Source organism: Nitrososphaerota archaeon, assembly GCA_011605775.1.
Taxonomy (GTDB): Archaea; Thermoproteota; Nitrososphaeria; order Nitrososphaerales; family JAAOZN01; genus JAAOZN01.
In genome coordinates this window covers 1-56,657 of record JAAOZN010000092.1, presented here as the reverse complement: position 1 = coordinate 56,657, position 56,657 = coordinate 1, and the positions used below count along the sequence as shown (strand labels likewise).

At 48.8% G+C, this 56,657-nt stretch carries 73 protein-coding genes, 1 tRNA gene and 1 pseudogene (1 of these 75 running past the window's edge); 25 read left to right on the top strand and 50 right to left on the bottom strand.

The window, feature by feature from the left end; all coding sequences use genetic code 11:
* The 4 genes in view from HA494_08485 to HA494_08470 are tightly spaced (at most 6 nt apart) and all read left to right on the top strand, a layout consistent with a single transcriptional unit that may run on beyond the window.
* A protein-coding gene (locus tag HA494_08485) for an NADH-quinone oxidoreductase subunit M (GenBank protein NHV97799.1) crosses the window boundary here: on the top strand, window positions 1-421 show its end. It extends 1,124 nt beyond the left edge of the window; the window shows 421 of its 1,545 coding nt (coding positions 1,125-1,545); its start codon lies beyond the left edge, outside the window; the stop codon is at window positions 419-421.
* A 6-nt stretch (window positions 422-427) separates the two neighbouring features.
* Entirely contained in the window at window positions 428-2,566 is a 2,139-nt protein-coding gene (locus HA494_08480; protein NHV97798.1) for an NADH-quinone oxidoreductase subunit L, read from the top strand.
* Window positions 2,567-2,572: 6 nt separating this feature from the next.
* Complete coding sequence (locus HA494_08475) at window positions 2,573-4,069, top strand: NADH-quinone oxidoreductase subunit M (GenBank protein ID NHV97797.1); 1,497 nt, start codon at window positions 2,573-2,575, stop codon at window positions 4,067-4,069.
* Window positions 4,066-5,535, top strand: coding sequence for an NADH-quinone oxidoreductase subunit N (locus HA494_08470; GenBank protein NHV97796.1), 1,470 nt, complete (start codon window positions 4,066-4,068; stop codon window positions 5,533-5,535). Before HA494_08475 ends, HA494_08470 begins: the two co-directional genes overlap by 4 nt.
* Window positions 5,536-5,538: 3 nt before the next feature.
* Here the strand turns inward: HA494_08470 and HA494_08465 are convergent, their stop codons facing one another.
* Window positions 5,539-6,384, bottom strand: a complete 846-nt coding sequence (locus HA494_08465) for a polyprenyl synthetase family protein (GenBank protein ID NHV97795.1) — start codon at window positions 6,382-6,384, stop codon at window positions 5,539-5,541.
* Window positions 6,385-6,390: 6 nt separating this feature from the next.
* Entirely contained in the window at window positions 6,391-6,657 is a 267-nt protein-coding gene (locus HA494_08460) for a hypothetical protein (protein ID NHV97794.1), read from the bottom strand.
* A 58-nt stretch (window positions 6,658-6,715) separates the two neighbouring features.
* Between HA494_08460 and HA494_08455 the strand changes: the two genes are divergently transcribed.
* Window positions 6,716-7,279, top strand: coding sequence for a DUF998 domain-containing protein (locus HA494_08455; protein ID NHV97793.1), 564 nt, complete (start codon window positions 6,716-6,718; stop codon window positions 7,277-7,279).
* Window positions 7,280-7,285: 6 nt separating this feature from the next.
* On the opposite strand, the gene HA494_08450 is transcribed toward HA494_08455, so the two are convergent.
* From HA494_08450 to HA494_08435, 4 genes are all read right to left on the bottom strand, one after another.
* Window positions 7,286-7,585: a hypothetical protein gene (locus tag HA494_08450; protein NHV97792.1), complete on the bottom strand. Its 300-nt coding sequence runs from the start codon at window positions 7,583-7,585 to the stop codon at window positions 7,286-7,288.
* Between the two features lie 51 nt (window positions 7,586-7,636).
* The gene (locus HA494_08445) at window positions 7,637-8,887 is read right to left on the bottom strand and encodes a Glu/Leu/Phe/Val dehydrogenase (protein NHV97791.1); all 1,251 of its coding nucleotides are present in this window, start codon (window positions 8,885-8,887) and stop codon (window positions 7,637-7,639) included.
* Window positions 8,888-9,204: 317 nt separating this feature from the next.
* Window positions 9,205-9,792, bottom strand: coding sequence for a hypothetical protein (locus HA494_08440; protein NHV97790.1), 588 nt, complete (start codon window positions 9,790-9,792; stop codon window positions 9,205-9,207).
* 213 nt (window positions 9,793-10,005) lie between these two features.
* Window positions 10,006-10,458 carry a hypothetical protein gene (locus HA494_08435; GenBank protein NHV97789.1) on the bottom strand — a complete coding sequence of 151 codons (453 nt, stop codon included), beginning with the start codon at window positions 10,456-10,458 and terminating at the stop codon, window positions 10,006-10,008.
* A gap of 53 nt (window positions 10,459-10,511) precedes the next feature.
* Between HA494_08435 and HA494_08430 the strand changes: the two genes are divergently transcribed.
* The 3 genes from HA494_08430 (at window position 10,512) to HA494_08420 (ending at window position 12,244) form a co-directional block, all read left to right on the top strand.
* Window positions 10,512-10,649 carry a hypothetical protein gene (locus HA494_08430; protein NHV97788.1) on the top strand — a complete coding sequence of 46 codons (138 nt, stop codon included), beginning with the start codon at window positions 10,512-10,514 and terminating at the stop codon, window positions 10,647-10,649.
* A gap of 25 nt (window positions 10,650-10,674) precedes the next feature.
* Entirely contained in the window at window positions 10,675-10,842 is a 168-nt protein-coding gene (locus tag HA494_08425) for a hypothetical protein (protein ID NHV97787.1), read from the top strand.
* Window positions 10,843-11,035: 193 nt separating this feature from the next.
* The gene (locus HA494_08420; GenBank protein ID NHV97786.1) at window positions 11,036-12,244 is read left to right on the top strand and encodes a hypothetical protein; all 1,209 of its coding nucleotides are present in this window, start codon (window positions 11,036-11,038) and stop codon (window positions 12,242-12,244) included.
* Between the two features lie 92 nt (window positions 12,245-12,336).
* Here HA494_08420 and tpiA read toward each other — a convergent pair whose 3' ends face one another.
* Window positions 12,337-13,017, bottom strand: a complete 681-nt coding sequence (gene tpiA, locus HA494_08415; GenBank protein ID NHV97785.1) for a triose-phosphate isomerase — start codon at window positions 13,015-13,017, stop codon at window positions 12,337-12,339.
* Between the two features lie 46 nt (window positions 13,018-13,063).
* Window positions 13,064-13,636 (bottom strand): hemerythrin, encoded by a 573-nt coding sequence (locus HA494_08410; GenBank protein ID NHV97784.1) that lies wholly within the window; start codon window positions 13,634-13,636, stop codon window positions 13,064-13,066.
* Window positions 13,637-13,749: 113 nt separating this feature from the next.
* On the opposite strand from HA494_08410, the gene HA494_08405 reads away from it, so the two are divergent.
* Together HA494_08405 and HA494_08400 are read left to right on the top strand one after the other, a co-directional pair.
* On the top strand, window positions 13,750-14,400 hold the full coding sequence (locus HA494_08405) for a hypothetical protein (GenBank protein ID NHV97783.1): 651 nt from the start codon (window positions 13,750-13,752) through the stop codon (window positions 14,398-14,400).
* A gap of 50 nt (window positions 14,401-14,450) precedes the next feature.
* On the top strand, window positions 14,451-15,020 hold the full coding sequence (locus HA494_08400) for a nitroreductase (GenBank protein NHV97782.1): 570 nt from the start codon (window positions 14,451-14,453) through the stop codon (window positions 15,018-15,020).
* Window positions 15,021-15,054: 34 nt separating this feature from the next.
* Here the strand turns inward: HA494_08400 and HA494_08395 are convergent, their stop codons facing one another.
* Both HA494_08395 and HA494_08390 read right to left on the bottom strand, forming a co-directional pair.
* On the bottom strand, window positions 15,055-16,686 hold the full coding sequence (locus HA494_08395; GenBank protein ID NHV97781.1) for a thermosome subunit: 1,632 nt from the start codon (window positions 16,684-16,686) through the stop codon (window positions 15,055-15,057).
* Window positions 16,687-16,704: 18 nt separating this feature from the next.
* Window positions 16,705-18,360 (bottom strand): thermosome subunit, encoded by a 1,656-nt coding sequence (locus HA494_08390; GenBank protein ID NHV97780.1) that lies wholly within the window; start codon window positions 18,358-18,360, stop codon window positions 16,705-16,707.
* Here HA494_08390 and HA494_08385 point away from each other — a divergent pair.
* On the top strand, window positions 18,351-19,106 hold the full coding sequence (locus HA494_08385; GenBank protein NHV97779.1) for a helix-turn-helix domain-containing protein: 756 nt from the start codon (window positions 18,351-18,353) through the stop codon (window positions 19,104-19,106). The two genes, HA494_08390 and HA494_08385, sit on opposite strands and share 10 nt — an antisense overlap.
* A gap of 24 nt (window positions 19,107-19,130) precedes the next feature.
* Here the strand turns inward: HA494_08385 and HA494_08380 are convergent, their stop codons facing one another.
* Complete coding sequence (locus HA494_08380) at window positions 19,131-20,309, bottom strand: MFS transporter (GenBank protein NHV97778.1); 1,179 nt, start codon at window positions 20,307-20,309, stop codon at window positions 19,131-19,133.
* A gap of 37 nt (window positions 20,310-20,346) precedes the next feature.
* The gene (locus HA494_08375) at window positions 20,347-20,556 is read right to left on the bottom strand and encodes a hypothetical protein (GenBank protein NHV97777.1); all 210 of its coding nucleotides are present in this window, start codon (window positions 20,554-20,556) and stop codon (window positions 20,347-20,349) included.
* Between the two features lie 214 nt (window positions 20,557-20,770).
* On the opposite strand from HA494_08375, the gene HA494_08370 reads away from it, so the two are divergent.
* Genes HA494_08370 through HA494_08355 form a run of 4 tightly spaced genes read left to right on the top strand, consistent with a single transcriptional unit; the run spans window position 20,771 to window position 23,757 of the window.
* Window positions 20,771-20,947, top strand: a complete 177-nt coding sequence (locus HA494_08370) for a DUF1610 domain-containing protein (protein ID NHV97776.1) — start codon at window positions 20,771-20,773, stop codon at window positions 20,945-20,947.
* 13 nt (window positions 20,948-20,960) lie between these two features.
* On the top strand, window positions 20,961-21,239 hold the full coding sequence (locus tag HA494_08365) for an elongation factor 1-beta (protein NHV97775.1): 279 nt from the start codon (window positions 20,961-20,963) through the stop codon (window positions 21,237-21,239).
* Between the two features lie 52 nt (window positions 21,240-21,291).
* Complete coding sequence (locus HA494_08360) at window positions 21,292-23,484, top strand: CDC48 family AAA ATPase (protein ID NHV97774.1); 2,193 nt, start codon at window positions 21,292-21,294, stop codon at window positions 23,482-23,484.
* Between the two features lie 48 nt (window positions 23,485-23,532).
* On the top strand, window positions 23,533-23,757 hold the full coding sequence (locus tag HA494_08355; GenBank protein NHV97773.1) for a hypothetical protein: 225 nt from the start codon (window positions 23,533-23,535) through the stop codon (window positions 23,755-23,757).
* A gap of 1 nt (window position 23,758) precedes the next feature.
* Here HA494_08355 and HA494_08350 read toward each other — a convergent pair whose 3' ends face one another.
* A complete protein-coding gene (locus HA494_08350; protein ID NHV97772.1) occupies window positions 23,759-24,202 on the bottom strand; it encodes a hypothetical protein in 444 nt (147 codons plus the stop codon).
* 59 nt (window positions 24,203-24,261) lie between these two features.
* Here HA494_08350 and HA494_08345 point away from each other — a divergent pair, with 59 nt between their 5' ends.
* From HA494_08345 to HA494_08335, 3 genes are read left to right on the top strand one after another with little or no spacing between them, the layout of a single operon-like run.
* Window positions 24,262-25,290, top strand: a complete 1,029-nt coding sequence (locus tag HA494_08345) for a flap endonuclease-1 (protein NHV97771.1) — start codon at window positions 24,262-24,264, stop codon at window positions 25,288-25,290.
* A gap of 24 nt (window positions 25,291-25,314) precedes the next feature.
* Entirely contained in the window at window positions 25,315-25,980 is a 666-nt protein-coding gene (locus tag HA494_08340) for a protein-L-isoaspartate(D-aspartate) O-methyltransferase (protein NHV97770.1), read from the top strand.
* 33 nt (window positions 25,981-26,013) lie between these two features.
* The gene (locus HA494_08335) at window positions 26,014-26,820 is read left to right on the top strand and encodes a hypothetical protein (protein NHV97769.1); all 807 of its coding nucleotides are present in this window, start codon (window positions 26,014-26,016) and stop codon (window positions 26,818-26,820) included.
* Here HA494_08335 and HA494_08330 read toward each other — a convergent pair.
* Window positions 26,817-27,167, bottom strand: a complete 351-nt coding sequence (locus HA494_08330) for an aspartyl protease (protein NHV97768.1) — start codon at window positions 27,165-27,167, stop codon at window positions 26,817-26,819. The two genes, HA494_08335 and HA494_08330, sit on opposite strands and share 4 nt — an antisense overlap.
* Window positions 27,168-27,270: 103 nt before the next feature.
* On the opposite strand from HA494_08330, the gene HA494_08325 reads away from it, so the two are divergent.
* Complete coding sequence (locus tag HA494_08325) at window positions 27,271-28,014, top strand: proteasome assembly chaperone family protein (protein NHV97767.1); 744 nt, start codon at window positions 27,271-27,273, stop codon at window positions 28,012-28,014.
* Between the two features lie 18 nt (window positions 28,015-28,032).
* Entirely contained in the window at window positions 28,033-28,566 is a 534-nt protein-coding gene (locus HA494_08320; protein ID NHV97766.1) for an HD domain-containing protein, read from the top strand.
* Between the two features lie 8 nt (window positions 28,567-28,574).
* Here the strand turns inward: HA494_08320 and HA494_08315 are convergent.
* From HA494_08315 to HA494_08290, 6 genes and pseudogenes are all read right to left on the bottom strand, one after another.
* Window positions 28,575-30,797, bottom strand: a pseudogene (locus HA494_08315) (elongation factor EF-2).
* A gap of 81 nt (window positions 30,798-30,878) precedes the next feature.
* The gene (hxlB, locus tag HA494_08310; GenBank protein NHV97765.1) at window positions 30,879-31,457 is read right to left on the bottom strand and encodes a 6-phospho-3-hexuloisomerase; all 579 of its coding nucleotides are present in this window, start codon (window positions 31,455-31,457) and stop codon (window positions 30,879-30,881) included.
* 122 nt (window positions 31,458-31,579) lie between these two features.
* On the bottom strand, window positions 31,580-32,308 hold the full coding sequence (locus tag HA494_08305; protein NHV97764.1) for an energy-coupling factor transporter transmembrane protein EcfT: 729 nt from the start codon (window positions 32,306-32,308) through the stop codon (window positions 31,580-31,582).
* Window positions 32,308-33,123: an ABC transporter ATP-binding protein gene (locus HA494_08300; protein NHV97763.1), complete on the bottom strand. Its 816-nt coding sequence runs from the start codon at window positions 33,121-33,123 to the stop codon at window positions 32,308-32,310. The genes HA494_08305 and HA494_08300 overlap by 1 nt, the downstream gene beginning before the upstream one ends.
* On the bottom strand, window positions 33,120-33,962 hold the full coding sequence (locus HA494_08295) for an ATP-binding cassette domain-containing protein (protein ID NHV97762.1): 843 nt from the start codon (window positions 33,960-33,962) through the stop codon (window positions 33,120-33,122). Before HA494_08295 ends, HA494_08300 begins: the two co-directional genes overlap by 4 nt.
* Window positions 33,963-34,009: 47 nt before the next feature.
* A complete protein-coding gene (locus tag HA494_08290; GenBank protein ID NHV97761.1) occupies window positions 34,010-35,011 on the bottom strand; it encodes a hypothetical protein in 1,002 nt (333 codons plus the stop codon).
* A gap of 58 nt (window positions 35,012-35,069) precedes the next feature.
* Between HA494_08290 and HA494_08285 the strand changes: the two genes are divergently transcribed.
* Window positions 35,070-35,189 (top strand) — tRNA-Lys (locus tag HA494_08285).
* Window positions 35,190-35,297: 108 nt separating this feature from the next.
* On the opposite strand, the gene HA494_08280 is transcribed toward HA494_08285, so the two are convergent.
* From HA494_08280 to HA494_08135, 30 genes are all read right to left on the bottom strand, one after another.
* Window positions 35,298-36,266, bottom strand: a complete 969-nt coding sequence (locus HA494_08280; protein ID NHV97760.1) for a site-specific DNA-methyltransferase — start codon at window positions 36,264-36,266, stop codon at window positions 35,298-35,300.
* The gene (locus tag HA494_08275; GenBank protein NHV97759.1) at window positions 36,263-36,538 is read right to left on the bottom strand and encodes a hypothetical protein; all 276 of its coding nucleotides are present in this window, start codon (window positions 36,536-36,538) and stop codon (window positions 36,263-36,265) included. Before HA494_08275 ends, HA494_08280 begins: the two co-directional genes overlap by 4 nt.
* 339 nt (window positions 36,539-36,877) lie before the next feature.
* Window positions 36,878-37,441 (bottom strand): hypothetical protein, encoded by a 564-nt coding sequence (locus HA494_08270; protein ID NHV97758.1) that lies wholly within the window; start codon window positions 37,439-37,441, stop codon window positions 36,878-36,880.
* Window positions 37,442-37,462: 21 nt separating this feature from the next.
* Window positions 37,463-38,887, bottom strand: a complete 1,425-nt coding sequence (locus HA494_08265; protein ID NHV97757.1) for an ABC transporter ATP-binding protein — start codon at window positions 38,885-38,887, stop codon at window positions 37,463-37,465.
* Between the two features lie 164 nt (window positions 38,888-39,051).
* Window positions 39,052-39,333 carry a hypothetical protein gene (locus HA494_08260; protein ID NHV97756.1) on the bottom strand — a complete coding sequence of 94 codons (282 nt, stop codon included), beginning with the start codon at window positions 39,331-39,333 and terminating at the stop codon, window positions 39,052-39,054.
* A gap of 73 nt (window positions 39,334-39,406) precedes the next feature.
* A complete protein-coding gene (locus tag HA494_08255) occupies window positions 39,407-40,336 on the bottom strand; it encodes a hypothetical protein (protein NHV97755.1) in 930 nt (309 codons plus the stop codon).
* Window positions 40,305-40,511: a hypothetical protein gene (locus HA494_08250; protein NHV97754.1), complete on the bottom strand. Its 207-nt coding sequence runs from the start codon at window positions 40,509-40,511 to the stop codon at window positions 40,305-40,307. The genes HA494_08255 and HA494_08250 overlap by 32 nt, the downstream gene beginning before the upstream one ends.
* On the bottom strand, window positions 40,504-40,875 hold the full coding sequence (locus HA494_08245; protein ID NHV97753.1) for a hypothetical protein: 372 nt from the start codon (window positions 40,873-40,875) through the stop codon (window positions 40,504-40,506). The genes HA494_08250 and HA494_08245 overlap by 8 nt, the downstream gene beginning before the upstream one ends.
* The gene (locus HA494_08240; protein ID NHV97752.1) at window positions 40,868-41,125 is read right to left on the bottom strand and encodes a hypothetical protein; all 258 of its coding nucleotides are present in this window, start codon (window positions 41,123-41,125) and stop codon (window positions 40,868-40,870) included. Before HA494_08240 ends, HA494_08245 begins: the two co-directional genes overlap by 8 nt.
* A complete protein-coding gene (locus HA494_08235) occupies window positions 41,118-41,345 on the bottom strand; it encodes a hypothetical protein (protein NHV97751.1) in 228 nt (75 codons plus the stop codon). Before HA494_08235 ends, HA494_08240 begins: the two co-directional genes overlap by 8 nt.
* Window position 41,346: 1 nt before the next feature.
* Window positions 41,347-41,523 carry a hypothetical protein gene (locus HA494_08230; protein ID NHV97750.1) on the bottom strand — a complete coding sequence of 59 codons (177 nt, stop codon included), beginning with the start codon at window positions 41,521-41,523 and terminating at the stop codon, window positions 41,347-41,349.
* A 6-nt stretch (window positions 41,524-41,529) separates the two neighbouring features.
* A complete protein-coding gene (locus HA494_08225; GenBank protein ID NHV97749.1) occupies window positions 41,530-42,435 on the bottom strand; it encodes a discoidin domain-containing protein in 906 nt (301 codons plus the stop codon).
* A complete protein-coding gene (locus HA494_08220) occupies window positions 42,432-42,704 on the bottom strand; it encodes a hypothetical protein (protein ID NHV97748.1) in 273 nt (90 codons plus the stop codon). Before HA494_08220 ends, HA494_08225 begins: the two co-directional genes overlap by 4 nt.
* A gap of 103 nt (window positions 42,705-42,807) precedes the next feature.
* Window positions 42,808-43,047, bottom strand: a complete 240-nt coding sequence (locus HA494_08215) for a hypothetical protein (protein NHV97747.1) — start codon at window positions 43,045-43,047, stop codon at window positions 42,808-42,810.
* Entirely contained in the window at window positions 43,044-43,256 is a 213-nt protein-coding gene (locus HA494_08210; GenBank protein NHV97746.1) for a hypothetical protein, read from the bottom strand. Before HA494_08210 ends, HA494_08215 begins: the two co-directional genes overlap by 4 nt.
* A complete protein-coding gene (locus tag HA494_08205; protein ID NHV97745.1) occupies window positions 43,257-45,443 on the bottom strand; it encodes a hypothetical protein in 2,187 nt (728 codons plus the stop codon).
* Window positions 45,444-45,446: 3 nt separating this feature from the next.
* Window positions 45,447-45,680, bottom strand: a complete 234-nt coding sequence (locus tag HA494_08200; GenBank protein ID NHV97744.1) for a hypothetical protein — start codon at window positions 45,678-45,680, stop codon at window positions 45,447-45,449.
* Window positions 45,673-45,909, bottom strand: a complete 237-nt coding sequence (locus HA494_08195; GenBank protein ID NHV97743.1) for a hypothetical protein — start codon at window positions 45,907-45,909, stop codon at window positions 45,673-45,675. Before HA494_08195 ends, HA494_08200 begins: the two co-directional genes overlap by 8 nt.
* Window positions 45,910-46,362, bottom strand: a complete 453-nt coding sequence (locus HA494_08190) for a hypothetical protein (GenBank protein ID NHV97742.1) — start codon at window positions 46,360-46,362, stop codon at window positions 45,910-45,912.
* Between the two features lie 11 nt (window positions 46,363-46,373).
* Window positions 46,374-46,643 carry a hypothetical protein gene (locus HA494_08185; protein NHV97741.1) on the bottom strand — a complete coding sequence of 90 codons (270 nt, stop codon included), beginning with the start codon at window positions 46,641-46,643 and terminating at the stop codon, window positions 46,374-46,376.
* Window positions 46,636-48,078, bottom strand: a complete 1,443-nt coding sequence (locus HA494_08180) for a hypothetical protein (GenBank protein NHV97740.1) — start codon at window positions 48,076-48,078, stop codon at window positions 46,636-46,638. Before HA494_08180 ends, HA494_08185 begins: the two co-directional genes overlap by 8 nt.
* A gap of 14 nt (window positions 48,079-48,092) precedes the next feature.
* On the bottom strand, window positions 48,093-49,913 hold the full coding sequence (locus tag HA494_08175; protein ID NHV97739.1) for a phage tail tape measure protein: 1,821 nt from the start codon (window positions 49,911-49,913) through the stop codon (window positions 48,093-48,095).
* 4 nt (window positions 49,914-49,917) lie between these two features.
* Complete coding sequence (locus HA494_08170; protein NHV97738.1) at window positions 49,918-50,376, bottom strand: HK97 gp10 family phage protein; 459 nt, start codon at window positions 50,374-50,376, stop codon at window positions 49,918-49,920.
* Window positions 50,355-50,552, bottom strand: coding sequence for a hypothetical protein (locus tag HA494_08165; protein ID NHV97737.1), 198 nt, complete (start codon window positions 50,550-50,552; stop codon window positions 50,355-50,357). Before HA494_08165 ends, HA494_08170 begins: the two co-directional genes overlap by 22 nt.
* Before the next feature lie 16 nt (window positions 50,553-50,568).
* Complete coding sequence (locus HA494_08160; GenBank protein ID NHV97736.1) at window positions 50,569-50,880, bottom strand: hypothetical protein; 312 nt, start codon at window positions 50,878-50,880, stop codon at window positions 50,569-50,571.
* Complete coding sequence (locus HA494_08155) at window positions 50,861-51,037, bottom strand: hypothetical protein (GenBank protein NHV97735.1); 177 nt, start codon at window positions 51,035-51,037, stop codon at window positions 50,861-50,863. Before HA494_08155 ends, HA494_08160 begins: the two co-directional genes overlap by 20 nt.
* 1 nt (window position 51,038) lies before the next feature.
* Complete coding sequence (locus HA494_08150; protein ID NHV97734.1) at window positions 51,039-51,995, bottom strand: hypothetical protein; 957 nt, start codon at window positions 51,993-51,995, stop codon at window positions 51,039-51,041.
* Window positions 51,996-52,075: 80 nt separating this feature from the next.
* Window positions 52,076-52,498, bottom strand: coding sequence for a hypothetical protein (locus tag HA494_08145; protein NHV97733.1), 423 nt, complete (start codon window positions 52,496-52,498; stop codon window positions 52,076-52,078).
* Between the two features lie 5 nt (window positions 52,499-52,503).
* A complete protein-coding gene (locus HA494_08140; protein NHV97732.1) occupies window positions 52,504-52,842 on the bottom strand; it encodes a hypothetical protein in 339 nt (112 codons plus the stop codon).
* Entirely contained in the window at window positions 52,820-53,053 is a 234-nt protein-coding gene (locus tag HA494_08135) for a hypothetical protein (protein NHV97731.1), read from the bottom strand. Before HA494_08135 ends, HA494_08140 begins: the two co-directional genes overlap by 23 nt.
* 237 nt (window positions 53,054-53,290) lie before the next feature.
* Here HA494_08135 and HA494_08130 point away from each other — a divergent pair, with 237 nt between their 5' ends.
* From HA494_08130 to HA494_08115, 4 genes are all read left to right on the top strand, one after another.
* Window positions 53,291-53,815, top strand: a complete 525-nt coding sequence (locus tag HA494_08130; GenBank protein ID NHV97730.1) for a hypothetical protein — start codon at window positions 53,291-53,293, stop codon at window positions 53,813-53,815.
* Between the two features lie 50 nt (window positions 53,816-53,865).
* Window positions 53,866-54,522 carry a hypothetical protein gene (locus HA494_08125; GenBank protein NHV97729.1) on the top strand — a complete coding sequence of 219 codons (657 nt, stop codon included), beginning with the start codon at window positions 53,866-53,868 and terminating at the stop codon, window positions 54,520-54,522.
* A gap of 430 nt (window positions 54,523-54,952) precedes the next feature.
* Complete coding sequence (locus tag HA494_08120) at window positions 54,953-55,771, top strand: thiazole biosynthesis protein (protein ID NHV97728.1); 819 nt, start codon at window positions 54,953-54,955, stop codon at window positions 55,769-55,771.
* Window positions 55,710-56,552: a hypothetical protein gene (locus HA494_08115; GenBank protein ID NHV97727.1), complete on the top strand. Its 843-nt coding sequence runs from the start codon at window positions 55,710-55,712 to the stop codon at window positions 56,550-56,552. Before HA494_08120 ends, HA494_08115 begins: the two co-directional genes overlap by 62 nt.
* Window positions 56,553-56,657: the final 105 nt, after the last annotated feature.

The window sequence follows — 56,657 nt, the reverse complement described above, 5'->3', positions numbered from 1 at the left end:
CGGGTTAAGAAGCATAAGTAAGATGGGCGGCTTGGCTCGAAGACTGCCTATAACTGCTACAGCAGCCCTACTAGGCTTCCTAACCATAATGGGCATCCCACCAACCAACGGCTTCCAGTCTGAGTGGATGATCTTCTACGGCTCATTTGCAGGCGCGATAGAGCGAGGAGACTTGGCGAAACTGATCATAAGCGGCATAGCGCTCTTCGCCACACCTTTAACAGCCGGCTACTCACTGTGGACGATGAAGAGGATCTTCTTCGGCAGACTGCCCGAGAATCTACATGAGGTAAGGGAGGCGCCCCCAACGATTACCGTGCCTCTGCTCTTCTTAGCTGTTGTTGGGCTGCTTATTGGGATTTACCCGACGCTGTTTACTGAGCGCCTCTTCCCCGCTGTTAAGATTCTGCTAGGAGGGTGAGTTGAGTTGAATGAAGCTCTGCCTTGGCTCGTGTGGGTTCTGCCGATAGTGGGTGCGATACTCACACCTATATTCGCTAGGATAGGGGATAGGGTTAGAGATTACCTTGCCGTACTCTTCTCCCTAGCTCCAGCGGTTTCAGCAGCCCTAATGATCCCCTCAAAAGAAGTCATACACAGCACATTCGACTGGATACCTTCGATAGGTCTGAAGGCTGGTGTCTTAGCAGACCCGCTCAGCATAGCGATGGCTAACGTGGTCGCTTGGATCAGTTTCCTCATCATGGTCTACAGCCTAGGCTACATGAAGGGCGAACCGAATCTAACCAGATACTGGTTCTTCATGAACTTCTTCATAGGCAACATGCAGCTCATAGTCCTCTCAGACAACCTACTCCAACTCTTCTTCGGCTGGGAGGGTGTTGGGCTATGCTCTTACGCGCTCATCGGCTTCTGGCATAGTGACGAGAAGAAGTATTGGGTTGGGACACCTGTTGAAGAAGGGGGAAGAAGGGCTTGGGGGCGTGAGCAAGCCTACTCGCCGAGCCACGCAGGCATGAAAGCGTTCATAACGACTAGGGTTGGTGACTCAGCCTTCCTCATCGGGCTACTCATACTCTACACCTACTCACACACCTTCAGCTTCACACAACTCGCTGAACACACAGATTGGGCGAGCAGCCTAGCCTCAGCCGGGTTACTCATACCAGTAACCATACTGATCTTCGGAGGAGCGGTAGGTAAGTCGGCACAGTTCCCGCTTCAAGAGTGGCTCCCAGATGCCATGGCTGGACCCACTTCCGTCTCAGCCCTCATACACGCAGCAACGATGGTGAAGGCTGGTGTCTTTCTGGTAGCAAGAGTAGGCCCAATCTTCTATAATGCTTTCCAAGCCGTAAACGCAGCGCCTCTCTTCTTTGAGGTGGTCGCTTGGATAGGTGCCTTTACAGCCTTCTTAGCCGCTACCCAAGCCGTTGTGGGTAGGGAGATAAAGAAGGTCTTAGCCTACTCAACGGTTTCACAGATAGGTTACATGATGCTCGCTTTAGGCGCTGCCGGCTTGGTCAGCGAGGGCACGGCTTTCGCTGGGGGCTTCACAGCAGCTTTCTTCCACCTAATGAGCCACGCCGTCTTTAAGGCTTCGCTCTTTATGGCTGCTGGTGCACTCATCCACGCTTGCGGAAGCAAGTATCTCTCTGATATGGGTGGTTTGAGGAGTGTTATGCCGATCACCTTCATTTCTATGCTTCTAGCCTCAGCCTCCCTAGCTGGTATACCGCCTCTGAGCGGCTTCTGGAGCAAGGATGCTGTTTTGGCTGCGGTTTGGGAGGCTTCTACACCATACGCCCCTATTCTCTTCGCTTTGGCTGTTGTAACCGCTATGTTGACAGTGTTCTACACCTTTAGGATGATCGGCTTAGCCTTCTTCGGCGAAAAGAGCCAGTATCTTAAGGAGCTCGAGCATAAGCATGATTCGCATAGCGAAGCTGAGCACCACCTAGGCGAAGCGCCCAAAGTCATGTGGATACCCTACACAATATTAGCAGTAGCATCCCTAGCAATAGGTGTAGCAGGACCGTTTGTAGAAACCTCTCTGCACGAATCACTAGAGCACTACCTACACGAATTCGGGTTTGAGGCTGCGCATAAAGGGTTTGAAATCAACCCAGTGGCGCTAGGAGGATCTATAGCAGCTTTAGCGATCGGTTTACCCATAGGCTACTATATCTACATAGCGAGGCGTGCCGACCCAGCTAAGATTGTGAACTCAAGCAGCCTACTTAGAGCGCTCTACATCTTCCTAGAGAATAGATGGTATATCAACACACTCTACTACGCTATCTTCGTAGACGGTTTGGCTAGGTTTGCTCGAATAGTGTGGCGAGGCTTGGAGCTTGGCGTAATAGATAGGTGGAGCGATGCTACAGCCCTAGCCTCCATAGTTTCATCTAAAGCCGGAAACTGGTTCGACAAATACATCGTAGACGGCTTCATAAACGGCTTAGCCTACGTTAGCGCGCTCTTCTCAAGAGTCTGCAGACGCATCCAAACAGGTGTGACGCAGAACTATCTGCTCGTCTTCGCAATAGGCGTGGTGGTTGTGTTGATCATATTGGTTCTGAACCCCTCTCTGCTGTTGAGGTGATAGGTGTTGGATGTGCCTATACTTAGTTTGTTGATCTTCATACCCATCGTAGGCTCGATAGTAGTTTATCTGCTTGGCAGAGTAAGGGAGCGCTTCTGTGAGCTTGCTTCACTAGTGATAACTATAGTTGTCTTCGCTCTCTCCATCTACATGTACGGCTCTCTACTCACCTCAAAAGAGGGTGCTTCCTTCAGCTTCATAGAGGGGCCTTACAGCTGGTTGAGCGGCTTCGGTGTAGATTACTATCTTGGTGTAGACGGCTTAAGCGCATCGCTAATACTGATCTCATCCATACTCTCGGTTCTCGTGGTGCTCGGCTCTTGGGACCTTATAACCGAGAAGAAGCCCATCTACTACTTCCTCATCCTACTCTTCGAGGGAAGCATAATAGGCGTCTTCTGCTCACTCAACCTCATACTCTTCTATGTCTTCTGGGAGATCGTCTTGATCCCAATGTTCTTCTTCATAGGCGTCTGGGGCGGACCTAGGCGTAAATATGCTGCAATGAAGTTCCTAATCTTCACATATGTAGGGAGCGTGGTTATGCTACTAGGCTTCATACTAATCTACCTCTTCACAACACCAAACACCTTCAACATACCAGAGCTTGTAGGTAAGATACCGTTCTGGGTTCAACTCCTAGCCTCAGCAGCAACCTTCGCAGGCTTCGGTGTCAAGCTGCCAGTCGTACCCCTACACACTTGGCTCCCAGACGCACACGTAGAGGCACCAGCGCCAATAAGCGTCTTCCTAGCTGGTCTTCTCCTAAAGATGGGTGGATACGGCTTCGTAAGAGTCAACTTGGGTCTGCTAGCAGATGCATCTAGGCAATACGCTTGGATCTTCATAGCCTTCGGCATCCTCACAATGTTCTACGGCGCACTTGTAGCGATGGTTCAGAGGGATTTGAAGAGGATGATCGCCCTAACCAGCATAAACCACATGGGCTTTGTTCTGCTAGGCAGCTTCGCCGGCATTTCAGCATCAACCACTCAAGCTGCTGTCTACGGCATCTCTGGAGCAATATTCCAGATGTTTAACCACGCAGCAGCGATAGGGATCCTCTTTATGCTTTCAGGCTATATCCACGAGCAGGCTGGCACGAGGAACATCGATGAGCTGAAGGGTCTGAGGGTTGGTATGCCGAAGACCGCGCTCGTCCTCATCTTAGGCTCCCTAGCTGGTATGAGCGTGCCGATGTACAGCAGTTTCCTCAGCGAGTGGATGGTTATCTTAGGCGCTATCTCTGTCAACAGATGGTATGCCCTAACGGTCCTAATCCCCATACTGACAGTGGCGTATTTCTTATGGATGATAAAGAGAACAGTTCTAAGTCCGTTACCAGAGCACACACACTACCACGATCTGCATAATAGGGCTATGGTCGGGCTCCTACTATACCTAGCCCCCCTCTTTCTCCTACTGATCTTCCCCTCACTTCTGCTTGGAATTGTAGACCCGCTTTCCCTCTCGCTCTATCAGGCTGCAGGTGGTGGTAGATGAGCGCAAATATAGTGATAGTGGATTATGCTGCTATCTTCACAGTAGGCAGTTTACTTGTAGCTTCACTAACACTCTCTAGGCGGGCTGCTGTAAGGCAGAACCTAGCTTTCTACGCTTCGTTAGCGGTTATCGCAGCCTCTCTACTCTTCACCTTGTTCAACTTCTCGATCTACCTGGCCTCTAATTCTAGACCCAGCTACACAAATCTGTTCCACGAAGATCCCTTATCATACTTCTTCGCCCTCACGGTCCAGATCGTTTCTCTACTCGTTATGCTCTCGTCTAGAAACTACATGTGGGGTGACCGCAACTTGGCTGTGTACTTTTCTCTCCTACTATTTTCAACGCTAGGCATGGTTCTACTATCCTTCGCCGCAGACCTACTTATGATAATAGTCGCTTGGGAGCTGATGAGCATACCCACATATGTGCTTGCCGGACTTAGAAAGGATAACCCCTTCTCGAACGAAGCCTCAGTAAAATACTTCTTGCTTGGAGCCTTCTCCTCAGGCATCCTGCTTTATGCTATCTCACTAACCTATGGATTGACTGGCACCACAAACCTAACCGCTGTGCTTCAAGCTCTACAAGCCTCAGCAACCCACCTAGACCCACTAACCCTACTAGCCCTAGCGCTCTTTATAGCAGGATTCGGGTTAAAGATGTCGGTAGTGCCCTTCCACATGTGGATACCAGATGCTTATGAGGGTGCACCAACCACAATAAGCACCTTCCTTTCAGCTGGCACAAAGAAGGCTGGCTTCGTCGTCGCGATAAGGGTGTTTGTGGTAGCCCTCCCGTTCCTCAGCACCAACTGGACGACCGCTTTCGCTATACTAGCCCTTGCAACCATGACTCTAGGTAACGTAGCGGCTCTAACACAGCGCTCACTCACCAGAATGCTCGCATACTCCAGCATAGCACAAGCAGGCTACATCCTCATAGGGTTCGCCGTAGCTACAGAGCCGGCTAAGACCCTAGCTCTAATAGGCGTTCTATTCCACGCCTTTAACCACGCGATTATGCAGTCCTCTGCCTTCTTGGCTGCTGCTGCCGTAGACCGACTCACCGGTAGAGTTAGCCTTGATTCCTTTGCTTCGCTTTGGAGGAGGATGCCCATAACCTCATTCTCCTTAGCGGTCTCCCTGCTCGCTTTAGCGGGGATTCCTCCTCTCAACGGTTTCTGGAGCAAGCTCGTGCTCTTCACAGCAGCCATTCAAGGCGATATGGCTTGGCTTGCCTTAGCGGGTGTCTTGAACAGCGCCCTCTCACTCGGCTATTACGCTTGGGTCATCAAGCGGATGTATATTGATGAGCCGGTCGGCTCTATGGAGCAAGGTAAGATCGAGGAGCCGCGTGTAATATCTGGTGTGCTCTTAGCGGCTACAGCCATAATAATAGTTGTAGGTGTCTATCCTTCTCTGATATATGATCTCGCTAAAGCTGCTGTTCTAGCCTTGGGTTGAAGATCAGCTTAGGCGATTCACGGCGAAGTCTGCTATATCATATAATATCTGCTTTGCTTCACAGTCGGGTAGATCCTTTAGATTCATCTTCGCTTCGTTTGCGTATTTAGCAGCGATCTCAGCAAGCGTCTTCCTCGCATCGCCATCCCCCACCTTAACCCTTCTAGCTATCTTAGACCCGTTGTTCCAATCAAGAATGTCATCTTGAATCTGGTATGCTATACCTATGTTGAACCCGTATTTAGAAAGCGCCTCCACCACCTTCTCGTCAGCTGAAGCGAGTTTGGCGCCGATCTTAGCTGCTGCTTCGAATAGGCTTGCCGTCTTCTTACTTACGATTAGAAGATACTTTTCGAGCGGTACTTCGCTATCATCGGCTTCAACCTTCATCTCCAAGATCTCGCCTTCGCACATCTGGAGGGCTGCTGAAGCCAAGTCTTCGGCTACGTTCTTCTTTGACTTAGATGCGATGCTCAAGATTATCCCGAAGACAAAGTCTGCTGTAAGTAGGGATGTGTTAAAACCGTACACCACATAGAAGACTGGCTTACCCCTCCTTATGGTCTCATCATCTATTATATCGTCGTGTATGATCGATTCGGTGTGTAAGAGCTCTATTGCTACGGCCTCCTTAAGAGCGTCAGCCTCATAACCACCAGCAGCCTTGTTTGATAGAAGAAGTATTATTGGTCGTATGCGCTTCCCACCTTCTAAGGCGTATTTCAAAGGCTCGTAGAAGTCAGAGCCCAAGTAGTTCTGCAGCTCTTCACTAAGAGCCTTATCGACCATCTTCGCGTAGAGAGCTATCTTATCTAACAGCTCTGTTGTTACATTGGCGGTTTGCTTCATATCCTTCTACCTACCTCTTAAAGCCGTCCTTTTTATCCTTACTTCCCTAAGAAGCCACCTAGTCTTAAGCCACCTTTCCTCAACACCATCCTTCCTTTCAATGAGAATCTCATCCTTATCCTCTGCCAACACCTTTCTAATGGGATGCTTGAGCCTATGAGCAAAGTACTCTTTATCCGTCAGCGTTCTTGTGATGCTCCTATTCTTCTCTATCTTCCCGAACCATTGGAGGTTGCCGCTGTCGAAAGATAGGTAGAGCCTAGCAGACCCCATCTCCGCGTAGAGCCTAAGATAGCTCAGCTTATGGGGAAGTGCAACTCCTATGTTTTTGATGAGTAAAGAAGGGTTTGTTAAGGCAGCGGCGGTATGCGGTATAGTAGGTGTAGTCGCGGTTTACCCACTCATCTTGCTTGCGATATCTTACTACCCAGGCTTCAGCTGGTTCGATAACGCTCTAAGCGACTTGGGTGTAAAGGGGGTTTCAGCACTAATCTTTAATGCTACGTTGATTTCAGGAGGGGTCCTCCTTCTCGTCTTCTCAGTAGGCTTAATGATCCACGCCGCTGGCTCAGTCGCAAGAGTAGGCTGCATTCTACTGTTCGCTTCGGCAATATTCCTTTCACTTATAGGTCTGTTCCCAGAGAACTACGGTAAGATACACTTCTACGTCTCAGTCGCATTCTTCGTCCTAATCGTGCTATCCCTATTGGCTTTTGGCTCATATCTTCTTCTCAAATCATCTAAGCTGTCTGGTTTGCTGACGCTGATTGGGGCTGTTGCTGCTGCGTTAATCTGGCTTCTCCCGTGGAAGGGCGTCGCCATACCAGAGGCGATCTCATCACTTATACTCTCAGCTAGGATCGTAGCATTCGCGGTTGAGATGCTGATGAGTTAGCCACCTCTACACTATGTCGCCATCGAGCTTCTTAGCGAGCTTACCCCTGAGCTTTATGTTCAAGGTGAAGTCCTCGGGCTTCACAACGTCGGTCGTGATCCTCCTTACAACCAACCCGCATCTGTTATCCGGCAGAAGCTTACTCCTTATACAGAGAGCATAGGAGCAGGATGGGCCAGCACAGAGATCGTTCAACCAGCTGCACCAGATCGTTTGCCCACGTATCAGCATCGCTCTTTTACCGCACTTAAAGGATATGCATCTGGGCCAGCATTTACCTTCTTTGTTAGGGCCCTCGTGAGGCAATCCTTAACTACCCTTCTACACCTAACCCTTTAACTAACGCTCATATATCTTTTAAGGCCAGATCCCCCGCATCTTTATGGCTTCAGCTACCCTTCCTACACCGACCATCAGTGCGGCTGCCCTCATGTCGATGTTATGCTTGAGCGATGTTTCGTAGACGGTTTTGAAGGCTGATATCATCTTCTCCTCCAACTTCCTCTTAACCTCAGCAAGCGACCAGTGATCCCTATTAAGGTTCTGAACCCACTCATAGTAGCTCACAGTTACGCCACCAGCGTTTGCCAGTATATCCGGGACCACAAAGACCTTATTATCAAACAATATTCTATCTGCTTCAGGCGTTGTTGGTCCATTAGCGCCCTCAACCACGATCCGCGCCTTGATTCTGCTCGCATTAGAGGATGTGATAACGTTCTCCAAGGCAGCTGGTAGCAGAATGTCACATTCAAGCTCTAAGATCTCTTCATTAGTTATTTCTTCACAACCTGATAAGCCAACTACGCTGCCTGTCTTCTCCTTATATCTTAAGGCTGCGAGCGGATTTATCCCCTTTCGTGAAAATATACCGCCACGTGAATCGCTCAACGCAACTATTTTACAACCCATCTCAGCTAAGGCAAAGGCTGCGTGAGAACCTACGTTACCGAACCCTTGAATCGCAACCGTAACATCTCTAAGCTCAAGACCCAAGATCTTGGCAGCCTCACGCGCACATATGGCTGCACCCAATCCGGTTGCCTCTGCCCTACCCTCTGAGCCGCCTAAACCAACAGGTTTACCGGTGACGCACGCAGGTTCAGGGCGACCTGCGAGCTGGCTGTAGGTATCCATGATCCAAGCCATTGTCTGAGCGTCGGTGTAGACGTCTGGTGCTGGGATGTCTATGTAGGGTCCCATAATAGGTGCTATCATGCTTGTGTATCTTCTAGTCAACCTTTCTTTTTCTCCACGTGACATCTCCTTCGGGTTGCAGACAACACCACCTTTCGCGCCGCCAAACGGTATATCCACTACACCACACTTCCAAGTCATCCAGAACGCTAATGCCTTAACCTCATCCAACGAGACTTCAGGATGATATCTTATGCCGCCCTTATAGGGACCTCTCGCATCATTATGCTGAACCCTGTAGCCAACATATGTTGCTATTTCCCCGCTATCCATACGCACAGGCACAGCAACCGTAACCACTCTCTTCGGCTCTTTGAGCATCTGATATATGTCAGGATCCATCTTTAAGAGGTCTGCAGCTATATCCAACTGCTTCAGCGCTGATTGGAAAGGGTTAGGTGCGGCTTCCAATTCACCAATCGTCACGCTAAACCCGTTTAAAAAATTTTCTGCAATATCTCTTAGCATTCAAAGAAAGTTAAAGTTTGTTCTTACGCTCTTCCCTAACAGTCCTCTACGCTCTTCTAAAGATTAGGAAGCACTTCTTTAGACGTGATTTTGAAGCAATAAGTCCTTTCTTACCCCTAATCTTTCTAAAGTTTCGGGCAATAGTATGCTTGTTTCAAATTCTTCCTTTACTACAGACTTCCCGTCCCTCTTCTAAATCCACCTGCCAAACACTCACACGACTAACCCAAACCCTCTATTTTTCTTTTCATTCTCTTACTTCAATGGAAGACGCCCATTAGCCACGCCTGTGCAACAAGCATCGGCAGAACACCTCCTAGCAGCCCTATTGGAAGCCACTTGAAGAACTTCATGTAGTAACCGAACTCTTTCTCCAACATACCGAGTGCGACGATGTTGGCTGTGCTACCTATCACGGTGATGTTACCTCCATATGTTCCCCCGAAGTGGAGTGCCCACCAAAGGGGTGCTGTGGTGAAGCCCAAGGCACCGAGGCTCTGAACTACAGGGATTATGGCTGCGACGAGGACGACGTTGTCGAGAACCGAGGAAGCGAACCCGCTGAACCAGAGGCTGAAAGATTGTATCTGGTGCTGGGATGAGGCGATCGACGCTATTCCAGAGGCAAGCGTATCCGTCAATCCGGTGTATTTAAGAGCCCCAGCCTTGGCGAATAGAAACATGGAGAACACTAGTGTCCACCAGTCCACCCCCCTATCCACTATCAAGCGCGCCTCTCTCCTCCTCCAGATAAGCCCAACCGCAGCGCCAGCATAGGCAGCGACAAGGAGGAATGTTGACTTTTCAACGTTTAGGAGGAGTTCGATCCTGTAATGAATAGCGATCATAAATACAGTGGCTAGGAGAAGCGCCCCGCTCAGCTTCTCTCATATTCAAATCACCAGATTCAAGATCCATGTCGCCCGTCACCATCACTTTTGCCTCCGCTTCCTTGAGCATTTTTCTGTACCAGAATGTGCAGAGGGCTATTATGACGACAAGCGAGAGGGCTGCCACCGGTGTAGCGTAGAGGAGGAAGTCCTCGAACGTGAGGCCCGCCCTCAGCCTATCAGGATCCCTATAGGGTTCCCGAGCATCGTCGCCGAGGACCCTATGTTTGTCGCTAGGACTGTGGATATGACGAACGGTACTGGATCAAGTTTAAAGCGCCGGCAGTACTCGAAGACTATCGCCGTGATGAATATGATTGAGGTCACCTCGTCAACCATAGCAGCCATGAGGGTCGATATCGCAAGTAAACCGATCATGACCTTCACCGGATCGTACCTCGCGGCAGCAAGGAGCCTGTGGAGGAACCACTTAAAGAATCCACCCTGCTTTGCTATTTCGACGAGTATCATCATTGAAGCTAGAAATGTTATGACATCAACGCTCATAAAAGTGATCGCGTGCTCTATGTCTATTGTTTGGGTAGCGAGGAGGGCGCCTATTCCTGCGAATGCTATCGCGAGTCTGAACCTCCAGAACATAAGAGTACCCAAGACCGTTGCCATAAAGATGATCCCAGCCACACTCTGGTGGAAGTTGTCGAGGAGGCTACGTCATCTTGGGAACGGTAGCTTATGCTGAGGTGTGGAAGGTGTTTCAAGCATTTCCGAAGAGAGCCCTTATAAAGTTCGGATTCATCACCCTTGTAGAAGCGGAGGAGTTAAGAAGGAAACAAGAGGCAAGGTTCAAATCCTAAGAAGAAATAATTGGGCGTGAGCTGAATGAGAATTGACATAAATGTGGATGCCGGAGAAAGTTTTAGAAAACATAAAATCGAAAATGAGGAAGAAGTGTTGAAATACGCTACTTCTGTAAACAGTACAACCAACTTTCCAGCAAATGATCCCCAGCCTAAGTGCTCTCTAGCTTTGGATGATGGTGTGTCGTGAGAATATGTTGAAGAGATTTGCTGGCGTAATTGGGTATCTTGCGATAGTCATATGTGTTTTGTTATTGTGCACTATTCTTGGGCTTGGTTTCAAGCAAATAATTTCTTTAACGATATTCGTCAGCTTTATTGCTGGCTCGCTATTTTATTGGCCTTTTCGCAACGCCTTTGCATTGGCCGGTGTGGCGCTCCTTTTGATATTTCAGGTGCTAGATATACCACATCTGATAGAGTTTGCTCAGTTAGACCTTATTCTCTTCTTAGTTGGGATGATGACCGTCATAGGGTATCTTGAGGAGAAAGGCTTCTTTGAATGGCTTGTAGGTGCCTTGACGAAGCCCTTCTATCGTAGGCCAGTAGCCTTAGTAGGCATAATCTTGATGTTTGGTGCAGTTATGGCTGCTTTAGTGGATGAAGTCACCTCCATTCTCTTTATGATGGCGATCATGCTAAGGGTTCTCGACGCTTATAGAGTTGAAAGGAGCAAGATGCTACCCTTCATCCTGTTTCTGGTGTTTACTACTAACGTGGGCAGTAGCATGCTTCCTGTGGGGAACCCCATCGGAGTGATGATAGCTTTTAGAGCTGGACTCACCTTTGTGGACTTTATTAGGTGGGTCTTCTTGATTGGCCTACTAAATGCTGCTGTAATAACGCTGGTTGGGCTACCCTTTCTTAGCAAAATCGGTGGGTTATCAAAGGTGATGGCTTTAAACCATTCTAACAACGGAGAAAGAGAGGTGAAGTTCACAAGGAAGCTTATCGCTCCGTTACTAGTGTTCGTTGGTGTGCTCGCTGGCTTAATCCTGCACCATAACGTAGAGGAGATGCTTCACTTGCCTAAAAACCTCCTGTTGCTCGCCATTCCCTTGATCGGAGCAGGCATCTCTCTCTTCCTACATCGCCAAAAAGCTCGTGATCTAGTAGAGAGAAGAGTGGATTGGTGGACCCTTCTCTACTTCATACTTCTATTCTCCAGTGTAGGTACTTTAAAATATACTGGTGTGACTGATTTGATAGCGGACGGACTCCTTCAAGTTGTTGGGAGCAACCTCCTCTACGCTATACTCCTAATAAGCGGAGTAACAGGTATCCTTACAGCATTTATGGACAACGTGTTAGCAGTAGCGACTTTGATCCCAATAGTCCAATCGATAGCCGCAACTGGAATACAGAGCTACCCAATTTGGTGGGCTATGCTGGTAGCTGGAACCTACTTCGGCAACGCGACGGTCATAGGATCTACTGCGAACATCGTCGCAGCTGGCTTTGTAGAGAGAAGGGGGTATGGTACGTTTTCAATGGTCGGATGGATTCTCCTAGGCTTACCTATCTCCCTCCTCACCTTCTTCATAGCCTTAGCCCTGCTCTACCTGCAAATCCCACTCATGCCAAAACTTTAAGAACGGCTAAAGTTCGGTTTGAAATAAGGCTGCACCGGAACTTCTCGTAACAACACTTAGCATAATAGTCGATGATCTACGTCTTTTAACATCTATTCGGTCATCGCTTTACACATCTCTAGGATCTTGCTTCTCCAATCAGGCGCTTTGACTATGCCGCTTGCTACCAGCACGCCGCATACCCCAAGCCTCAGAGCTGCTTCGACGTCTTTGCCATCAACTATACCGGCGCCACATATGATCTCGACATATGGATTCTTTGCTGCTGCTTTGACAGACTCCGTTATCACCTCGGGTTTAGCCCTCGAAACAGCCACGCCAGACCCTATGAGCTCCGGCGGCTCTATAGCGATGTAATCTGGTGAAAACTCTGCATAAAGAGAGACTTCAGACGGCTCTCTAGCGCAGAGTATAGTGGCTAATCCAACTTCGCTTAGCCTCTTTATCGTAGATGCAATCTTGTTTGCGTCTAGCCTCTTCTCGCTGTGGTTCAAGATCGAGCCCTTGGCTCCTGCTGCTTTGATCACTTCCGCTACGATGGCGCCTGTGGTGCTACCCGCTTTATCTGGATCGGTATGTTGAGCGAACACAGGGATCTTAACCGAGGCGCAGACTTGAGAGAGGTTAGGCAGAGGCGGGCAGACAACTATAGATGCCCCAGTCTCCGATGCAACTTCTTCAGCCACCTTTGCTAGTCTAAGCGCCCCTTCTCCAGCAGCCTCCAAATAGTTCTTGAAGTTTATTATGAGCGCTGGTGTTCTGATCTTGGGCATATTAGAGGCTATTCAAAATAGGAAATTAAAGGTAGCTGTCAGAAACCTATTGGCTGAGTCTGCGCTCGAGTTCCTTTATTAGGTTGATGTATTTTTCGTGTACGCCTTCGCCCATCTCTTCCTTCTCAACCACCTCAAATCTTCTTAGTAGCCCTTCTTTCTCGTCTTCAGAGAGTAGTCTCCCTCCCATAGGGTACAGTATGTTATCCTCTTTGTAGATATGTTGGGTTAGTAGCTGCGCGTAGCTCTTTGCGTTCTCAGAGAAGTCCTTCCGCTTCGACCGATCTCCGTCTTTAATCTTTGACGCTGCCTCAGCCATCGCTCTAGCAGCTCTCCTACCCTCCTCGTGCTCGAAAAGCATAACGCCAATAGGGCCTCCTTCAACTGGTATGCCTTTTTCAGCGAATGTTTGAAAGAGTATCTTCTCTTCTTTACCGTGGTGGCATCGGTCGGCAAAGTTGCGGACAAAATCTACCAAGTCAGCAAGCACAGTAGCCTCAACATCTCTACCAGCATCGATCCTTTCGGCTACTTTCTGAAGTAGGCGTATGGCCCTTTCTATTACCCTATGCTCTTCCATAAGTATCGTTATTGGGTCGTCTCTTTGTGTATGCTTCATCTACGCTCTATTCTCTCATTGGATGAAAGATGTAGTAAAGTGTTGCGCCTAAGCTTTTAGGCATATACTAGATATGCTATTATATGCCGCTCTCCCGCTAATATGTTAGGGGAATGTTCGAAGTCGAACTTTCGATAACGCCTCAGAGGGCTTGGATACATAATATTTCACCGAAGTACCAGGCTGTGGTGAAGATCTTAGACTGTAAGCCAGTTAAGAGGGGCGGTGCTGTTCAAGAGCTCTTCGAGATACTTGTACCAGAGGATCAGGTGGAGGCTGTTCTTAAGGAACTTAAGTCTGACCCTAGTATAAGGGGGCTTGAAGTTATAGGTGTAAAGGATGGTAGGATCACAGGTTCGCTTATATCACATACCTGTTCAGCCTGTAGGGTTCTAGCGTCGTCAGGCTGCTTCTTAATTTCATCTACTTTAAATCGAGACGGCACTATAAGTTGGCTGATGCTTGGGAATAAATCCTCTATTAAGAAACTGCTGAATCAGCTTGAGAGGCAGGGTGTTAGATTTGCCCTTAAGAAGATAGAGCGTGCCAGAACCCCGAATATGTTGACAAAGAGGCAGGAGGAGGTTCTGCTCTTGGCTTACGAGCTGGGTTACTTTGATCAACCGAGGAGAATAGATCTGCACTCATTGGCTTCTATGCTCAAGCTGTCCCCACCCACTTTATCAGAGCTGCTTAGGAGGGCGCAGAAGAAGGTGATAACCGAATACATTAAGAGCAAGCAGGCTCAACGCTCAATCAAGTAGGCTATATTCTTATATCTTAAGGAATCGCTATAAAAGATTCGGTGACTCAGTTGGATGTGTTTGAAGCCATAAAGACGAGAAGAAGTATAAGCCGGTTTAAACCCGATCCCCCACCAAGGGAGCTTATTGAAAAGATTCTTGATGCTGGAACGTGGGCTCCGACCCACCACCTCACAGAGCCTTGGAGATTCTTCGTCCTAACAGGTCGAGCTAGAGAGAAGCTAGGCGAGGTCATGGCACAGGCTCTAGCGGAAGAGCTGGCTGATCCAAACTCTCAGGAAAGTAGGGTTAAGATCGATGCGGAGAAGCAGAGGCCACTAAGAGCACCTGTGATAATAGCGGTTGCGGCTTCGCCAAAGCAAGATCCGAATGTGATCGAGTTAGAGGAGATCGTCGCAACCTCCGCAGCCATTCAGAATATGCTGTTGGCGGCTCACGCACCAGGGTTGGGTGCGATCCTGAGGACAGGTAAAGCTGCTTATCGGAAGAAGGTTAAGGATTTCTTCGGCTTAAGTGATCGAGAATATCTGCTAGGCTTCATCTACCTAGGGTATCCGGATGCACAACCTCAGAAGGGTTTCCGAACACCCTTCCAGAACAAAACGGTTTGGCTTGAATAAATAAAAAGGTAGGGTTTAGAATAATGAGGTGGGGCTAGAACTCTTCTCCGCCACCGCCTTCTTCGCCTGGCTTAGGCGGTTTGGTTTCCTTCATCTTACCCGCAGCAATAACATCGTCGATACGTAGTATCATGCTGGCAGCATCGGTAGCTGACTTTATGATCTGCTCCTTTACCTTGACTGGTTCGAAGACCCCCTTCTCGTAGATGTCTGCTACGCCGCCATCCATGACGCTTATGCCATACCAGATCTTGCCTTCTCCATGCTTTGCTCTCAGCTCAACTTGTGTGTCTATAGTGTCCATACCTGCGTTTTCAGCCAGCGTTAGAGGGATGCTTTCTAATGCTTCTGCGAACTTCTGGGCTGCTAGCTGCTCCCTACCAGAAAGCTTATTCGCCCACTCTCTGATTTCGTATGCCAGCTGAGCCTCTGGTGCTCCGCCGCCCGCGACCAAGGCTGGTTTCTCTATGACGTCTTTGGTCACCATGATTGCGTCGTGTATGCTCCTCTCAGCTTCGTCCACAACCCTCTGAGAGCCGCCTCGGATTAAGATGGTCACAGCCTTGGGGTTCTTGCAGCCCTCGACAAAGACCCACTTATCCTCCTCAACCTTCCTCTCCTCAACCAGCTCAGCATAGCCTAGGTCGTTTGGTGTTAGATCGTCGAGGTTTGTTACTACTCTACCTCCAGTAGCCTTAGCGAGTTTTGTCATGTCGCTCTCCTTTACACGCCTCACTGCAAGTATACCGGCCTTCGCAAGGAAGTGCTGAGCAACATCATCGATACCCTTTTGGCAAATGACGACATTCGCACCGATATCTTTGATCTTGTCAACCATCCCCTTAAGAATCGCGGTCTCTTCGTCTAGGAACTTCTTGATCTGAGAGGGATCACTTATTCTGATTTCGGCGCTATACTCGGGCTTCTCTATTTCGAGCGGTGCGTTTATGAGCGCTATCTTTGCGTTCTCAACCCGCTTAGGCATCCCAGCGTGCACAACCTCCTTATCCAACACAACACCCTTAATCAACCTCGTGTCGCTAAGAGCGCCGCCCGGCTTCTTCTCAACCTTGATGTTATCCGCATCAACCTTGTAGCCTGTTGGTGTCTTTTCGACTACGGTTAGGACAGCATCTACTACGAGGTTCGCTAGGTACCTGCTCTCTTCGGAGACCATCTTTGTGAGCATGCTTGTGGTAGCGATCTTTTCAAGCCACGTTCTATCCAACGGGTCTATCTTTATGGCGATCTTGTCAAGTATCTCGAGTGCCTTCTCAGCAGCAGCCCTATATCCGTCTACGATGAGCGTCGGGTGCACATCCTTCGCTATAAGCTCCTCAGCCTTCTCAAGAAGCGCACCAGCCAAGACTACAGCGGAAGTTGTGCCATCACCAACCTCATTGTCGGTAGCCTTAGCGACTTCAACGAGCATCTTAGCAGCGGGGTGCTGAACATCGATCTCCTTAAGTATGGTCGCACCGTCGTTCGTAATCGTGACATCTCCTAACGAGTCTACGAGCATCTTGTCCATACCACGTGGACCAAGCGAGCTCTTGACGATCTCAGCTATCAACTTAGCAGCCAAGATATTGTTACGCTGCGCTTCTCTGCCTTTGGCTTCGCTGCTGCCCTCCTTCAGTATGAGTATGGGTTGACCAGCCGCCATACTCATCCACCTCCCCTTTTACTCCTCTCCACCACCGCCTTCTTCGCTCGGCTTAGGCGGTTTGGTTTCCTTCATCTTACCCGCAGCAATAACATCGTCGACACGCAGAATCATGCTGGCAGCATCGGTAGCCGCCTTTATGATCTGCTCCTTTACAACGAGCGGGTCGAAGACCTCCTTGTTATACATATCTGCTAACTTACCCTCCTTAACGTCAACTCCGAACCACTTCTGACCCTCTGCGTGCTTAGCCCTTAGCTCGACTTGCACATCTATCGGATCCATACCTGCATTTTCCGCAAGCGTTATTGCGAGGCTCTCTAATGCTTCTGCGAACTTCTGGGCTGCCAGCTGCTCCCTACCAGAGAGCGTTTCAGCCCACTTGAGGACTTGGTGTGCGACTTCAACTTCAGCCGCACCTCCTCCCACTACAACTGCTGGTTTCTCTATGACGTCTTTGGTCACCATGATTGCGTCGTGTATGCTCCTCTCAGCTTCATCCACAACCCTCTGAGAGCCACCTCTTATCAATATGCTGACCGCCTTGGGGTTCTTGCAGCCCTCGACAAAGACCCACTTATCCTCCTCGATCTTCCTCTCCTCAACCAGGTCAGCGTAGCCCAAGTCTTTTTCCGTTAAGTCGTCAAAGTTGGTTACAACCCTGCCTCCGGTAGCTTTGGCGAGCTTTGTCATATCGCTCTCCTTTACGCGCCTTACAGCGAGCACACCTGCCTTCGCGAGATAATGCTGGGCGACGTCGTCGATACCCTTCTGGCATATAACAACATTGGCGCCTGTGGCTACGACTTTGTCCACCATGCTCTTTAGCAGCGCGTTTTCTTCGTCCAAGAACTTCTTCATCATAGTGGGGTCTGTGATGTTCAGCTTCGCATCGAACTCGGTCTTCTCTATCTCAAAGGGTGCGTTTATGAGCGCTATCTTTGCGTTCTCAACCCGCTTAGGCATCCCAGCGTGCACAACCTCCTTATCCAACACAACACCCTTAATCAACCTCGTGTCTTTGAGTGAGCCACCTGGCTTCTTGTCCACCTTGATGTTATCCGCATCAACCTTGTAGCCTGTTGGTGTCTTCTCAGCCACGGCAAGCACGGCTTCGACCACTAGGTTAGCTAGATCGACTGCTTCCTTTGCGACCAGTTTGCTCTGCATACTTGTTTTAGCCACCTTAATGAGCCACTCTCTGTCTTCTGGTGAGATCTTTATGCTGATGTTTTGAAGCACCTCTAGCGCCTTTGCTGCGGCTTTTCTGTATCCGTCTACGATAAGTGTGGGGTGCACATCTCTCGCTATGAGCTCCTCAGCCCTTTCTAGCAACGCGCCAGCCAACACAACGGCAGAAGTTGTGCCATCACCAACCTCATTGTCGGTAGCCTTAGCGACTTCAACGAGCATCTTAGCAGCGGGGTGCTGAACATCAATTTCCTTCAGCATAGTGGCGCCGTCGTTCGTTATGGTCACGTCTCCAAGTGAGTCGACTAGCATCTTGTCCATACCACGTGGACCGAGCGAGCTCTTGACGATCTCAGCTATCAACTTAGCAGCCAAGATATTGTTACGCTGCGCAGCTCGTCCTCTGGTTTCGGTGCTGCCCTCCTTCAGTATGAGAACAGGTTGCCCGGTTTGTGTTACTGCAGGAATAGCTGTTGCCGCCATATACATCACCTGGTATACAACCTCCGGTAGTAAACTATTTAAATGTTGCTCTACCATACTCTAATCTGCAAATGAACCAGCAAGTAGCGCTTGACCAAGTCCTAAATGTGGTGGAAAACCCTATTAGAAGGAAGATAATAAGGAGGCTAGCACACGAACCAAGCTACCCGCTTGAGCTCTCTAGCGACCTCGGAATAAACCAGCAGCTTGTAACGAAGCATCTGAAGGTCATGGAGGCTGCTGAAATAGTTGAAGCGACAAGAGCCTCGAGCCCATACGGTCCTGATAGGAGGGTCTACGAGTTGGCTAAGAGCGTATCTCTCAGCATAGAATTCTCCCCCGATCTCTATACAGAGCAGATCATAACGTTTCAGAACATCCGCTACCCTAAGAAGAATGAGCTGCTTGAAGAGTTTGAGCAGCGCTTTGACACACTCCTTGCGAAAAGAAGTCAAAGAAGCGAAATCAACGAATACGCTGAGCTGGTGGCAGATATAGACCGAAGGCTGGATGAGTTGGAAAAAGAGAAGGCGGCGCTTCTCCAGCTGAGGTGCAGTGTCATAAGAGTGGCTAAAGAAATCATACAGGGGAAACCCCTATCTCTGAAGGAGAGAATCGTCGCTTACCACATCCTTAACAGTAACATTTGGGCAGCAAGGGTTCTCTCAGATAGGCTTAATATGCGTGAGGAGACGGTGCAGCAGATACTTCAAAGGCTTAAAGAGATGAATGTGATAAGGATGTAGGTAATCTTCAATAAGTGAATCGAATCAAGCACTCCTTTGCAACAAGTAGATGAATAAGGAGATGAAGAAGCATAGGCCAGCGATGAAGTAGAAGGCGTAAGCGATTGGCAAATATTCTATTAAGAGTCCTGAAAGCAGCGGTCCGATGATAAGCCCGATGTCAGAGAAGATCCTGTAGATCCCCATAGATAGACCCCGATGCTTAGGATCAGAGGATTCAACAGCCAAGCTGACTTGAGCTGGCATAATTAGGCTTGTTGCGACACCAAACCAAGCAGATATTGCAAGGAGAACCGGTAGGTTAAAGGAGAAGGGGTAAAGGGCCGTTGTTAAACCTGATAGGATAAAGCCGTAGATCATCGTCGGCCCCGCTCCGAGTTTATCTGCTACTGAGCCTGATCTTCTCATCATGAGAAAATTCACCAACGCTATTAGGGTTAAGACCCATCCAATCTCGACTTCACTTAAATTAAGAGCCTTCTCAGAGTAGATTGGTAAAAGAGTAAACCTGATCGCTGTAGATAAGATAAAAGTAGTAGCAGCGGCTACACAAGAAACGATCATAGCTCTACTACGCAAGGTCGCGGTTATGATCGATAGGACGCTTCCCCGCCTATATACCACGTCTTTCGCAGAGGTGGGTGTTGTAATGCCCATATAGGTTGCTAGAGCGCTCACTAAAGATATTGCTGAAAGTGTGAGGAAAGGGAGCCTAAGCCCTCCTACACTCGCCAATAAGCCTCCGAGTGTTGGTCCGAATGCTGAGCCTAAGAAGAAGCTACTCTGGTAGTAGCCTAAGTACCTTCCTTTCCCACTTGAAGGTAGGATGTCTGCTACATAAGCTAAGGCTGAGGTTGTGTATATAGCCGCACCTACGCCCTGAAGGAACCTTGCTGCAATAAGATATTCTATGCTTGTGGCGTAGGCAGCTAGTAGACCGGTTGCTACGAATAGGATTGTGCCGATGAGTAGACTAGCTCTTCTACCCACTCTATCTGAAAGTGTTCCGGACGGGATATCGGTAATGATTCTAGCTAAGCCGAAGGCTGAAATGGTGAAACCAATGTACATATAAGATGCTCCGAAACTTTCGGCATACTTAGGTAAGATAGGTACAACTATACCTGCACCTAGCATAATGATGAAAGTCGATGCTGACATCATTAAGATTCTTTTATCTACCGAAGCCTCGTTAGACACCAACTCTTTTCGCTAATTTCTCCGAGGAAGCGGAGCTAGTTTACTTCTTCTTCGACAACCACCATTCAAGATACTCGTCTCTTTCCTGCTTCCTTTTTTTCTTCTCAGAGAGTTCTTGTCGCCGCTTCTCTTTAAGATCCAGAATCTCTTCCTTCGTTAAGTAAAGTCCGCAGCTTGTGCAGATATACCTTTTAGTTGACGTCTCATATGTCATCGCTCCGCCGCATTCGGGGCAGTAGTTTTGTGACATTGTTTGCAGCTACCGTGCTTTAAGATTAAAACCTTGCTATTGTAATATTACGCAACCCTTGTTACTAATCAGCAACTAAAGTGTGCTCAAAGGCGCCTCTGCGCTAAAAATGGAAGATAATTAGGGCATTTTATACATCTTAATTCTAGCTGAAGAGAGTTCTCAAACCAAAAGTATATTTACTATAAGGCTTGTATGGTTGAGGAAGGCAGGTATGTCTCAGATACAGCTACCAATCTGCACATCCTGCAATAAACCTATAACCCCTAGTGAAGAAGCGGTGAAGTTCTACTGCCCGGACTGCGGTGAGGTCTTAATCTGGCGATGCGAGAAGTGTAGAGTCTTCTTCAGACCATATAGATGCATAAAATGCGGTTTCGAAGGACCGTAGGGGGTTTACTCGATTGGGTAGTGTGCTTGTCAGATTAAAGGTGCTTCCTGACGATGTTTCTGTGCCTTTGGACGAGCTTGCCGAGCAGATCGACCGTAAGCTCCCTCAAGGCTCTACTCTTCTAAGACGGACTCAGGAGCCTATCGCTTTCGGGCTCTCAGCTCTAATACTAGATGTGAAGGTTACAGAGGAAGAGGGTATTCTGGATAAGCTTGAGTCATTGATCAAAGAGGTGGAACACGTAAGCCAAGTTGATGTTATAGGCGTAAGCCGCTTTTCAACTTCGCTCTAAGACGATAAAGCTTATCTTAAGACGGCTGGATGCAGTAGATAGGTACCTGAAGTTGGGGCGATCAAGAGGCCTAGATGCTATAAGGCTCAAGGTCGTTGAGGCGAAGCATAGAGATGTTGCTAAATGCAGAGCAAGACTACCACCGCTCGTCATGAATATGCTGGGCATAAAGGATGGTGATGTAGTGGAGATAGTGGGTAAGCAGAGCACCGCTGCAATAGCCTGGTCGCTCGATGAAGAAGAGCAGGATAGTCAGATAATCCGGCTGGATTGGTTGACAAGGAGAAACGCTGGGCTTTCGCTTAACGATTACGCTATAGTAAGAAGGGCTCAGACCAAAGTCGCCAGATCTGTTAAGCTCGCTCCTACTGACGCTAAGCTTGTGGTCGATGAAGCTTTCTCCGAGTTCATTAAGAGCCGGCTCAAGGGTATGCCCCTAGTAGAGGGGCAGAATGTTAGCATTATGATACTAGGCAACTCTGTCACCTTCAAAGTCATAGAGACGAATCCTAAGGGGTTTGTCGTGCTTGATGACGCGTCGTCTGTGGAGATATACCTCGACTCAACCAAGGTTGCAGGCGGGGTGTCTGGTGTTACTTTTGATGATATAGGTGGTTTGAGCAAGGAGATCAAACGTTTAAGAGAGATCGTGGAGCTGCCCCTTAAACACCCTGAAGTCTTTAGACGCTTGGGCATCGAGCCTCCTTCTGGTGTGCTGCTGTATGGTCCGCCTGGCTGTGGTAAGACTCTGCTCGCTAGAGCGTTGGCTAATGAGTGTGAGGCTTGCTTCTTTAGTATAAGCGGGCCTGAGATTATGAATAAGTATTATGGGGAGAGTGAAGCTAGGTTGCGTGAGATCTTTAAGGAGGCGTCTGAAAACGCGCCGAGTATAATCTTCATCGATGAGATAGATGCTATAGCCCCAAAGAGAGAAGAGGTTATAGGCGATGTAGAGAAGCGTGTAGTCGCGCAGCTCCTGTCTCTCATGGATGGCATATCGGAGAGGCGCTCAGTCATAGTAATCGGCGCAACCAACCGGCCTGAATCACTAGACCCTGCGCTACGCAGACCCGGTAGATTTGATAGGGAAATCGAGATAGGCGTACCTAATCAAGAAGCACGGCTTGAAATACTACAGATTCACACTAGGGGCATGCCTCTGGCTGATGATGTGGATTTGGGGGCTCTTGCCGCCTCGCTTCACGGTTACACGGGTGCTGATATACGTGCACTCTGCCAAGAGGCGGCGCTCCTTGCGCTGCGTAGATACATCCCAGATATAGATCTTGAGAGCAAGAGGGTTCCGCCTGAGATCCTTGATAAGATGGTTGTGACGCTCTCTGATTTTAGAGAGGCGATGAACCAGATAGTGCCTAGCGCTATGAGGGAGTTCTATGTTGAGTCGCCTAAGATCAGATGGAGCGACATAGGTGGGTTGGATAAGGTGAAACATACCTTGACAGAAAACGTGATATGGGCTATCAAACACCCAGAGCGGTTCAAGAAGCTCGGGATAACCCCTGCCTCAGGTGTATTGCTGTACGGTCCGTCGGGCTGTGGGAAGACGATGCTGGCGCACGCCTTGGCTTATGAGAGTGGTGCCAATCTTATCACCATACGTGGCCCTGAGGTGTTGTCCAAGTGGGTTGGTGAGTCTGAGAAGGCTATTCGGGATATCTTCCGTAAAGCCAAGCTCTCTTCGCCCTGCATACTCTTCTTTGACGAAGTGGATTCTATTGCTAGATCAAGGTCGTCTTTGGATGAATATTACGCATCAGAGAAGATCTTGAGTCAGCTTCTGACAGAGATGGACAACGTGAGGAACACTTTTGGAGTGTTTGTTGTTGCAGCTACCAATAGACCAGACCTAATAGATCCATCACTTATAAGACCGGGTAGGCTTGACCTTTTGGTTTATGTCCCCCCACCAGATGAAGCAAGTAGATTGGAGGTGCTACGTATACTCACGGCTAAGATGCCTCTAGCCGAGGATGTTAAGTTAGAGGAAATTGCCAAACAGACACAAGGTTATTCGGGCGCAGACCTACAGGCGCTGGTCAGGGAGGCTGGTCTCCACGCATTAAGGACAGGTGATGAGTCAACCGTAGTTAGGTTGATTGACTTCCAGCACGCTTTAAATAAGGTCAGACCATCTATAACGAAGGAGGTTGAATCGTGGTACAACTCTTTGAATCAAGTGCTTAACAGTAAGGTAGGAGGCGCCTCGAAGACCTTCTACACTTAAATAGTGCTGCTCGACTCTATTTTAAGGGGCTAAATAGAGGAGTCTGAGTTGAAGCCTCTACTCAAGAACGTCGTTTATGAAAAGATCAAACAAGCAAGGAATCTTACAGACGTTGATCTGCTGAATGATCTAACCAAAAGTGGGTTCGAGGTGACTATGTCTACACTTAACAGGATCTTGCTGAAGCTCGAGATACTTGGTTTAATAAGTGTAACTTGGGTCGGTAAGGATAAGAGGAGGATCGAGGCCATAGAGCCGTATCAGCCAGAGTAGGTTAGCGTCCAGCAGCCTCAAATAACTCGTGCAGCTTCGCAGCGCTTATGCCAACAAACCCTCGGATCTTTGAGTTCTTCTCCACTATTACCACCGCCCCTCCCAAGACAGCGAGGGCAGCATCGTATTCTCTAACCATCTTCAAATATCTTGCCGCTTCTTCTTTTGTCAGATACTCTTTTAGCTCACCTCTGCTCTCGTCTTCTACAAGCACGTGTATGCCTTCCTCTCTCAGTTTCCTTCTCTCCTCTTCGCTTTCATCTGCTTTTAGCAGCTTTAACCGGGAGAGCCTTCTTATGTAGTTGCTTAGGTTTGTGTGCGGTATATCTTCGTTGTGTATCTTGAGTCTTTTTGAGCCGCAGACTGGGCATCTAGAAGGTATGCGCTCAGATATGCTGGTCGATATATGTAGATAGTTGCAGTTCTCACAGCGCCAGCCTACCAACTACATACAAGAACGTTAGAGCCAAAGATAAATCTATCCAGACCCTATCTTAGAGAGGTATGGGAGTAGACTTAGGCGATATAGTGCCAAAAAAGAGGCTTAAGCTCGAGGAGCTTCGAGGCTGCATACTTGCGGTAGATGCGTATAACGCCCTCTACCAGTTCTTAGCTGTGATACGCGGTGAGCAAGGTGAGCCGCTTAGAGATAGGAGCGGAAGGGTGACTAGCCACCTTAGTGGGCTCTTCTACCGCAACGTGAACCTACTATCCTTAGGTATCAAGCCGATTTACATCTTAGACGGTCAGCCCCCAAGCCTTAAGGCTGCTGAGATAGCGCGTAGGAGGCGTGTTAAGGAGGAGGCTGCTCTTAAGTATGCTGAGGCTGTTGCTAGGGGCGATTATGAGGCTGCGAGAAGGTATGCTCAACTGACCTCAATCATTAAAGACTATATGGTAGAGGATACCAAGACGCTTCTTAATCTGATGGGCATACCTTGGGTTGAGGCTCCTTCTGAGGGCGAAGCAACAGCAGCACACCTAACTAAGATAGGTGTTGCCACACATACAGCGAGCCAAGACTATGACTCACTCCTGTTCGGTGCACCACGTCTTGTTAGGAATGTAACGATCTCTGGTAGGAGGAAGCTTCCGAATAAGCCTGTCTACATCGAGATCGAGCCTGAAGAGATCACGCTTCAAAGTGTTTTGAGCGAGCTCGGCTTGACTAGGGAGCAGCTCATAGACCTAGGCATACTTGTGGGCACAGACTTCAATCCAGACGGTTTCAAGGGTATTGGTCCAGCCAAGGCGCTGAAGTATATTAAGCAGTATGGTAGGCTTGAAAACATACCTGAGATCAAGGATGCTTTGGCTGAAGTAGAGTATGAGGCGATTAGGTCGATCTTTCTGAACCCTAGGGTCACTTCCAAGATCGAGGTTAAATGGGGGAGGGTTGATGAGGAGGGCATCATAGACTTCCTTTGCGGCGAGCACAGCTTCTCAGAAGATCGTGTGAGGTCCGCTCTGAATAAGCTGAGAGAAGCCGAAGAAAGGTCGTCTGAAACGCTTGAACGCTGGTTCGGCTCTTAGCTGGATGTGGATGAATTGGGTAGATTGAGGTCCTTTGAGGAGCAGAGGCAGATGCTTGTTAGAAACCTGAAAGAAGAGGGTCTAATAAGGTCTGAGGCGGTTGAAGCGGCTTTCCTAAAGGTGCCGAGGGAGCGGTTCGTCTGGCCAGATGAGGTGGAGAACGCATACCTAGACACACCCCTACCTCTCGGTAAAACGATGCAGACCATCTCAGCACCTCATATGGTCGCGATTATGCTGGAGGAGCTCGAGCTCAAGAAAGGCCTTAAGGTTCTAGAAGTGGGTTGTGGGAGCGGCTACTCAGCCGCACTTATGGCTGAGATCGTAGGTCCGGAGGGACTTGTGGTCTCGGTTGAGCGTATCCCTGAGCTTGCCGAGTTCGCTCTACGCAACCTCAGCTCTCTTGGTTACGATAGGGTGGTGAAGGTTGTTTTGGGTGATGGATGTCTAGGCTACCCACCTAGGTCAGAGGATGAGATATATGATCGGGTTGTAGTAACAGCCGCAGCCTCGACTATACCGAAGTATCTTAAGAAGCAGACGAAGCAAGGGGGGATACTGCTGATACCCGTAGGCGGCTCGTGGTCACAGACGCTTAAGAAGCTCGTCAAGATTTCAGCAGATAAGTTCGATGTTAAAGATGTAACTGAATGCGCGTTTGTGCCCTTAATCGAACCGGAGGACCTTTAGCACAGCGCTTAAGAAGAGCCTCCTCACTACTTAATGGCGGATATAGTATTGTCTTGCCAAATCTGCGGGAAGGTTGAACCACTACCCTATAGGTGTAGGTATTGTGGCGGCACCTTTTGCTCTGAGCATAGGCTTCCAGAAAACCACAACTGCCCAGAGATCTGGTTGGCTAGACCCCCTGTAGAGCGTTGGAGCGAAGCTAGGAAAGAGAGGAGGGTAGACTACGTTCCGATTAAAAGAGGCGGAGGTTTTCACCTAGCTCGGCTAAGCTCCACTGAAGCCAAGCATTTCGCTTTGGCTTCGCTGCTTGTTCTGTTCGTTGGGTTATCTTTGGCTGGTTGGCGTAGCGATGTAAGGGTCATGTTTGGTACAGCTTTGGTCTTCTTAGCCTCGTTTATGCTGCACGAAGTCGCGCACCGCATAGCAGCTAGGAGGCGTGGTCTCTGGGCTGAGTTTAGGCTCGAGCCCTATGGTGCTCTCTTAACAGCGATAAGCGTGGTTTCGCCCCTGAAGATAATAGCTCCGGGTGCTGTGTTTATTGTAGGCTCAGCTGGGGTTGACGTGATAGGTAGGGTTGCCTTAAGCGGTCCGTTGACCAACCTAGTTCTCATAGGCGTATTTTATCTTGCACGGATGCTAACACCGCCCAACCTATCTTGGCTCGCTCTTATACTAGGATATGGTATCTATGTGAACGCTATAATAGCGGTATTTAATCTTCTACCCTTTTCAGCCCTAGATGGCCGCAAGGTCTTGCTCTGGAGTAAGAGGGCTTGGGTCTTGGTCCTCGCTCTTAGTCTCTTGATCCTATTAGCCGCTATGAGCGGTCTTCTGCCTTAGATGAGAAGCATCTTCATAGGTTGCAGAGATCTCTTAAATGGGTTAAATACCAGCCCCAATATTTCTAGTGTGACGACGCCTAGTAGAGGTTGGTCGTCTGCTTCGCCTAATACAACGGGTGTGTGGCATTCGCCCTGTGGAAGGGATATGTAGCATTCTGATACGCTCCTTCTGATGATCGTTCCATCTGCTAATGTGAAGTCGTGCTCTCTGATCGGCTTGAGCCCTATGCTTTTCCAGACCTTCTCAGGTAATAGGGTGTAGGTCGCTCCGCTGTCTACTAAAAACCGAACCTCCTCTTCGCCTAAAGGTCCTTTAACCCTACCTACGATGTAGGTTATGCCCAATCTGCTGCCATCCACTTTGTCTTAGGCGGTATTTAACCCTCTTTGCTTCAACAGATACAACTATGGTTATAAGTTAGAGGGGCGCATAAGGTAGTGATCAGCGTTGACCATTCAGATCAAGGTCTGGGATAAGCCTATACTAAAGGAGCCTGTGCTGATCTGTGGTCTACCTGGGAGTGGGTATGTTGCTAAGATCGCGCTTGACTTTCTTGTGAGCGAGCTCAAATCTTCTCCCCTTGCAACGATCTACTCATACAACTTCCCTCCTCAGGTCTTGATTAGACCAGATGGTTCTGCTGAGCTGAGTAAGCACGAGTTATCTTATGTGAGGGGGCAGAATGGTGATCTGCTTCTCTACACTGGAGATGCGCAGCCCATAAACCCTCAAGCTGAATACGAGCTCTCCAACAGGGTTCTGGACTTCGCTGCTGATTTTGGTGTCAAGAGGGTCTTTACACTCGCAGCATACATCACAGGACAGTTTGTGAAGTCACCGAGGGTCTTTGGAACTGCTACTAATCAAGACCTGCTTAGGCTTCTCGTTCAGAACGGTGCGCTCGTTATGAGCGAAGGCACAATTACGGGGATGAACGGGCTGATAATAGGGTTAGCTGCGCTCAAGGGGATGGAGGGAGCTTGCCTACTAGGAGAAACCTCTGGCTATGTCATGGATCCAAAGGCGTCACACGCCGTGCTCTCGCTGCTCAAGAAGGTGATAAAGCTCGATATCGACCTCACACCACTTGAGGAGCGGGCTAAGCAAGGTGAGGTTCTAAGAAGCATACTTGAGTCGATGAAGAAGTCCACGGAAACGCAACCAGAGAAGGATCTTGGATACATCAGCTAAAGAATCTGGGGAAACCTTTTGATAGGCATCTTGAAGGTTCTTTCAGCAGCGGGTAGGCTGAAGCAGATACCACGCAGAGGCTGGGTAACTAAAGCAGGCATCAAGGGTGCTGAATCCGTAGCTGACCACAGCTTTAGGGTCGGCTTGGCTGCGATGATTCTAAGCGACCTACTCAAGCTAGACACACTTAAGGCTGTTAGAATAGCGCTCATACACGACCTCGCCGAATCGTCTATTGGAGATCTCACACCAGATGAGGTTAAGGAGGGCTTAGACAAATCTTCTATGGAAGAGGAGGCTATGGTACGCATCCTAAAAGATCTACCGGAGCAGATTCAGCCCCTCTACCTCGAAGCTTGGCGAGAGTGGGTTGATGGCGAGAGTAGCGAAGCGAGGCTTGTGCGCGAGGTCGATGCGTTTGAAATGGCGCTGCAGGCTGAGGAGTATGCTCGTAGTGGGTTTGATCGAAGTAGGCTTGCTGAGTTTAAACGGTTTGCCTCGGAGCGTATTAAAGGCGGCGTGGTTAGGGGTCTGCTTGAGGCGTTGGGTTGATCTTTCTTCTACTCTTTGTCTATGAACTCCTCTGCTCTAGGCGGCTCTTCTGGCAGCCCCTTCCTCTTTCTGATCTCTTTTATCACATTCATCATCATGGAGCTTGGGACTGGTGACCAGCATTTGAAGTGGGTGTTCCAAATGGCTTTTCCTGCGGTTGCTCCTCGCATAACTTCTGATAGGTCGAAGGTTTCGGCGGCTGGTATTTCACCTTCTACTATAGCCATCGTCTCCTTCTGGATAATATTCAGCGTCTTACCACGCTTAGATGATATGACGCTCGCAACCGCGCCGATCATGTCGACAGGGCACTTAACCTCTATACCAAGCATAGGCTCGAGTAGAACTGGGTCTGCTGAGAGGATCGCACCTAAGATCGCCCTTCTGGTAGCTGGCATAAGCTGGGCGTAGGTTCTGTGCGCAGGGTCTTCGTGCGGTACAAAGTGGTGCAGAATAACCTTGACCCCTCTCGTATATTCGTGGGCGAGTGCGCCTGTCATCATCACATCCACAAACCCTGCTCTTATCGAGTCCAGAGACTCTTGGAGGAACTGCACACCCTTAGTCAAGTCAAGCAGGAGGTTACCACGCTCATCTACCGCTACCACACCTCTAGCCTCTTCAGCGTCCCAGCCTTTTTCTCTAAGGATCTTTGCGATCTCCTTCCTATCTAGGTTCTCATTTATCCTCCCAGTCCTTATGAGTTCGATCTCCTCTTCTGTAAGCGGAGCGACTCTAATGTAGATCTTGTTGTGCTTATTGGGCGACTTAGCCATAACAGGACCTGCAGCCCTCCGTATCGTCTCCCTGTAGTTGATGAGGGGCTTCGATGTGACGATCTCTAGCCCCTGCTGCTGAATCAGTGTGGTAGCTATTTCAAGATGCAGCACACCCATACCAGACATAAGCATCTCGCCTGTTTCCTCGTTTATCTTCACCACGAGGTTAGGGTCTTCTATGCTGAGCCTATGGAGCGCTTCAACGAGTTTGGGCAGATCCCTTGGATGCTTAGGTTCCACAGCTACCGTCACCACGGGCTCAGAAACATACTTTATGGATTCAAATGGGACGAGGTCTTTTATTGATGATACTGTTTCACCAGCCCTGGCGTGCTCAAGTCCAAGCAGCGCTGGTATGTTCCCTGCACCTAGCTCGCCTACGATTTCCCTATAAGGTCCCATGAACATGTTGACGGATTGGATCCTCTCCTCCCTCTTAGCGCCTATAAGATACACTTTGTCGCCATCTCTAACGGTGCCGGAGAAGAGCCTTCCAGTTGCTACCACACCCGCTTGAGGATCTACTACCACATTTGTAACCATCATTACTGTTGGTCCGTTTTCATCGCAGTTTAGGAGCGCTTTACCAACTTCTGAGTCTAGGTCGCCTCTCCATATTCTTGGGATACGATACTTCTGCGCTACATCAGGTGGTGGGTGATGCTTTATCACCATACTTAAGATGGCTTCGTGCAGCGGGTAATTTTCTGCGAGCTGAGCGACTGCTCCTTTTGTGTATGCTTCGTAGATGTCGCTGAACCTCACACCCTTCTTCTGCGCTATCTCTAGATTGAAGCCCCACTTGTCCTTGGCTGCGCCGAAGGCTACGCTATTGTCTTGAATGCTCACCTTCCACTTCTCCTTATACTCTGGCTCAGCGTAGATGGATATAAGGTGGTTAAAGTCGTTCACTATCCCGGCAAGCCACTGCTGCATCCGCTCAGGTGTAAGCCTCAGCTCCTTGACCAAGCGGTCTATCTTATTTATGTAGAGCACCGGCCTAACCCTCTCCTCAAGCGCCTGTCTAGTGACTGTTTCGGTCTGCGTCATAACACCCTCAACGGCATCTACAACAACCACCGCTCCATCGATAGCCCTCAGGCTCCTCGTAACCCTGCCTGTGAAGTCAATGTGCCCAGGGGTGTCTATCATGTTAAGCACATAGGGTATGTTATTGTATTCGTAGTAGAGGGTCACGTTAGCCGCTTTGATCGTCATCTGCCTCTGCTGCTCAAGATCCATGTAGTCGAGGGCTAGGGCTTGACCTGCAACAGAAGGGCTTAGAAGCCCACAGGCAGCGAGTAGGCTATCGCTCATAGTAGTTTTGCCGTGATCTACGTGGGCAATAACGCCAAAATCATTCGGGCTAGCCAAAATCGGCTAAGCCTTTCGAATCTGGCTCTTATTGCCTATGATCTTCATGATTTCTGCTGTGGTCTTGAACCTCGGCATCGCCCACCACCTTCTTCTAACCCAATCATCAGCCTATTACCGCCAGTATTTATAGATGTTTTCAGCCAGTGTTGCGCCTATTTACTCGATGTTTGCGTGCCTGTTTCTCATCTCCTCTTCGCTGAGCTTGTGCTTCTCAAGCAGCACAGAAACTACAGCGTCGAAGAACACCATGCAGGAGTCCTCGAATAGTGTGCCTAGGGGTGCTAGGGGCTCGTGTAGCCCCAATATCTGCCGTGCGAAGTAGTCTTCTCTACTTTGCTTTTGGTCCATAACCCTACCTTTAACTATAACCTTTAGATCCGCTAGCTTGGCTAGCGGGGAGTCTGGGAAAGATGTTACAGCCGCGATTTCTGCGCCAACCGCTTTGGCTGCTTCAGCAGCTGTGACTACGAGCTTGGTTGCGCCTGAGCCTGAGATGGCTATAACGAGGTCCTCGGCACCTATTGATGGCACAAGTGTGTCTCCAAGTATGTAGACTTGGTAGCCTAGGTGTAGAAGCCTGAGTGCGAAGGCTCTGCCGACCATCCCGCTTCGACCAGCACCCATAACTAGTATTTTGCTCTGCCTGTGCTCCATTATCTTCTCAACAAACCTACCTATCTCCTCGTCTGAAATCTGGGATACGGTCTGTGTGATAAGTGTTAGAAGTCCTATCATGCTACTCTTTACTTCCCCACCAACAGTGGCAGCCAAGAATCACACGGGGTTCGCCACAACACACCCTCTAAAAAAGTTTTCTTCACAACTTCGCCGACATTGTTTTTGTTGGTTTCGCTGTGTTAGCCTCTGAGGAAGTATATTAGGAACGCTGCAAAGATCACTACGCTTAGTATCCCGACCAACTTATCTCTTCTCTTTAGGGTTAGGGTGTATAGTGATGTTGGGTTCTTGACCGCGCCGTATGCTCTCGCCTCCATGGCTTCTGCTAGCTCGCTGCTCCTTATTACGGCGGTTACTACTAGTGGTATTAGTATGGGTGCTAGCTTCTTGATTCGGTTGATGAAGTTCCCTCGCTCAAGCTCCAGCCCCCTAGACTTCTGCGCATCCATGATTTGGATGGCATCTAGCATGAGGACTGGTACGAATCTGACCGCTGTGACGAAGGCGAAGACCACATCTTGCGGTAGTCTGAACCACTTCATCACATACTCCAGCTCGTCTGGTGAGGTTGTTAGGAAGAATAGTGAGGTTGAGCCTACGATGGCTACGAACCTAGCGGCTAGTACAAGAGATGTTAGGATGGAGTAGCCTACCAAGAAGTTTATTACGAAGATGAGTATGGAGAAGGCTGCTGAGAACAAGAGGGTGCGGTACATCCGCTCCAAGATCTTGGCTAAAGCTGCTACCGCGAAGATCGCAGCTAAGGTTATAGCTATGTGTGCTACGGTTGAGCTGATTAGTGAGAGCGTAAATAGTTCGATTGAAATAAGGAGCTTTATACGTGGATCTAGGATGTGTATGGGTGAATACCTTCTTCGGAATATGAAGGCGTTAGCGAGCCAATACATCACGAACACCTAACTCTACTCAAGATCCAGCGCTTCGCTGTATATATGTTGTCGAAAATATCTACGCTATCCACCTTGAGGCGCTGCGAAAGCTCAACTAGCTGAGGCTTTATCAGCCTAGCTGTAGACAAGATAAAATCGTCGGTGAAAACTTTACTCGCAGGACCATCAGCTACGATCTTACCCCTACTCATAACGACTGTCCTGGGCTGCATAGGCCAGAGGAACTCTATGTCGTGTGAAACCACGATCACGGTCTTACCTTGGGTTAATAGTAGGCGGATTATCTGCTCCAGCTTCTCCTTGTGAAGGAGGTCTTGACCCACGGTGGGTTCATCGAGCACCAGCACATCTGGATTCCAAGCTAACACAGCAGCCAAACAGAGCCTCTTCTTCTCGCCTCCGCTTAGCATCATAGGTGAAGTGTTGGCATACTCTTTTAGCCCGAAGAAGGTTAGTGCCCACTCTACCCTCTGCGCTACGATATCTTCGCTGAAGCCAAAGTTCCTCAGCCCAAACTCTATTTCGTGCTCAACGGTGTCTGAGAAGAGTTGGTGGTCTGCGTTCTGAAAGACTATCCCGACCCTCCTTGAAAGCGATGCTACAGTCTGCTGGGTCGTGTCGTAGCCGAAGACCTTGACCGTGCCCTTCGTCGGTTTAAGAAGCCCATTCATATGCTTAACCAGCGTGGTCTTCCCGGCACCATTCGCACCCACTATTGCTACTAGTTCGCCTTGCCTAAACTGAATAGTAACATCATCTAATGCCTTTACGCCTGTCGGGTGTATGTAGGAGACGTTGATGAACTCGATCATCTTAAGACCTCAACTATCTGCTCCACAAACTCAGCGGGTGTTAGAGCGAGCGTCTTAAAGTTGCAGGCGTCCTTTAAGAGGTGCTGCAACCTTACGATTGAAGGTACACCAACACCTATTGTTATGAGGCTCTCGTCGCTCAGCACTTCCCTCGGTTTACCGTTGTAGAGGATTCTACCCTCATCCATAACCACGAGCCTATCCGCTATCGAAACTAGGAGATCAAGCCTGTGCTCCACGATGAGCACGGTAAGGTTTAGTGTGTCGTGTAGATGTTTGACCGTGTTTATGAGGTCGAGTGCGCTGAGTGGGTCGAGGAGAGAGGTTGGCTCATCGAGTATCAGCAGTCTGGGTTTCATAGCCAACACACCAGCTATCGCAACCCTCTGCTTCTGCCCATCTGAAATCTCGTGGGGCGCTCTATGCGCAATCTCTCTTATGCCGAGTAGGTCGATAGCCCAGTCAACCCGCTTCCTAATCTCATCCCTAGGTAAGCCGAGGTTCTCTAAGCCGAAGGCTACGTCCCTCTCAACCGTGAACATAAAGATCTGGTTCTCAGGGTTCTGGAAGACGTAGCCCACGTGCTTAGCTATTTCAGAGATCGGGTGTTCGCTCACCTTCAGATCGTTGACGTAGACTTCACCTATGTATGTGCCGCTGTACATGTGTGGTATGAGCCCGTTTATGCTTCTTAGTAGCGTTGATTTGCCGCATCCGCTCGGGCCTGCGATGATTACTATCTCCCCCTCCTCTATGCTCAACTCTATGTCTTTGAGTGCTGGTTTTGTTGAGCCTGAGTAGTAGAATGTGAACCCTTTTATCTCAATGATCTTCGGCAAGGCGCATATCGTGCTGCAAAACCAGCTATATTAAATCCTTACCTAAACTAAGTTATCTCCTGAAGCGGAGCATCAACCTTCCTAGCCAAGGTGAGCAATACTTTATCCGCAGCTTCTTGTAGAGGTCTTTTTGCTGTGAATGATGCCGCACCAGCGTGACCTCCACCTGCACCTTGTAGCGCAGCACCAACCTTCTCAGCAACATCCACCCCAAGGTGTATGCCACTCTTCTCACAGAACTCTTGAGTAGCCCTAAGGCTCCCCCTCACCTCATCATCGACTTCACCCAACGCTGCAGCTACATCCGCACCCAAGTCTATTAGAGCTCTTGCTGCTGAGGCTTGGTAAGAGCCTACGTGTGTTACCGCTACGATCCAGTCCTCAAGCCTGTAGATCTTAAGCCTCTGAGCAGCCTTTAATCTAGCTATCTTCTCAGACGCATCCTTCTTGACTCGGAGCATCTGCCTAGCCTTGGCGAGTGAAGCGCCACATCTGCAGAGTTTGACGGCGTTCTCAAGCGTTGTGCATTCGGCTAAGTTTAGACCAGCTGTGTCTGTCATAAGACCCAATAGGAGCACTTCAGCGACCTTCTGAGGTATCTTCATATGCTTCGCCTCAAGTATGGAGAGCACGATCTCGCTAGTTGAGGTCGCCTCCTCATCTACCAGCAGATGGTCTACGAGCTGCTTCACACTCTCCGAATGAGGGTGGTGATCTATCAGCACTTTACTACATTCAACGCTCTTAATCGGCTCAACCCAATCACTCAGAAGCTGCGCGTGCCCAGTATCCACTATAACCACCATATCCTGCTCCTCAAACCGAGGCGAAGACACAACCTCAAGAGGGTACTCAGCCTGCACAACCCTAGCCAAACCGCTGAGCCCCTCTGGAGCAGCAACCGCAACCACACACCTAGAGTTAAGCCTCCTCAGAATATGCGCAACACCGTACGCTGAAGCGTAGGCATCAACATCAGCATTCCTATGAGTAACCACAAGCACACGCCTAAGATTCTCCGCCTTCTTAAAAGGAAACTCAGCCAGCAACCCACTCTCCAAACCAACATAAAGAGATAATAGTCCCTACTTAAACCCTCCATACAGCGGGCCCGTAGCTCAGCCAGGTAGAGCACCGGTGAGGCAAAGAGCCTCGGTGAAGCTTTTAACCCGGGGGTCCCGGGTCCGAAAAACCCAAGAGAGGGTTCCGGGTGTCCCGGCGGGCCCGCATCTTCATCTCCTTCTAAAAATGGTGAATATGCGGAAGACAATTGGATCAAAGTTTTCAAGTAAAACTTACAAACTCGCCAGCGAACAGCTTTTTTGATTATTGTGATTAAAGTGTGTTTATGTGGGTTTTGGCGTAGTTGTTATCTGTTGATGTTGCTGATGTAATCTTGATTGTGTTTTTATTCACTACTGAGCGTTGGTTTTTCACTTTTTCTTGGAGGAATGTTCTGAGCTTCTTAGCGTCTGAGCGCTCTATTATCTCAAATCTGTGGTTTGCGAGGGTGGTCTGATTATAGTTTATCTTCTTTAAAATGGTATCCTTGAGTTCAAGGTCTATCTCATAGCCTATGCTGTTTCTCCCCAGCTCTTTAGCTACTTTCGTCGTGGTCCCTGAGCCGAGAAAAGGGTCTAGGACTGTTTCGCCTACAAATGTGTATAGTTTTATTAGGCGTCTTGGTATCTCTTCTGGGAAGGCGGCTACGCCCTTTTCAAGCCTATTTTCGAATGGAAGAACGTTTGTGATCCTCCAGATGGTAAGATACCATTTTTCCTCACTGTACTTCTTTAAATCTATTCTCGAGGCTTCCACGATCTTTGGGTCCAAACTTTTAATATAGTCAAAATTAAATCTGCCTTTCTGAAATATTATGATGCTCTCCTGTATGTTATCTGGATAAAAGTACATAGGATAAGGGTGCTGCAGAAGCACGCCACTCCTCCTGCTAATCCTAATATATCCTTCAGGCTTCTCCCAAACGATTCTATCTCTGTATCTGAAGCCGGCCTCGATCATGATCTTTGTGATATCAGAAACTACTGGATACTTTTCTCCTTTGACAAGCATGTCGTCTGTAACGAAGGCTGCGATTCTCCCTGGAGCCATAACTCTGTAGAGCTCCTTTGCAAATGCCCTCATCAATTCGAGAAACTCATCGTAGCTTTTGAAAAGGTCTGGGTAGTCAAATGGAGCGTTATAGTAGGGTGGAGAGGTAACCATTAGATGAATGGAATCGTCTGGGATTTCGTGCATATCTCTGCAATCTCCAAAGATTATTTTATGCCAAGTAGAGATCATTCTTTTACACCCAGCTTTTTAGCATATTCCTCAACAGCTGCGTGGATTGCATCACTCTTCACTATTCTAGCTGGCGTGTTTGTATTCTTACGTAGTATCTCAACAATCTTCTCTAACAACTTTTTAGTTCTCTCTGAAACGTAAACCATAGGCATAGTTTTCCTCACATTATCATATGTTGTGATAGTATTTAATATTATCTGATTAGTATGCGCGCCACACCAAATTCCTTTTGCAAAAGTCGTGAAGCATGCAATAGCCTTTACAACCAATTTTAGACTTGATTTGACAGACGGAGGATCTTGGGCAGACGTCACACGCTATGCCTACTAAATTGTCTGGGCAGCAATTAATACCTATTTGGAAAGCGCCGTGGTCAACCATAATGCAATCCTCGCTATATTGGTTTGTTACCTCTTGTATTGGCACCCGCATCTTAGAAGCTACGATAATGTTCCAGCGACCTCCACTATGCTGCTTCCCTTCGTGGACGACCTCTGAAACAAGTCCAGTTCTCGAGAAAATCTTGCCAACGTGTCCATCAACAGGCATTTCAAAGAGCGACTTATGCCATTTACCGTTAGATACATCTATTCCCAAATCAGGGTGCCCTATCCAAGAAATATACATTCTAACGGCCTTCTCTCTAAGAATGACTCAACAAGAGGGTTGCTCTGCAGCAGCATAATCGCCTCTTTCGGCGTTTTACATTCAGCGAACTTTTCGGACAGCCTACTCTTATTCAACATCATTTGATAGGTTAAAAAGCCTCCGACCCTTAAGATGAACCAGCCAAAACGGGGCAATACTCTGCCTATAGCAGGTGAAATCTTGTATTCATCCTTGATGGTTGCCAACTTATTTATTTGTATAAGGCATTCTTGGGGTTTTGAAAACAAGTCATCACCAAATAGTTGATGTATCTTTATTGCTGTGCTCCGTGCAGAAGGCGAATCAGCCTGTTGATCAAGAAAGGCTGTCAACAATAAGAACCTTATCAACTTCTCTTTATCCGCAACCAACTCTTTTGGTAAACTGTTAATTATTTGGTTGATCTCTAGGGGCTGAAGAACTCTACCCACATTCCATAGGATCTTGATAAGATGCGCCTTCTCAGAATCTGATGCCTCCTTTCCAACAAGTGACTTAACCAAGTTGATCACGTGGTACTCCATTTAATTTTGTATGTATCGTAATTATGGTTTACGATGCTGATGTTGGTTTTCCCATATGTAGTATAGTTTGCTCTGCGCTATTATTGCTGTCTTTTGGATGAGGGTGGCTAGGTTGTCTATCTGTTTGATGCTCTGCTCGCTTCTCCTCAGCACTAAGTTGAGGATATAGTGTGTCGTGTTTAGGTTCAGTATTCTTGATGTGAGTTCCTGTAGCTGGTTTTTGTTTAGGGTTTGTAGCTTCTTTGTGATGTAGAGTTTTGAGGCTGCTAGCCTAGGGTCTATGGTGTAGTCAGATAGTATCTTTAGGGCTTCTCTGCACTTTAGGGAGAGTGTTGATGTGTACGGCACCTCAGCCATACCGGCTTTTTTGAAGAAGGGGTTGTATCTAGCCATCACCGCTACGGCTTCGACGTATCTGTAGCCAGTCTTCTCAAGGGTCTCTTTAACCAGCTTGACACCTAACCCTATCCCTCTATATTTTGGGTGTACGATGACTCTTGATATTGTTATGAAGTCTCGGTTCAGCTCTTCTACATTCACTCTCCTACCAAAGTACTTGGTTCTGCCTGCGCACGAGTAGAGTGGGGTGCTGTAGGCGATCACCCCGATGGTTTCGCCTCTGAGCTCAGCCTTGTAGATTCTTCTTATGTTGTGAAGCCTTCCTCCTCTGTAGTGGTAGGCTTCGAGGCTGTGTAGGTCTTCTGGTGTGCCCTCTTTGATCTCAACCTCTCTGAGGATGGTGCAGGGTCTGCTTCTATCTGCTTCGCAGTATTTGACCCGGATCTCTCGCCCGAACCCCTTCACTATATAGATGTCTGGCTGCAGATCCTCGAATAGATCTCTGTGTGATGTGGCGATGATGAGCGTAGCGCCAACCTTTCTCACCATCTTCTGAACACAGTACGCAACCACCTTAGCGGTCTCTCGGTCTAAGAGTGAGCAGAACTCATCGAAGATGAGAGTGTCTGCACCTATGGAGAGCATCTTAGCTATCTTGAACCGGTACTTCTGCCCCTCACTCAGATCTCGATACCTTCTGACGAATAGTGTGGCGTCATTTAACCCAGCGAGGCTCAGATATTGGATCGCTTCCTCTAGGGTTGACCCCAACCCCTCTACGAGCACGTAGTCTTGGTTGATCTCTACATCTTTGTCTTGGAGGACCCTTCCGAAGGCTGGGTAGCGGCCTAAGGCTTCTGCTAGATCTTTTAGGAGGGTTGACTTCCCTGTGCCTGAGTCGCCTGTTATGTAGATGACATCCTTTGGCTCTATGTCTATGGCGAGGTCTTGGTAGAGTATCTCCTCCCTCTCTACGCCTACATCGATTCCGAACGCTTCGCTTACCCCTATGGCTCTTTCAGATGGTTCGGTCTTCTCCTTGAACACCTTATCAAACCTGAAGATCTTCTTCGGCTCCTTAAAGCCTAACCTTACTTTGACGAGCATTCTAGAGCCTCACTAAGACGCCAGATCTACCCTTGACCGCACCCCAACAGGCTAGAGCTAAGGCGTATGCTAGGTCGTCTCTGTACCCGGTTTTCTTGTCGAAGAGGTATCCGCCGCTTCTACCCTTCGTATATGTTATGGCGTTCAGCGAGTTTACTAGGTTGCTATCGTATGGTATTACTGCGCTTCACCATCTGCATCCTTAATTCAGAGAGGATTTCTTGCTTCATCTTAGCCGTTAGCGTTATGCCCTCTGCAGGTAACCCCAACTCTAAGCAGTGCTCTAAGATCGGGTTGCCCAAGCCAGTCTGGTCTACGCAAAGTTTGGTTAGACGGTTTGCTTTATGGTATTCGGCTATCTCTGCTGTGAAGTGTGTGTAGGGTAGCCCACGCTTGCTGACGCTATGCACCACATAGAGGTATTCATCGATTAGGCGCACAACCACGAACGCTGCTGAGCTCTCCTTACCACCGGGATCGTAGCCGCCGTAGAGCTCACCTATGTGTTGTTGCGGTAGGTCACCTACGCAGCTCTATGGGGAAGTAGGTGTTTTCATCGTCTATGAATTTCGCCTCGTACTCCTGCATATACCTAGATTCGCCTAGAAGTGTTCTCTGCTCTTCGAGGAACTCTTTGCTGATGAGTGGGTTGGCTGAGGATGGTAGGTGGTAGATGCACTCCTTAGGCCAAGATGTGAACGCTCGATAGGTTATGTGGTCTTTGTCCCAAGGTGTGGTGAGAAGCCACAGTGTGCCGTTAGTGGTTGCGAGCATAGGTAGTATGACCCTCTCTATAACGTCTGAGTGGATGAACGCTGCTTCATCCACAACCGCTAGGTGCACCGTGAACCCTCTGAGTGTTGAGCCGTATCTCCCAGAAGGTAAGCATATTATCCGGCTTCGGTTCTTAAAGAGTATCTGCGTCTTGGTTAGCTTAAGCACATAACCACTAATGAAGCTGGATTCGATGAATGAGACGGCTTTGCTGAAGGTTTCTAAGCTCTGCCTTAGGGTGGCTGAGACGATGATGGAGGTGCTCTTAGGGTGTGTGAGAGCGTAGTGCAGCAGTTTTATCGCTGCAACCGTAGACTTACCGATCTGCCTACCGCAAATAGCAAGCAGCCTCTTTGAGTTGTTTTTAAGTAGTTCGACTTGGTACGGGAAGGGGTTGAAGCGTAAAACGAGTTTAGCAAATGCGACGGGGTCTCTGAATAGAATCTTAGCCTTTCCATCAAACCTCTCCTTGTAAATGTGTTTGTCAAGCTTGGCTTCAGATATCTCTAGAAGCCCAATTCTCGCTAGATGAGGTAAGGCCTGTAAACAATGGAAACAGACTACACTGTTTTGGCTTAGTCTGCAGTAGATTTCCTCTTCATCTAGCCGATGACCACAGCCCTCTGATTCGATCCTCCCCACTCTAGTCTGAAGACCTTCTCCTTCTGTCCGCAAAGTACCAGCCTACTGCTGACCCAGCTAAGGGACCTAGGTTTAGAGCAGCATCCTTCTTGTCGAGCAGTAGTGCTAGTATCAGCCCGAGTATGATGAGGATTGCTAGCACACCTCTGTAGTCTGTGGTGCCTCTGAAGACGCTCTTTAAGATCTGTTTGGGCTGTTTTTCAAACAACCTTTCTAACCCTCCTATAGAATCTATCTGGTTTTATCGACTTTAGCATCTTCTTCACAACCTTCTCTGGCACATTAAATTCAAAGGGTATCTTGCCGAATCGGTAGCCGCTCAAGACAAGGCTCTGGGGGATGCTGTCCCAGATCCTAGCCACACCATCTGTTATCTCATTCACCAGGATTATGTGAGGTTTTGAGTAGGCTAGGTCCCGGTAGATTCCAGCGAACACACCAACGGTAAACTGCTCGGTCTTTATGGTGTTCTCCTTCACAGTTGTGTTTAGTCTAACGCCCCTACATCTACAAGCATCAAGCCAAAGCAGACCGACGACCTCTCCGACCTCAAACTCAAGTAGATCAGCCAAGGTCTGCCTGTTCTCCCTCGACTTCCTTTAAGATTTCATCGATTCCCTCTGTAGTGCCTAACCCGCTCTTCTCAACCACTCTCAATATGTTCAAGGCTGTCTTGTTCAAAATGTCCACGAGCTTAATCTTGTTTCTGAGATCCTTCTCGTTCTCGATCTGCTGATCTAGCCAATTAAAGCGTCTATACAGTATGTTAAGCATCTCCGTAAGGTCGACTTCAGAAACCTTATCCTCACCCAGCTCAACCACCCCTAAGCATCAGCCACTCTTCAAGCGCCTCTATCCTCTTTTCAAGTGATACTATGTAGGCGTAGAGTTTGGCGGAATCTGATACGCCAGCACCCTTCAGCAGCTCTCTCGCCTCTTTTGATGCTTCTACTTTTTCGAGGTGTTTGAGCTTTAGGGTGTCTCCGAATCTGAATTCTCCTCTAGCGATTCTCTCTCTTAGTCTGTTGGTTTCTTCGCTCATCTTAGTCTCCTCTGTGGCCGTGCCTCCATATGCTTGATTGGTAGTAGTCGAATTCGCAGATTCTGGTGCCTGATGTGCTTGGCTGTGTGATGAGTATTCTGATGTATCTTGTTTGGTTTCTTGGTTGCCAAGAGTATTCTACCCAGCCTGCTGGGGGCTGTGTGGTTGCTACATACACGTCGTCTCAGTTTGAGCCGTCTGCTGATGCTTGGATCTTGTATGCTTGGGGTCTGTAGTTCGCGTCACTATGCCAATATATTCTGCAGCCCGCTACACCGGCTAGGGTTGAGCCTAGGTCGAATCTTAGCCAAGCGTTTGCTTCGTTAGGTGGGTTGGGGGACCACCAGGTATTTGTATTATCATCCTTAGCATCATTTGCAGCTCCGGCAAAATCTATCTGAATATACGCGTCGTATTGCGAGTAGTCTGTCCAAGAGGTTACGTATGTGGAGAAGACCCCGAACGCTACGTTGTAGTCGGAGTAAAGCAATCTGATGTTGTTATTCTCGTTTCCACCGCTGTATTCTATGAGGAAGCGTAGGTCGACACCAGATGGCATGCTCCGCTCTCCTTCGAAGGCGATGAAGCCTCCTGGAAAGGATGAGACATCGAAGGACCCTAATTCGTAAACCACTTGATCTGTATCTGCTCTCCTAACTCTGGCGTATGCTGTGCCGGTTGGGCTGCCGTATTTAGTCACAGCGAATACGACTCTTCTGACGATTTTGCCTCCTATATAGTTTGCGAGAACCTTTTCGCCGGCTCTGTTGGTACCACTACCATACAGAGACCAACCATACGAATAATATGTTTGTGAGAGAGAGCCGTTGAGCTGCGATGACGCTGATGCTGAAGATGGTGTTTGATAGTCTGATGCTTCTGCTGGTGGTGCGGTTACTCTGTCTGTTGGTGCGCCTCTAGCGGAGTCCCAAGATCCGTTTCTGTAAACCTTGATCAAGTAAGGTGTGCTGCTTGTATCGACCCAAACCATCCCATCCACGGGGTTGGTTGGTGGAGAGGGGCCTATGTAGACAGTTTTGAGGTTCAGCTTATCTTTGGTGATTATTTCACCAGATTCCCATAGGCTCATTTCGACTCAACCACCTTGATCGCCTTCCTCGCTACAACTGGGTAGCCTGCTACCGACGCTTCGACTCTGAGCAGCCATCTGCCCTCCTCATCCACGATTAGGCGTGTGTAGTATATGCCTGTGGACTCCTTAGCCATGGTTTTGACGGTTTGGTTCGAGGATGGTGCTGCAGCGGTTAGGGTTGGTGCTTCATCTGGGTCTGTGGGCTGGTTGCTGAAGTCTCTGAAGAAGGCTTTCACCGTTACGGTTGAACCCTTTTCGAAGCTCACAATACCTCAACCTCCAGATATGCTTCAGCCGGATAGGGGGGCGGGTCTGAAATACCCGGTTTGATCTCTGAGCCAGCTAGATCGTAGAGTTTGATCTCCACGCTCAAACCATCCACGGCTCCTTAGCCTCTTTCTCCAACTCGGATGCGTCGAAGACTTCGCAGGCTCCACCTTGATCGTGCAAACATCGGTGCACAACTATTCTGTAGCGTTTAAGGGGGTTGAGTAGGGACTCGACATCCTCCACAACAGCTTTGAGGTCTCTGCTTGTGGCGTCTAGCCTGATGAAGTCGCCTTCCCCGCCTTCCTCAACCAACTCGTAGGCTTCGACATACGTCCTCACTTCGGCTTCACCACCCTCCTCTTCTCAGCCAAGATGTCAGCAACACTCTTCTTGATCTCAGCACCATCTAACTCAACCACGTGCCTCCTCTTGATGTACCGCTCAGCCTTCTCCAGAACCGAGTCCTCATCCTCTGCTGAGATGGAGATTACTTGACCCCAGACTCCTGGTGCTAGATCCTCCTCAACTATTCTGATCTTCTTCGCCATTTACCCCCAGCCCCCTTGGTCCACGAAGCCCTCAACCTCCTCAACAGCATCTAGGATGCCGTCGCCGTCTTGGTCTTGAGTCGGATCGCTGGTTGATTGACCCCAATGCTTCCTAGATTGATCCGCTAGGCTGGGTAGCGTGATCTGAACCTCTTTGATCTCCTCGCTGTGATCCGCTTTAACCGCTAGGTAGGTTGGTAAGCCATCGCCTACAGATGTGTTTTTGAGCTGTATGAAGTCAACAGGGCCTTGGCTGTCTTTTCTGAAGAGTAGGAGATACTTCTTGCTGATGTTCCTCAAACCGTAGTATTGGTTATCTGAGTCCTCGAACTCGTAGGTCGCCTCCCCATCATTAGCGTATTTAACCTCCAGCTTAATCTTGGCTTGGCTGACGCCTCCAGAAGCCGAGTCTCGGTAGTCTTCTGGAGGCATACCTAAGACGAAGACTATCCTCTTTCTGCACCCATGTTTGCCGCTGAGCTGCGTTGAGGTTGGCGCAACCCATTTTGCGCCGTAGATTGTGCCGTGGTTGCCGTAGCCGCTGTAGTCCAAAGCGTCTCCATCTAAGGGTAGGTCGAGGACCAAGCCGCTTCTCACATCAGGTATAGTTTCATCAAATCGCCTCAGGTAGAGCTGCTGAATCTCCGATGCGCTCAAAGCTCGGCTGTAGATGCGCACTTCATCGATGAGACCTCGCCAATATCTGTCGCTCAGCCCCCACCCTACTCTAACAGTTGTTGAGGAAACTATGTTGCCCGACCAAGCCTTAGATGTGTTTAGCACTCCATTTACATATATTTTCTGATAAGAACCATCGTATGTCCCAACAATATGGTACCATTGGTTCTGCGAAAGCGTTAAGCTGCTATTTAATGTAGATCGACTTGAGGTGTTGACGGCGAAAGTGATCTGGTAGTTCGTTTTGATTACGGCTAAAAAGGTTTGATTATTTCCATCATCTATTATCATTTTCCAACTGGTCCCACCAAAATTCAAATCTCCAGCGTTAACCCATGCCTCGTATGTGAGCCCCGCGTAACCGTTTATCGAAAGAGGTGTATTGACATAGTCATCCACCCCATCGAAGCTTAAGGCGTTTCGATACTTCACCTGCTCTCCTCTTGAGCCCAAATATGTTGAGCCTAAGCCTGAGCCGTCTCCTCTAACATCGCTCATCTTTAAGCCGCTTAAGAAGAAGAGTTTGTTAGATGATGGTAGCCCGTTCTCCAGAAACTTCTGGTAGCTTGAGCCGTCCCAGCTGTATAGGTCAACAGATCTTATCTCATCAGGGACCCTAACCTCGCATCTAACCAGCCTCAACTCATCCACCGCAACCCGATCGAGGTACCAAGCCCCAGTCGAGGCTGCTGTGATGTAAACAGATAGGTTTGAAACCGCATCTAAGTTGACTGATCCGCTTGACTCCGATGGTGCCTTTAGTGGGAGGATCACCCTCCTCCACCCGCTGAAGTCATCTGAGAAGCTCCATCTACACCAGTTTACGCCGTCGCCGATCTGAACCCTCCAGGTCCCCCCGCTGCCCATCCCGTAGAGCCAGAGGCAGAGGAAGTCTTTACCTCTCCAGTTCTGCGCAGGTGAGAAGGATGCTGAAGCACCGACATCGCTGTAGGAGCCGCTTGAAATCGATGCTTTGAGGCTACTTGACCCCTTCTTCACGATAGAGGTCTCTTCGCTTAGAGATACGCTGAAGGAGCCTGAGCCCGCTTGGTAGGGGGACCAGATGGCTTCATCGTCATCGTAGACCACGGAAGCAGCATTCTCCTCAGCCTCGTTATCCAAGATGAACTCGAAGCCGAACCTCTGATTCTGCTTATCATGGCTCCAATTACACATAGACGATTTGACCCAGCTGTCCCAGAGGAAGGAGTCTTCAGAGCTATAGTCCCCGATGGGGTGTAGTGTGGCTTGAGGGTCTAGAACCTCAATGTATCCAACACCATATAGGAGGGCGTCTCCAGCTAGGAAGTCGCTCCTACCCCAAGGGTTGCACCCGAATTGAGTCGAAGACTGGTCTTTAGCGTGCCTCTGATTCCAACCCGCAAGCTTCCCGTTAGCATAATCCGCTGGAAGCACTAGCCTCGTCCATCTCCCTTTAGATGGATCTGGGTTCCTGTATATTGTTAGATTCTGCACTTCTTTCCAGAAGCCGTATCTCCTTAAACCCATACACTAGCCACCTCCCTTTTCACCAACCCTACCCCTAAGATAGTAGCCCAAAGCGATACCACACCAACCCACGACCACGTTGAACACGGTTTGAGCGAAGTCCCTAAGCTCATCACCCCTACCCAAGTTGAACAAGAAGGTTGAGTAGAATAGCGTGAACAAGCCGAAGACTAGGAGCAGAATCAGCGTCAGATACCAAGGCTTATCGACCTCTCGAACACTAGGCAGCTCAGCCAACCATAAACCACCTCGCCAAGATGAGCAGAAGAGCAGCGGCAACACCGTAAAGATACTCTCTCATCTCCTCGTAGGCTTCGTCGCTCAAACACCACTCCTCATCCAACTCGTAAACCAAGAAGAGGGCAGCGGATAAAGCGGGTAAAACTGGGTGTATGAGCGTGGCTAAAGTTGATGCGAACCCGAATAGAGCATGCCCCATTTTGGTGAGCGTTTCAGGTATCTTCATTTAACTCACTTCGATATCCCAGTCTAAGGTTACGGTCTTCGTCTCGTCTTTGATTAGAGGTGATGGGAATACTGCTCGTGAAAGCATCACACCACCACTTGCGCTTGTGAATAACCCAGCTTCACACCAAGTTCCGTTGTTGTCTTGGCTGCCGAAGAACGTTGAGAAGGTTGCGGTGCACCCAACTCTAAACCTATCTGTCACTCGCTTCCTAGATCCTATTGGAGACACTAAATCTGTATCAGAAGGCGACGGTGTCTGAGCAGAAGCACCTACACCACAGTACGCAAAGCTCTCTGTAGCTGCCCCGATCAATAGGTCGCAGATGTAGCTCTTACCAGCGGTCACTACTAAGTTGGTGACCATATGCTCTTCTACTGGCTTCAGTCTACCGTTCTCCTTATGGTATATGATGATACGAACCCTTCCGCTTAACGATATATCTCCTTCCAAGACCTATCACCTTAACCGCAAACAGAAAAACCGACCTTAGCTAAGTCAAGCAGGAAGGCTCCTATGATCTGCTCATCTCTACTATCTCTAGCAACCATACGAGCACCTTCAAAGAGTCGGCTTCTGGACCCATCGACCTTAACCAGCTCATCGAGTAGGGTCTTCTCAAAGAATGTTGAAATCGGGTTTAGCGTGCTCCCACGTATATCGCTACTCTTAACCTGCTGGTCTCTGAGGCTCCTCTTCAGCCTATCTATAATATCGCTAAGGTTTTCAGGCAAGGTCCTCCAACTCCAGCTTAAAATCCTCTAACGAGGGCACACCAGCGCTGAACTCAGCAACTACACTTTTGATCTTGAACTCTTTGTCCAACCCTATCTCTGGCAGCGTAACCCTAACGCTCTCACCTACCTTCGGCAGCCCGGGTAGACCCCTTACCACAAGGCTTTCAACATTAAGCCTCTTTTCAGCCGATGCAGCAAGAAGGTTCAGCGCTAACGCTTTGACGGTAGATCTGTCGATGAGGTTGGTGTTGACATACACCAACTCCCTCCTTCCATACTTCTTAACACTGCTTTCATTGACTGCCTGTGCCAAGACCGGAACTCCGCAGAACTGCTTGAATGTAGGCGCCCAGCTACCCTCATCAACACTCCAATCCTCGCCATTAGATGAGTATGCGTGTATTCCTTGGTCTGAGGCATCGTGATACCAGCGATAAGTTTCTGTCTGAGTTCCGCTCTTTGATAGAGTTATCCAGTAAGCCTTACCAGGTTCAACATCCGCTTGCAGCGGAAGAGAGACCCAGCCCGGTGACCCCTCCTCACCTACATCACGAGGCGTAATGGTGAAGTAGTCTACCCTCCTACCCTTCGGAGCCCCATCCAACTCTTCTACGATCTGACCACTTATGTTTTCGTTTGGTTCCCCCTGCTTCTCCAAGTAGAGTGCTAACATGCGCAGATTGTTCTGAGTTGGTGTGAATCTTGCTGCGTAGTGGTATTCGTTTAGGGTTACGTAGCCACCTATGTTGGTCTGGCTCTGATCAACCCTTAACTCATACCCACCTATCACATAGACTACATTACGCACCTCACGTATGCTCTCTAACACCTCTATCGGCTGAAGAATGTTCTCTGAGGTCAACGTAAACCCGGAGCGCCTAGAGCCTTTAGGGTAAAAGTAGAGTTCAAGGTCTGGTGTGAAGTAATATTGGCAGTTAGCCAACTCAGCGAGCTGATCCAAACACTCCTTCAGCGTAACATAGTTGAAGACGAAGCTCCTCCCACTCGTGTTCGGGGGCTGTACGTTGCGTGTGTCAACTTCAGGAGCATACTTGGCGAACAGATCTTGCACGATGTAGTCGAAGCTCTTATCTTGATACGTTTCAACCACATACCTATTCAGAATCACCGTATATGCGTATTCCACAGCGTCTACGACAAGTAGTCTACGCCCTCCTTCAAACCTTACACTCACATCCTCAACCTGCCCTTGATACACGTGCTGCCTAGGCGGGTTTGCAGAGTCGCAGAAAACATTCACAATAGAGCCTATTCCGTATGCTTCCCTGTAGAATCCAGCGGAGTCGTTGACCACCAACCTAAAGGTGCTTGCGCTATTGTGGTGTAGCCTCAGCTCAAAGCCTCGGTTCTCACTACCCACTACACGCGTAATGTTATTCAAATCGGTTATCTCAACCCTTGCGTAAAGCATCTAAGCAACAGACCTCAGATTCTATTCCTAAGGCTCAGCTGCCTCGCTACCTCATACCCAACCTGCTCAGCCAATCTCCTAATATCGATGCTTGATGATATGGCGTGGGTTGTTATGTTAATAGACCCTATGTTCACAGTACTCAACGCAGCAAACATATGCGCTAGATCAAGAAGGGCTGGCTCAACTGTCCTCTCGATAGCCATTAGACCGCTCTTAGCCTGGCTCAGCATCTCAGCCCATATATCGGGCCAGATGCTCCTCTTCGCTAAAACATCCCAGAGCCAGTTGAATGCCGCTACTACTGAGTTGACGAAGCCCCAAACGGCGTTTTGGATAGGGATCAAAGCTTCTGTGTAAAACCTCCACATCGATGCCGAAATTGAGGACCAAACCTCACCAGCCACACTTCTCAACGTAGTTAGGCGCAGTTGAATCTGTTCGATGGGGTTCAAGATCCCCTCACTCCTCTCTACTATCCATTCCACTATCTGGGTCCAAGAGGTTGAGAGTGAAAGGAGATTCTCCACGATCGCTCTGAATGTTTGATCTGCGCTCTGCCTGAGCCTGTCTAGGCTGTTTAACACAACCTCTGTTACTATTCTGAACGTGTTTGATGTAGCTTCAACCAAAGCTGATAAAAATGGTGTAAAGGTGTTAAGTATCAGATTAAGCACGTTGTTGGCTGCTGAAGATATTGTATCAAAGACTGCCTTGTAGTCGCTGATTAACGAGGTCTTAAGCCTCTCGTTGATCATCTGGATGCTTGCTGCAGCCTCGTCTATGCTTGCGACAAAGGAGAAGAAGTCCCTTTTCATGAGTGCGAAGATCTTCTCTTTCCCCTCGGGTTTAGCCCACATAACAAGCGTATTGCCTAGTGCTTCGAGTATAGGTATAAGCCCAGCCCCAACGACCTCTTTAACTTCCTCCATTAAGTTACCGAACCTTGCGTAGGCTCCTCCAGCCTCATAGGCTGCGTAGGCGCTCCCCCTAAACTTCTCATCCAACCTCGAGAGTATTTCTGCGAAATCTAGGGCTGACTTCTCAGCTCTGCTGCTCGCTGCACCATACCTTTCTAAGAACTCTTCTATAGCGGCGGCATCGAGCGTATCCAGCCTACTCTTTATCTGCTCGACCACATCTCCCCATGTTAACGTCTGCTTTGAGGCTTCATCTATCGTGATCCCCATACTAGCTAAAGATTGCACCACTTCATCACTTACCAGCACCAGCCTACCATACCTCTCACCCAGGCTTTCGACCCTCTCCTTTAAGCTAAGAAGCCTCTCAGAAGTCTTTTCAACCTCTACACCATACTTATTCTTGAGATCAGAAGTCTGCCCGCTAAAGGCTTGCCCAAGATCTTCAGCAACCTGCTTCAACGATCTACCTGAGCCAGCAGCAGTATCTATAGCAACAGCAAGCGCTCTTAAGGCTTCTTCAGGCTCCAAACCGTATCTTACTAGGATCGTCAAAGCCTCGAGCAGTTCTTGTTTGGTGTAGAGCGTTGATGCCCTCATTTCATCTATCTGCTTCGTTATCTTAGGTCCCCACTCGCTCCAGCTTAAGCCCATGTTTTCGATAGTCTTCTTTAAGACGCTGCTGAGGGTCTTCATTTCGATCACCGTGTTTACAGCCTCGCTGAGGAAGCTTCTGACCGCTGAAGCTGCGTTCAACCCAAGAGATGCGACTATAAACCCACCTGCGATATTCGCTATCTGCCCAAGCTGACTGAAGCCCCGTGAAAGTCTGCTCGCATTATCTGCCACAGACCTGAAGACGCTGCTCGCCTGATCAACCGCCTTGATCCTAGCGACAAGATCGAAGGTCGGCAACCGATCACCTAAAGCGGAACTTCAACCTAAAGAGCCCCTCAGCCTCAGCGGCTAATTCAGCCTTAAGCCTAGGTTCGATCTCTTTAAGCGCCTGTCTGAGGAAGGGTCTCTCCTTCGAGCCAGGGTGGTTGACAACCTTAGCAAAGACTCTGCTTGCACCTACCGTGAATGCAAGAACCTTAGCCGAGACAGGCTTTATTACATGCGGCTTCGTCCCGCATTCGACGAATGGTGCATATATGAGTTCAGAGCCTACTGAGTAGCTCATCTCACCCTCCCTCCTATATCTTATGCTCGCTGCAAGCCTTCCAGTGCGCTTCGGCGCTAATCTGCTCGCTGTCAAGGCTGCGGCTTCGCTGTATCTTCTGAGTACGGCGTCGCAAGCTTTCTTCAGCTCCTTCGCTCCCTCCACCATCGCGTACCTGTAGTCCCAGAGGTTTTCTAGAGATACTCTGAGCTCCATAGGCGTCTCCTCCTCTCTATCCTACACTTCGACTCCTCTATCGGCGAAGGTGTTCTCACATCGGCTTCCCTAAGCAGATTCAAGCCAGCGGCGAGGCATAGATCGTCCACAAGCAAGCTGAGTAAGCTCCCTTCCTCAAGGCCGAGTATAGAGCTGGGTGCACGATGAGTAAGCAAACCAAGCAACCCAGCTTTAGAGCCCAGGCTGCTCGAAGCGAAATTTCTCAGCACACCAGCCAGCCTCTCCGTAGAGCTCGATGCAGTACTTGAGGATCTCATTGAACAGGTAGGTGGCGTCTTCACCATTCGGCTTAGGCTCAAGGAGGCTCTCGCAGAGTAAGTTCACAATCCTCTCTATCTCACCCGACACCTTAACAGCCTCTTCTACAGACTCTAGACTCTGGGCTCTCTTGAATAGATTAGCATAGACTTGTATGAGAGCGTAGTGCCAAGCCTGAGGAACCTTCAGCCTATATGTTACACCATTAACTCTGACCTCTTTCAAGCCTCCCCAACCCACGCTTTAATCCGAACCATTCGGAGAAGTGCAACCATGAGCAGAAGACCGCTGTATGAGAGGTGTTTTTATTGACTCTAACCTTCACAACTATGGTGAAATCCTCGGATGTTAGCTGTGCGCCACAGAGCGAGCAGCTGGGCAACCTAGTACCCGCTCTGGTTGTTCTGAAGCGTAATCTTAACCACGCCTTCTGTGCCGTGCTTGAGCGCTGTGAACGCTAGGGTTTGCGTAAGCCTATCCTGCCCTTTAAGATTCACGTCCCCTTCATCATAGATTACCCTAGGCAGATATATCTCCAACTCATACCTGTAGCTACCAGATATAACCCCACCTTGAAACTTCAGGTTGATCGAACACTCCTCTGAAGCAAGGAACTTGTCTAGATGTGTGCTGCTGTCGAACTTGATCGTCGCCGAGCCCTTGACATCCAAAGGCGCAACATCGATCTCCTGAGGGAACCTTGAGCCGAACTTGTAGCCCTCTGGAAAATTATTATTCAACTCCAGGCTGAAGTGCTCAAACTTCACCGATGTGTTGTTTATCTTTTGCTCAACCACCTGTGCTGTGTGTATGTAGCCCAGTTGGGAGAAGTTGAAGGGTCCTGAGAATAATGAAACCTTACTCTCTTCTCCGCCCAAGATTTCAGCTGTCACACCAAGATGGTCCCCAGCCTCCCCCTCCAAGATTAGCCTATTTACGACACAGCCTGCTACACGCTTAGCAGCAACGTCACCCAAGCCAACCTCTATGGTATAGCTCGGCCAAGGTATTGAGGAAACGCTGCTCCTAGGTGTAAAGACGTGCCTATAGACATTAGGGTTGCCATTCGGATCTGGCTGAGTCGTAGAAACTTCGCCCAGTGCGGCGTATAGGAACTCTCCCAACCCCTTATCGTAAACCGGGTAGAGCTCGATGCTGCCTGTGGTCTTAGCCTTAGATAGGTCTGCTTGCGTAATGAACCTTCCGCCCTCAACGGTCCGCAGATACTCAACGCCAGGCTGAAACTTCAGACCCTCTGAGAGGATTCTGACGTGTGTGTTGAGGTTGGTTGCTGGTACTCCATAGATCTGCTCCTTACCCATTCTTAGATAATTAGCCATATTATGACTCACCTCCTATTCGGTCTGGACACCATCCTCTGGTGTTTCGCCGGAGTTTCACCGGCTCGTCAGCAGACCTTCTAAACATAAGGTAACCACACCTTCTTCACATCAATTATCCTAGCTAGAGCTAAAGCATAGTCCTGCTCAGAGCCACGCATAACCTCTATACTTCGAGGCTCAGGATCGCCCTCCACCAACCCGTCCAAAGTGGGGTTGGAGTTAAGGGCAGCCTCTATTGCCTCAACAAGCCTATGGAGCCCTTTCTCAGCCTCTTCGGCTACTGCGTGGCGCATAACGACACCTATCTCAAACTTTAGGTTGTATTGGAATCGGTGTAGGTCGGAGCTCCCGCTATACTCTCTACCAAGCCACTGAACATAGATCAGAGGGTATTGGTGTATGGTGGTTGGTGCGCCGAAGTGGTATGCTGATACCTCTTTTAGATCTGGGTTTGAGCGCATCACATCAATATACTTCTGCACTATCTCGCTGTAAACCAAACACCTCACCTAACAGCAACACCCGTAGAAGCAGCCAACCCAGAGGTGAAGTTGGAGCGGATGAACGCCTTCAGCCTCTCCTTAGCTTCAACTACGAAAGGCTGCTCCTTCGACTCATCTAAGCCAGCCCTCTTCTGCCTGAAGATCCCTGCCGTCCACTCGGCAGCTATCCACCTAATCTCCTCAGGCACCTCCTTTAGCGGTATTGGTGTGTATGGTTTGAGCGCCTCATCTATCTGACTCTCAACATTCGAAGCGATCTGCTGAATCTCAAAGTCGTATTGGGTATCTGAGGTTGATAGGTTCAACCACACCTTAACGTCATTCAGTGAGCAGTACCTCATACCCATTCAACTCCCTAGCGGAGCTGGGTACATATTCTGAAAGCCTACCATCCCTATGTACGAGCCTCCTATGCTCCAGGATCGTTGACTCGGTCAACCCATGCTTAGCAAGCCAGAGCAGCTGCACCCTAATATCCCAAGAGCCCTCTTTCGACCCTAGTCCATCTAATCCGCTCTTTGCCAAGCTTCTCGGCTTCTCCCTCTTCGTCATCAACCTTTGACCTTCCCTGCAAATATTTAAATTAATTCTTCAAAGAAGGGCGTATTTTTGTAATAAATTAGGAAAATAAGGTAAAACAACACAATGTTGGTATATGCTTACTGGAATACGCAAGACAGCGCATAACATACACCTCAGCTTGAGATCGGTGTGAATCTTCACATCTCTTGGTCAAAAAGATTGCATAAACCTTGCTAAACCCACGCAGAACCCACTAGGACTTAGGTGTTGCCTAACCGATGTGCACAAGATGATGTAAGTCAAGAAGAGGCTAGAAGGCGGCTAATCGAATGCATACACTCGCTCAAGAAGCAAGCAGCAAAGCTAGACCTTTCGCTAGCCAGACTAGAGACCCTTGAATCCGACTGCTTCTCTAAAGCCGTTTGGCGGCTTAAGAGTGGTGATAGGGTCTCTGCATCGATCTATGCTTCTGAAGTCCACTACCTGAGGCGGCTACGCCAATCTGTAAAAGAGATCAGAAACCACGTGACACAGCTCAGCGTAAGATTGGAGACTCTGCTTGAATCGAAGCAGCTAACCGCATCACTCAGCAACCTACTCGGGACACTGTGGCAGATACCAGTCGGTGTAGACGCTGACGCCCTCGGAGAGCTTACTGAAATCTTATGCGATGTAGCTACATCCCAGAAAAGAGCGGAGAAAGGTTCGATAAGTAACAAGCAGGTTGAAGAGGTGCTAAAGGAGGTTGAACATAAGGCATCCGAAGAACATCAAGAACCCCTAGCCGCTTAGCAAGAAGGTTAGTAAGGCTTATCTACGAGCCTACACAACAATACAAGGCTGTGAAGACCAAAATCATAATCAAAGGAAAGAGAGTCCAAGATGTGGGATACAGACTCTTCTTACTAAGTAGAGCGCGCAGCCTAAAGGGGTTCGAGGCATCGAACATAGGCGAAGACCTCATACTCTTGATCGAAGGAGAAGAAGATAGCGTCAAAAGATTCACACAAACCGTCAAGGCTGAGAAGCCCCCGCTAGCAGAAGTAAGCGAAGTTCTCGTGGAGGGGTATGATGGCGAGGTAATGGAGGTGAAAGAATACAGGGAGCAACTAAGCCTAGAACAACTAGTGAAGATCGCAACAGTCGGCGTTGAAATGAGAGACGACATTAAGGAGATGAAGGGCGACATTAAGGAGGTGAAGGGCGACATTAAGGAGGTGAAGGGCGACATTAAAGAGATGAAAGGCGACGTTAAAGAGATGAAAGGCGACATTAAGGAGATGAAGGGAGACATTAAGGAGATGAAGGGAGACATGAAAACAATGTTAAAGAAGCAGGATGAAACGTTAGCAGAAATAAGGGCAACGAGAGATGAAATAAGAGCTACTAGGGAGGAGATAAGGGCCCTGAGAGAAGATCTAAAACAATACATGGAGAGAAGGTTCGAAAGACTTGAGAGAGAAATAGCTTTGATAAAACAGAAGATCGGTCTAGCTTAGATTTATGCGGAAGTAGCTAATTATTTCTGAAGGGGTATAACATACGCTAGCGTAAGATAAGAGATTAAAACCTACGCCCAAGAACAAACTCTCTAATTAAGAGCGCTAGAGTATATTTTAGCCTCATATGTTTCAAAACAGGCTATAGCGTAATCCGCTCTAGTAACCATCTGAACTACGCCTCGTTAACACTCCTTTTATGAGCCCTTTAATGCAACCCCAGCTTGGGAATAAGAGTGGTGCGGCTGAGATTAGTCTACCCATTAACAAATGTTAAGAAGGCGTTTTCAGCGCAAGAATTAGAAAATCCGTCCAAGCGAATATCGGCCAGAAAGATACCATTTAGTAAGAATCCTAAGCTCGCATCCAAAGCGATATTATAAGCGGGTTATCGCGTCGTTTATAAAGATTGGAGAGGTAGGATTGTTGTATGCCTATCTTCGGCTCAGCTGCTGGTGAAAAGGAGATCACGAGGGCTATTTCAGCAGTGTTCATAGAGGAGTTTATGAACTTCGCTGAGAGCGATGTCATCATAATAGGTGCTGGTCCCGCTGGGTTGATGGCTGGGAGAGATCTTGCTCGAAGGGGCGTTAAGACGCTCATCATAGAGCAGAATAACTATCTTGGTGGGGGGTTCTGGATAGGGGGCTTTCTAATGAATCCAGCTACCTTCAGACACCCATCTCAGAAAATATTGGATGAGTTGGGCGTACCCTACCGTGAACACTCCAGAGAACTCTACGTGACCCCAGCACCTCACGCGGTTTCAAAGCTGATTGCTGCGGCTTGTGACGCTGGTGTTAAGTTCCTTAATATGACGACGCTTGAAGACCTTATGATCCACGATAAGCGGGTGTGTGGGGTGGTCGTTAACTGGACCCCTGTGCAAGCTCTGCCGCGTCAGATCACCTGCGTAGACCCGATAGGTCTCGAAGCGAAGATAGTGATAGATGCGAGTGGGCACGATGCGGTAGCCGTGAGGAAGCTTGAGGCTAGGGGGTTGGTTAAGACAGGTGGTATGGGCCCTATGTGGGTGAGTAGATCAGAGGACGCTATCGTCGAGCATACGGGTGAAGTTTACCCTGGGCTGATAGTCGCTGGAATGGCGGTTTCAACCACCTACGGTCTGCCTCGAATGGGCCCCACGTTCGGCGCTATGCTGCTCTCAGGGAGGAGGGCTGCTGAATGTGCATTGGAGAAGCTTGAAGAGCTGCAGGTATATACACCTGTACGAAGACCCGTCAGCTAAGACTCTAGATATCAACGTAATCAAGCAGTATGTGAGCGAAAAGATCCCTTACGCGATTGTGGATGCTAGAGCAGAGTTCACAAGATATCATCTTAAGGGTTATGAGGTCGATTCGTTCGCCAGGAGGCTTGCTTCAATCAGGGTTAAGAACCCGCTGACCAAGATGCCCAACCAAGAGCCCCTTTATGGCGAGGTGGAGTATGAGAAACGCGTCTTAAAAGGAGAGATTAGAGGTTCAGGTGTATTATACGATGGGTTTGAGCTTCAAACGCTTCTCAGCCAGCTGATAGGGGAGGAGGAGTCGACTCTAAGCCACGCACACATAGTATTCACGAGCAGATTATTCGCCACTTGGGATGAAGGTGACGGGAGGTATCATATTAGAGTGATTATACTTGGCAACCCAAGCATAATATCAACCACTGGTGTCGCTGAGGGGCCTGCGATGCCCAAAGAATTCTATAGGCTTCAGCAGACGCTCCTAGCTATAGGTGCAACCCAGCAGATCGAGTTGATGAAGGAGAGGTTCAGAGGAAGATACATCGACTACAGCGATGAGAGGTTGAACGAAGTTATGAAGGGCTACGTTATGCAAGCCCTATTCTACCAAATCTTCGGAGAAGCCTTCTGCAGCAGCAGGAGATGCAGACTATATAACGCCCATTGGCAGGAAGAGCTCATAGAAGCACAGCTCTCAAAACAAGAATTCTGCGACCACCATCAATCCCTACTCAACCAGCTCAAACAAGATGAAGAAGAGGATAGGGGAGATGATTGCTAGCTTTATCTGCAGACATCTCAAAGGTCTGCCCCTCACTCGGCTAGATACTAGGCTTTAACAGACCGCGAATCCATCGACTGGTGTGAGGTCAAAACGGTTTAAATC

Coding starts and splice junctions, on each gene's coding strand:
- HA494_08335 (NHV97769.1), top strand. CDS start 26,014: ATGGCGGATATAGTATTGTCTTGCCAAATCTGCGGGAAGGTTGAACCA.
- HA494_08195 (NHV97743.1), bottom strand. CDS start 45,909: ATGAAGATACCTGAAACGCTCACCAAAATGGGGCATGCTCTATTCGGG.
- tpiA (NHV97785.1), bottom strand. CDS start 13,017: ATGCCCAAGATCAGAACACCAGCGCTCATAATAAACTTCAAGAACTAT.
- HA494_08300 (NHV97763.1), bottom strand. CDS start 33,123: ATGATCGAGTTCATCAACGTCTCCTACATACACCCGACAGGCGTAAAG.
- HA494_08425 (NHV97787.1), top strand. CDS start 10,675: ATGAGAATTGACATAAATGTGGATGCCGGAGAAAGTTTTAGAAAACAT.
- HA494_08235 (NHV97751.1), bottom strand. CDS start 41,345: ATGAGCGAAGAAACCAACAGACTAAGAGAGAGAATCGCTAGAGGAGAA.
- HA494_08135 (NHV97731.1), bottom strand. CDS start 53,053: ATGACGAAGAGGGAGAAGCCGAGAAGCTTGGCAAAGAGCGGATTAGAT.
- HA494_08435 (NHV97789.1), bottom strand. CDS start 10,458: ATGGCAACGGTCTTGGGTACTCTTATGTTCTGGAGGTTCAGACTCGCG.
- HA494_08345 (NHV97771.1), top strand. CDS start 24,262: ATGGGAGTAGACTTAGGCGATATAGTGCCAAAAAAGAGGCTTAAGCTC.
- HA494_08370 (NHV97776.1), top strand. CDS start 20,771: ATGTCTCAGATACAGCTACCAATCTGCACATCCTGCAATAAACCTATA.
- HA494_08150 (NHV97734.1), bottom strand. CDS start 51,995: ATGGCTAATTATCTAAGAATGGGTAAGGAGCAGATCTATGGAGTACCA.
- HA494_08280 (NHV97760.1), bottom strand. CDS start 36,266: ATGATCTCTACTTGGCATAAAATAATCTTTGGAGATTGCAGAGATATG.
- HA494_08225 (NHV97749.1), bottom strand. CDS start 42,435: ATGAGCCTATGGGAATCTGGTGAAATAATCACCAAAGATAAGCTGAAC.
- HA494_08455 (NHV97793.1), top strand. CDS start 6,716: ATGAGTAAAGAAGGGTTTGTTAAGGCAGCGGCGGTATGCGGTATAGTA.
- HA494_08270 (NHV97758.1), bottom strand. CDS start 37,441: ATGGAGTACCACGTGATCAACTTGGTTAAGTCACTTGTTGGAAAGGAG.
- HA494_08405 (NHV97783.1), top strand. CDS start 13,750: ATGTTCGAAGTCGAACTTTCGATAACGCCTCAGAGGGCTTGGATACAT.
- hxlB (NHV97765.1), bottom strand. CDS start 31,457: ATGATAGGACTTCTAACACTTATCACACAGACCGTATCCCAGATTTCA.
- HA494_08460 (NHV97794.1), bottom strand. CDS start 6,657: ATGGGGTCTGCTAGGCTCTACCTATCTTTCGACAGCGGCAACCTCCAA.
- HA494_08205 (NHV97745.1), bottom strand. CDS start 45,443: ATGGGTTTAAGGAGATACGGCTTCTGGAAAGAAGTGCAGAATCTAACA.
- HA494_08140 (NHV97732.1), bottom strand. CDS start 52,842: ATGAGGTACTGCTCACTGAATGACGTTAAGGTGTGGTTGAACCTATCA.
- HA494_08265 (NHV97757.1), bottom strand. CDS start 38,887: ATGCTCGTCAAAGTAAGGTTAGGCTTTAAGGAGCCGAAGAAGATCTTC.
- HA494_08470 (NHV97796.1), top strand. CDS start 4,066: ATGAGCGCAAATATAGTGATAGTGGATTATGCTGCTATCTTCACAGTA.
- HA494_08210 (NHV97746.1), bottom strand. CDS start 43,256: ATGGCGAAGAAGATCAGAATAGTTGAGGAGGATCTAGCACCAGGAGTC.
- HA494_08390 (NHV97780.1), bottom strand. CDS start 18,360: ATGGCGGCAACAGCTATTCCTGCAGTAACACAAACCGGGCAACCTGTT.
- HA494_08465 (NHV97795.1), bottom strand. CDS start 6,384: ATGAAGCAAACCGCCAATGTAACAACAGAGCTGTTAGATAAGATAGCT.
- HA494_08170 (NHV97738.1), bottom strand. CDS start 50,376: ATGGAGCTCAGAGTATCTCTAGAAAACCTCTGGGACTACAGGTACGCG.
- HA494_08180 (NHV97740.1), bottom strand. CDS start 48,078: ATGCTTTACGCAAGGGTTGAGATAACCGATTTGAATAACATTACGCGT.
- HA494_08120 (NHV97728.1), top strand. CDS start 54,953: ATGCCTATCTTCGGCTCAGCTGCTGGTGAAAAGGAGATCACGAGGGCT.
- HA494_08395 (NHV97781.1), bottom strand. CDS start 16,686: ATGGCGGCTGGTCAACCCATACTCATACTGAAGGAGGGCAGCAGCGAA.
- HA494_08305 (NHV97764.1), bottom strand. CDS start 32,308: ATGTATTGGCTCGCTAACGCCTTCATATTCCGAAGAAGGTATTCACCC.
- HA494_08440 (NHV97790.1), bottom strand. CDS start 9,792: ATGATCGCTATTCATTACAGGATCGAACTCCTCCTAAACGTTGAAAAG.
- HA494_08375 (NHV97777.1), bottom strand. CDS start 20,556: ATGTCACAAAACTACTGCCCCGAATGCGGCGGAGCGATGACATATGAG.
- HA494_08410 (NHV97784.1), bottom strand. CDS start 13,636: ATGAAGCATACACAAAGAGACGACCCAATAACGATACTTATGGAAGAG.